We start from the raw sequence: 57,671 nt of genomic DNA, 5'->3' as shown, positions 1-57,671 counted from the left end.
TGCATCGGACGAACCAGTCGGCACGGGCGCTGCTCTGACTATTCCAGCATCTGAGCTCGCGCGGCTCGTCGCAGGCCACTGGAAGGCCACGATGCGCCTGAACATCAAAGCAGATCCGGCCGCACCACCAGTCGCCACAACCACCTTCAACTTCGACTTCACCGTCACCGACTACGACGCGATCTCGATCTACTTCCCGGGCTTCGACGGCATCGCACCGCTGGTCAACATGGACCTGCGCTACGACCCCATCCGCAAGATGGTCGGCGGCTACAAGGAAGTGGACACGTGCCTGTACGACGGCGTGGGCTCGCAGAGCGAGTTCCTCGGCGTCACCGTGCGCGACAGCGGGCCACGGCCCCCGCCTGGGCGGGACTACGCGGTCTGGCACGGAGATGGCGGCAGTGACGACACCCAACGCCTGGACTACCAGGTCGGCCTGAAATACGGCGGAAACCTGCTGGCCATGAAACACGGCGAGGAACAGCTGCTGCGCGGCATCGACAGCGCGCAGCTGCGCCTGGTGATGCTGCCGGGCATCAATCAACCCGTGTACTGCGTGCCCACGCCACTGGTGCTGGAAACGCCGCCTACGCCCATCGCCAGCAAGCGGCCCGGTCTCTACGACGGCGAGCTGACGGTAGAGCTGCGCGTGCCGACCGCCAAACCCTGATCCCCACGGAGCCTCATCATGAAGAAGCTGCTGTTCTGTCTGCTGCCGTTGAGCGCGCTGCTGGCCCCGCCGGCGCATGCCAACCTCTCCATCCATCCGATGCGCGCGGCCGTCGATGGCAAGCGCGGTACGCAGATCCGCGTCTACTCGCACTCCACCCAGCCGCAGTACGTGCAGGCACGCCTGTTGCGCATCGCGAATCCTGCGCAGGTTGGCGAGGAAGAGGTGGAAATGGAGGCGGCCGACGCCGCGGTCGCCATCACCCCTGGGAAGTTCGCACTGACTGGCGGAGGCAATCGCCTGATCCGGGTCATTCCACTGCGCAGCGTGGAGAAGGAAGTGGCCTACCGCGTCTACTTCGAGGGTGTCAGGGGACCGGACGGGACCCTGCTTGAGGGTGACGAGCAGGCGGCACAGGCCAACGTCGGCGTCAGCCTGGTCTGGGGTGCGCTGGTGAACGTGCTGCCCACCAACGGCAGCGTGGATCTGCAACTGCAGGGCGACACCCTGCGCAACGTGGGGACGTTGCGGGTCGGCATCACGGGGCTGGCCGAGTGCAGCGCCAGTGGTGCCTGCACGACCCACGACTTTGCCAAAAGCCTGTACCCGGACGCGGAGCTGAAGCTGCCGTTCCAGCCTCAGCCGGGCAATACCGTGCAGCTGCATTACCGCCTGTCCAAGGACGGCTACCGCGAGCACACAACCACCCTGGCGCCGAGCGCCTGAACGTTCTGGCCCCGCGCTATTTGCGGGGCCTCATTTTCGATGTCCTGTTAAGGGAGAGAGCATGAACCACATCTATCGTCGTATCTGGAGTGCCGCCAAGCAGTGCTGGGTGGTTGGCAGTGAGTTGAGCAGTCCGCGCGGCAAGTCCGCTGGAGGCAGGGCACTATTGCTGGTGGCGGCACTGGTGGGCCTCCCGGCCGCAGCGCACGGGCGCTCGGACGAAGCGGCTGAGCGCGAGCGGGAAGGGACGGACTCCAGTCAACTCCTGATGCCCTCTCCGTGGCGCTTTTCATCATTCTCGAACCAGGTAAATGCGGGTTACACCCAGCTGGCTCTGGTAAATGACAGCCAGTATCGGAATGCCACGATCAGCGGTGATATGCAGATGATCCTGGGTTCACGGTCGAGCATCAGTGGCTGGGGATCGGTGGTCTACGGCACCGAATCATCGTTGTCGGGGCTGGGAAGTGTGCTTGTGGGGAATTCATCCATTGCACGCGGCGACAGGAACGTCGTCGTTGGATATGGATCTGAGGCCAAGAGCGGATACGCGACAGTCGTAGGCGCCAGCTCGATCGCATCAGGAATTGGTGCAACCGCACTGGGGCATGACGCCAGGGCATACGCGAGCAACTCCATTGCAGTGGGCAGCGGTGCCAGGACCGTGGAGAGTTCCGCAGGTGTTTCCCGTATTGCTATTGGCGGGAACGCCTTCGCTGGAACGGCGGGGTATTCAGGTGCCATCGCGTTGGGGGGTAGCTCCAGGGCCGAGTTCGACAGTGTTTCTATTGGCTACAACGCCAAGGCGTCAAAGACGGGCGCAGTTGCTCTCGGTGTGCACTCGATAGCCGATGAGGCGAACACCGTGTCGGTGGGCAACCTCTCAACCAAGCGGCGAGTGACCAATGTGGGAGATGCGCGATTGAGCGCCAGCAGCACGGATGCCGTTACCGGAAAGCAGCTCCACGCCACCAATAGCAATGTCTCTGCCGCGCGTTCGGTCGCGGACTCTGCCAAGACCAATGCTGACAGTGCGCTGGCAAAGGCCAATGTGCTCTCAGGCCTTTTGAAAGAGAAGTCTCCTTCGGGAAATATCCTCATAGGTGCAAGCAATAGCGGCTCTGTACTGGACGTCCGCAATAGCGCCAGCGCCAATCGCAAGATCACGGGCGTGGCGGATGCCACGCTGAGCACGACCAGCACGGAGGCTGTGTCAGGCAAGCAGTTGAATGCCACCAACACCAAGCTGGCAGATGCACAGCGCGCCGCAGACGCGGCAACCGCGCGCCTGAATGCATCCGCCCCGGCCATCGGGCTGGCGGCAGAAGCGGAGGGAATCGGAAGCGCTGCGAGTGCAGCGATGGGGCGCTCGGCGAAGGCCTACAACACCAACAGCATCGCAGTTGGTGCAGATGCACGGGCCAGTGTCGACGCCAACGGTGACAAGAGCGCTGCCACCGGTGCAGTCGCTCTCGGTGCTGCAACGCGTAGTGGCAACGGCGCGGTGGCGGCAGGCCTGCGTGCTTCGGCAGTGGGCGACCGCGCCGTGGCCGTAGGCAATGATGCAACGGCCGCGGCGGCCCATGCCGCCGCCCTGGGCTACAAGGCAGATGCGAGCGGCAATCAGGCCGTCGCCATTGGCCGGGAGGCCGCCGCATCGGGTTTGTATTCGACGGCGCTTGGCAATCTTGCAAAGGCGGGTGCCGAAAGTGCCATTGCGTTGGGCGACCGCGCCCTGGCATCACATACGGGAAGTGTCGCTCTGGGTAACGGCTCGCAGACCAACGGCACCAACCAGGTCTCGGTCGGCAGCTCCAGTATCAAGCGCAAGATCGTCAACCTGGCGGATGGCGCTGTCAGCAGCAGCAGTACCGAGGCCATTACGGGCAAGCAGTTGAATGAAACCAACGGCCGGGTAACGACTGCACAGAATGCCGCGAATGGCGCGCAGGCCACTGCCAACGCCGCACAGGTTGATGCCACCAAGGCCTTGGCTGAGGCCACCGAATTGGGTGGTCTGGTCGGGCAGGTTTCGGCCACGGGGATTGTCCGCCTGGGTGAAAAGAACAGCGGCACCGTAGTGGATGTGCGCAATAGCGCAAATGCGAACCGTAAGCTGACCGGCGTGGCCGATGGCGTGGTCAGCGCCAGCAGCTACGAGGCCGTCAACGGCAGGCAGCTCAAAGCCACCAATGAGAAGGTGGGGGCTGTGGAAGGCATGGCCACCTCTGCGGCTGCGGACGCGACCCTGGCAAAGGCGGACGCGGCCAAGGCGCTGGCCGAAACAGCGGTTCTGGGCGGGCTGGTGGCGCAGGTTTCTGCCTCTGGCGATGTTCGTTTGGGAGAGAAAAACAGCGGTACGACCCTGAATGTGCGTAACAGCGCCAATGCCAACCGGAAGATCAGTGGTGTGGCGGATGGATTGCTGAGCGCAAGCAGTGCTGAGGCTGTGTCCGGGAAACAACTGTATTCAACGAACTCGCGCGTCTCAGATCTTGAGGATGTAGCACAATTTGTGAGTATCGGCTCAGCACCCTTCAGTGAACGTGCCGAAGCAGGTGTGGCGGGCGTTGCGGTGGGAAATTCAGCAAAGACGGGGCTGGAGGGAGGCACTGCGGTAGGGACATTTGCGGAGGCCATGGGAAAGAACTCGACCGCAATTGGCAGAGCGGCGACTGTCTCTGTGGATTCCGAAAATGGATTCGCAATGGGAGTCGGTGCACAGGTCGGTGGAGGCGCGGGCGGTGCGAATGAAGGTGTCGCGATTGGTGCTGGCGCAAGAGTTGGAAGCGGGGCTCACGGCTCGCTGGCGCTTGGAAATAGTTCCCTAGCAGATGAAGAAGGAGTTGCGTCATTTGGGGGTTTCGGCATGCAGCGCCGCCTTGTAAACATCGCCCGAGGCACCGCTGACCACAACGCCACCACTGTCTCCCAGCTCAAGGATTCCCTCGCGACCCTCGGCGGCGGCGCAGGCATGAATGCCAACGGCAACATCATTGCCCCAACTTACTCAGTGCAGGGGGGAACGCAGAACACCGTCGAGGACGCGCTGATTGCGCTCGATGGCGCTGTCATCACCGCAGACCGTCGCGCGGACAAGGTGGAAGGCCAGCTGAGTTCAATATTCCAGGGAACACCCTCGACTCGTGCCGACGGCATGAACCAGATCGCGCTTAATGGCGTGAATGGCATGGTGCTGACCAACCTGGCTGACGGACGTGTGGCGCCGGGAAGCCGCGATGCTGTAACCGGCAGTCAGTTGTACGCCGCAGAGCAGAAGATCTCGCAAAATCGGAATGATCTGGAGACGATGCGCAAGGAGCGGGAGGTGGGTGAGCAGGCGATGCGTGGGTTGGATGCGAGTGGTCCGATCGATTTCGGCGGTGCGCGTTTGACTGGTGTGGCCGAGGCAGGGCTGTCGGCTGATAGCTCGGACGTTGTGCGCGGCAGTCAGCTCTATGAGACCAATGAAGAGCTGCAGAAGCTGGCTTCCGCGTCGCGGTTTGTTGCTGTCGGTGACCTAGGACCTGGACAGGCGGCGAAGGCGGGACCAGTTGGGGTTGCGATTGGTGATTCCGCTGAGGCTTCTTTGCAAAGTGAAGGGGCAGTTGCCATTGGGAGCTTCGCGAAGGCTGCCGGTAAGAACTCGGTGGCGCTCGGCAGAGCCGCCTACGTTGATGCGACGGCTGAGCATGGCTTTGCTTTCGGCGTCTATTCTTCTGTCCATGAAGCAAACGGTATCGCAATCGGCGTTGGTAGCACGGTGAAGCAAGGGGCGGGTTCTAGCGTAGCTATTGGTGTCCACTCGGTTGCAGATGAAGCTCGCACTGTCGCGTTCGGCAATGGTGAGATGAAGCGTCGCCTCGTAAACATCGCCAACGGCACCGCCAACCACAACGCCGCCACCGTCGGCCAGCTGCGCGGTGCACTCTCCGCCCTCGGCGGCGAAGTCGATGCCAACGGCAACATCGTCGGCCCCAGCTTCAACGTGCAGGGTCAGTCCCAATCCACGCTCAATGGTGCATTGGAAGCGCTCGACGGCGCCGTGGTCAGCACCACCTCGCGCGTGAACCAGGTCGAATCCCAGCTCCGCTCCGTGTTCCAGGAAACTCCCTCGGTACGCGCAGACGGTACCGCCCAGCTCACCCTGGCCGGCGCCAACGGCATGGTCATCTCCAACGTGGCCAATGGCCTGATCGCGGCCGGCAGCCGCGATGCGGTCAACGGCGGCCAGCTGCATTCGATGCAGCAGCAGATCAACGGCCGCATGGATGGGCTGGAGCAGCGTATCGACGGTCAGCCGCAGGCCCGCGCCACGGCGGCAGCATCCACGCCTTCGCCATCCACCGAAGAGATCGCGCCGGCGCCGGAAACCAGCGGCTCGCCGCAGATCGCCTCAACCGGTGAAGGTGGCAAGCCGGCCCCGCAGCCGAAGCCGAAGCAGGACGACACGCCCAAGCCGCAGGTCGACACCGCCGACCTGGAAAAGATGCTGGCCCGGGCCAACGAGTACACCGATGGTGCGATCAGCACCTTCGAACGCCGCCTGGACAAGATGGACAAGCGCTTCAACCGCATGGCGGCGATGAGCAGTGCGCAGAGTGCGATGGCGATGAATACCGCCGGCCTGGCTACCTACAACCGCCTGGGTGCGGGCGTGGGTTACAGCGAGGGTGAGTCGGCGATGGCGGTGGGCTACCAGCGCGTGCTGAACGAGAAGGGTTCGGCCACCTTCAGCCTCAATGGTGCGTTCACCAACAGCGGTGAGCGCAGCATGGGCGTCGGCGTGGGCATCGGCTGGTAAGCCGTGCAGCCCCGGCGTGGTGCGCGTAATGAACCCCGCCGCGCCGGGGTCCTTGCCGAGGAGATGGCAATGTATCGATGGGTAAGCCGATTCATCAGCTACCGCACGTTCTATCTGTGGCGGGCGCGTTTCTACTACTACACCCGCAATCTGGATCGCTGGGTGCAGTTCACCTTGTTGTGCCTGGTGGGCATGGTGCTGGTGCTCTGGTACCACTGGCGGGTGGCGAGCGTGCCGCCACCGCGCGTGCATCCGGAGGCCGCCGCGGTGCGCGTGGAGAACATCACCCAGGAGGCGATCCATCGCATCGTGCTGGTGCGGCATGGTGGCCCGACACCGGGTGAGCCGTTCACCACGCCGGAAGACGTCCGCGCGGGAACGCTGCGCACCCTGCGGGTGCGACAACTGCTGGACAGTGAGAGGGTGTGGCAGCTGAAAGCCCACATGCTGGCCGACATGGCGGCATACATCGAAGCCACGGGCAGCTGCTTCCCCTTCCCATGCTGGCAGGTGAGCCACCGGCTGGAGCTCATGCGCGCGGCGGAGGCGGAGAACGCGGCCATCAACCGGGGGCTGGAGCCGGTGCTGGAGGTGCCGTTGGACAGGATGCCCAACCTCAACGGCGGTGAGCGCGCGCGGATACAGACGGCGTGGTCGGACCCGTTCGGCGATGTCTACAACCAGACCTGGTTGCTTGGCGATCTGCAGAACATGCACGCGCGGATGATGATGGCGTACCCGCAGCGGGTGGGAGCACCGTGGCTGATGCGCCTGCTTGGCGATGAGACGGAGGAGCAGCACCATGATGTCTGGTAGGTCAGCGCGCCTTCTGTAGGGCCGAGCCATGCTCGGCTGCTCTTGGGCCAGGTGTCCGGATGCCTGATGCATCGTGCGGACCAACGGTCCGCACCCACCAGAAGAAGGAAGCAGGCAGCGCGCCTTCTGTAGAGCCGAGCCATGCTCGGCTGCTCTTGGGCCAGGTGTCCGCACGCCTGATGCACGGTGCGGACCAACGGTCCGCACCCACCAAGGCCGGAACCACCCAAGGCCGGAACCATTCAAGGCCGGCGCAACCGTCACCCCCCGATATACGCGGTGATCTCCGCCTCGGCCAGCAGCTGCCGCAACTGTGCGACAGACGCGCGTCGCATCGGCTTCTCATCCACCGGCGACAAGGGCGCCTGGCGCAGGGCGTCATACGGCAGCACGGCCAGGTCGAAGGTCAGCTCTTCGGCGCTGAACACCCACACCGGCACGTCCAGGCTCCGTTCGCGGTCCATCCGCAGTCGGCGCGTCCGCGACTCGGCGGGAATGCCGTGCTCGTCGAGGAAGCGGTGCACGGCTTCCGGGTCGTCGCTGTGCAGGTGCAGCTGTACGGGGCTGTTGGCGTCGGCGGTGCCCTCCAGCACCGGGCCGGCCAGGCGCGGTGCGAAGCCGTGCAGGAACTCCAGCGCGCGCATCGCGGCTTCGCGGCGGCGCTGCAGTTCGTTGCCGTGCTGGGGGCCGGAGAACAGCCGCTGGTACTCGCGCAGGGCGTCTTCGATCTCGGTGTTGCGGGGCAGGGAGGCATCGTCGTGGATGCCGAGCCGGCTGGCGGCCTTCAACTTGGCCTGGTGGTAGTCGCGGATGCCGCCTTCGGCCATCAGGCGGGCGGCTTCGTGGGCGAGGCGATGGCGCCGCTCGCGGGTCTGGCTGGCAGCATGCTGACGGGCGCGATGCATGCGATGACTCCTGTTGCGACCTGGCTACAGACTAGCGCACGGATGTGACATCCGCGTGGGTATGGCGGAGGCAACCGCTCTGGTAGGTGCCGACCTTGGTCGGCACGGGGCGCCAACCAAGGTTGGTCTCTACCGGAGCCGCATCGGTGCCAACCAAGGTTGGCCTCTACCGGAGCCGCATCGGTGCCAACCAAGGTTGGCCTCTACCGGAGCCGCATCGGTGCCAACCAAGGTTGGCCTCTACCGGAGCCGCATCGGTGCCAACCAAGGTTGGCCTCTACCAGAGCCGCATCGGTATCAACCCATGGTTGGCACCCACCCGACCCTTCCTCAGAAGATATCGAACGCGGCGGCGTCGGCCTGCGGCGTATTGAGGTTCAGGTCGTAGTCGGTCAGGCGGTCCATGTCTTCCACCTTCACCCACTCGGTCGCGCCGTTGAGGGTGGCCTGGACCATGCCGCTGGGCGGGTCGTTCTGCGCGATCGGGGTGTCCTTCAGCGCGGTGCGCATGTAGTCGATCCAGATCGGCAGGGCCGCCTTGCCGCCGTACTCGCGGTAACCCAGCGAACGGAAGTCGTCGCGGCCCACCCACACGGTGGTCACGTACGGGCCACCGAAGCCGGAGAACCAGGCGTCGCGGTGGTCGTTGGTGGAGCCGGTCTTGCCGCCCACGTCCTCGCGGCCGAGCACCTTGGCCTGGACGCCGGTACCGCGCTGGACCACGTCGCGCATCATCGATACCAGCTGGTAGGCGGTGCGGGCGTCGATCGCGCGCGGGGCAGTGCGGGCATCCGGGTTGGCCGGTGCCGCCGGGGTTTCGACCTTGGCTTCGGCCTTGGCGGCGGCCGGGTCCACCTTCGGGGCCGGAGCGCCGAAGTTGAAGCCGTCCACCACCTGGTTGACCGGCTGGTCACTGCTGCCGGCGCAGTCGCGGCAGGCCAGCGCCGGGTTTTCCTTGAACACCAGGTTGCCGTCGCGGTCATTGACCTGGTCGATCAGCCAGGTGTCCACGCGCGAGCCGCCGTTGGCGAACACGGCGTAGCCGCGCGCCACCGACAGCGGGGTCAGCGAGGCGGTGCCCAGCGACATCGACAGGTTCGGCGGCAGCTCCGATTCGGCAAAGCCAAACTCGCTGATGTACTTGCGTGCGTAGTCCACGCCCATGCCATCGAGCAGGCGCACCGATACCAGGTTGCGTGACTGCACCAGCGCTTCGCGCAGACGCATCGGGCCGCGGAAGCCGCCGCCGTCGTTCTGCGGGGCCCAGGTCTTGCCGCGGCGGTCGCGGAACACGACCGGGGCGTCGAGCACGATCGAGGCCGGGTTGTAGCCCTTGTCGAAGGCGGCTGCGTAGACGAACGGCTTGAAGCTCGAACCCGGCTGGCGGCGGGCCTGGGTGGCGCGGTTGAACTTGTTGCCGGAGAAGCTGAAGCCACCCACCAGCGCCTTCAGCGCGCCGCTGTGGGCATCCAGCGAGACCAGCGCGGACTGGCCGCGCGGGATCTGGTCCAGCAGCCACTCGCCCTCCTTGGCCCCGGCGCGCACGCGCACGATGTCACCGCGCTGCACCAGCTTGCCCGGGGTCTTGTTGGTCCACTTGGCGGCGCCGGCCGGCAGCACGATCTCGCTGCGGTTGGCCAGCACCACGGTGGCGCTGCCGTCGGCGCCGGTGCTGGCGACGATCGCCGGCAGCAGGCCGGCCTGGCCGTACATGCCGCGCAGGTGCTCGGCCAGGGCGGCGGCGTCTTCGCCGGCACCCACCTGCACCTGTTTCTCCACGCCGTGCCAGCCGTGGCGGTGGTCGTACAGCAGCAGGCCGTCGCGCACCGACTGGTTCGCGGCGGTCTGCAGGGTGGAGTCGATGGTGGTGGTGACGTGATAGCCCTTGTTGACCACGTCGCCGCCGAAGCGGGCGATCATCTCCTGGCGTACCAGCTCGGCCACGTACGGAGCATCGACCTGCACCGGCGGCTCATGCGCGGTGGCGTGCATCGGCACGGCCTTGGCCGCGTCGGCCTCGGCCTGGCTGACGAATTTCAGGTCGGCCATGCGCTGCAGCACGTAGTTGTCGCGGCGCTGGCGGGCACGCTCCGGGTTGGAGATCGGGTTGCCCGACGAGGGGAACTTGGGGATGCCGGCCAGCGAGGCCATCTCATCCAGGTCCAGCTCGTTCAGTTTCTTGCCGTAATAGAACTCGGCGGCAGCGGCCACGCCGTAGGCGCGGTTGCCGAAGAAACTCTTGTTCAGGTACAGCTCGAAGATCTCGTCCTTGCTCAGCTCGGACTCGATCTTGCGCGCCAGCAGGATCTCGGCCAGCTTGCGGGTGTAGCTGTACTCGGAGCTGAGGAAGAACTGGCGGGCCACCTGCTGGGTGATGGTGGAGCCACCCGGCACGCGCTTGTCGCTGGTGGTGGCCAGCAGCCAGACCGCCCGCCCGATGCCCATGTAGTCCACGCCGCCGTGCTCGTAGAAGCGGGCGTCCTCAGTGGCCAGGAAGGCCTGCTTCAGCTTCTCCGGCACGTCCTTCATGGTGATCGGGGTACGCCGGGTCTCGCCGAACACCGCCATCAGCTTGCCATCGGCAGCATAGACGTACATCGGCTCCTGCATTTCCACGTCGCGCAGGGTCTGCACGTCGGGAAGCTTGGAGGAAACGGCGTAGTACAGACCGCCCACGGCGGCCGCGCCGATCAGCGCCAGGACCAGGACAATCAAGAAGATCCAGCGCAGCCAGCGGCGGAGTCGAGTCATCGGGTTCAGATTCCGATTGCGAATTTCGTGGTCGCAGAGTATAGATTACGCAAGGTGCCGGCTGGGGTCGGCACCGGGGAGCGCAAGGGGAACAGTCAGGGGCTGCATGGTGAATCCGTGAAGGAATTCACAGCAGGGCCGTTGCCATTTGCTAAGAATACGTTATTAATGCTTGGGCGCAGGTCTTGCGTCCAAGTGCCCGTCGGCAGGGGAGAAACCGTGGGGCTCATCCCAAAAAGTCAGTCGCCGCTCGTAGGCGTCGACATCAGTTCGACTGCGGTAAAGCTTTTGCAGCTGTCCCGCAGCGGCAATCGTTTCCGCGTGGAACATTACGCTGTGGAACCTCTGCCGCCCAATGCGGTGGTGGAGAAGAACATCGTTGAAGTGGAGGCCGTGGGTGAGGCCATCCGTCGGGCGATGAACCGTTCAGGCAGCAAGGCCAAAGTGGCCGCTGCCGCCGTCGCGGGGTCGGCAGTGATCACCAAGGTGATCCCGATGCCGGCCGATCTCGACGAAAACGACATGGAAGCCCAGATCGAGCTGGAAGCGGTCAACTACATTCCGTATCCGATCGAGGAAGTGAACCTGGACTTCGAGGTGATCGGGTCGATCCCGAACAACCCGGAGATGGTCCAGGTGCTGCTGGCCGCGTCGCGTTCGGAGAATGTCGAGCTGCGCCAGTCCGCGCTGGAACTCGGTGGCCTGCAGGCCAAGGTGATGGACGTGGAGGCCTTCGCGGTCGAGAACGCCTACGCCCTGGTCGCCAGCGAGCTGCCGGTATCCATCGATGGCGTGGTCGCGCTGGTCGACATCGGCGCCACCATGACCACCCTCAATGTCCTGCGCGGCGGCCGCAGCCTCTACAGCCGCGAGCAGGTGTTCGGTGGCAAGCAGCTGACCGATGAGATCATGCGCCGCTACGGGCTGAGCTACGAGGAAGCCGGGCTGGCCAAGCGCCAGGGCGGCCTGCCGGAAAGCTACGAGATGGAAGTGCTGGAGCCGTTCAAGGAAGCCACGGTCCAGCAGATCAGCCGCCTGCTGCAGTTCTTCTACGCAGGCAGCGAATTCAACCGCGTCGATCACATCGTGCTGGCCGGCGGCTGCGCCGTGCTCGGTGGCCTGCCGGAGATGGTCGAGGAACAGCTGGGCGTGCCGACCGTGGTCGCCAACCCGCTGGCGCAGATGACCCTGGGGCCGAAGGTGAACGCGCATGCGTTGGCCCAGGATGCCCCCGCGCTGATGATCGCGACCGGTCTGGCGCTGAGGAGCTTTGACTGATGGCACGCATCAATCTATTGCCCTGGCGCGCCGAGCGGCGCAAGCAACGCCAGCGCGAGTTCTACGCAATGCTGGGCATGGCCGCCGTCGGTGGCCTGCTGCTGTCGCTGATGATCTGGTTCTACTACGACCGTCAGGTGAGCGGCCAGATGGACCGCAATGCCTATCTGGAAGCCGAGATCGAGAAGGTCAAGGAACAGAACAAGGAGATCGACCGCCTCGATGCGCAGAAGGAACGCCTGCTGGCCCGCAAGAAGGTGATCGAGGAGCTGCAGGCCAAGCGCTCGCAGATGGTCCACCTGTTCGACGCGCTGGTGCGCACCATTCCCGACGGCGTGGTGCTGACCGCGCTGAAGCAGGAAGGGGATGTACTGACGCTGGAAGGCCGCACCCAGTCCAACGCCCGCGTTTCGGCCTACATGCGCAACCTGGAGACCTCCGGCTGGATGACCAACCCGGAGCTGTCGATCATCGAAGCGCGTGACCCGGAGAAGGACAAGGACGGCAAGGCCGGCCCGCTGGCCGACATCAAGGCGCTGCCCTACGTGTTCGTGGTCAAGGTGAAACTGCCGGCACAGAGCGAAGAGGTGTCGGCGACGCCGGGCCTGAACGCCGATGGCTCGGTGGCGACGGCTGCGCCGGCACCGGTGGCTCCGTTGGCCGCAGGTCCGGATGCCGCAACGCCTGCGGCGCCGGCGGCGGGCCAGCCGGCAGCAGCTCCCGCCGCACCGGCCACTGCACCGGCCACGCCGGCCAAGCCGAACCAACCGGCCGCTCCGGCCGCCGCGCCGGCCCCGGCACCTGCCCCGAAGCCTGAGGGCAGCCGCCTGGCGCAGCCGCCGCAGGCCTTCAATGCGCTGCTGCAGGGGGACCGCGCATGAGCCAGAAGATCGACATCAAGAACCTGGATTTCAACGACATCGGCAACTGGCCGCAGAAGGCCAAGATCGTCTTCTGCTCGTTGCTGGCGCTGGTCATCATGTTCGTGGCGTGGATGCTGCTGATCAGCGGCAAGCGCGAAGAACTGGCCGGCCTGGAATCGAAGGAAGTCGAGCTGCGCACCGAGTTCACCAAGCAGCAGGAACGCGCGGTGAACCTGGGGCCGCTGAAGCAGCAGCTGGCGCAGATGGAGCAGGTGCTGCAGCAGATGCTGCGGCAGCTGCCGAGCAAGACCGAAATGCCCGACCTGATCATCGACATCTCGCAGACCGCGCTGTCCAGCGGCCTGACCAACGAGCTGTTCGAGCCGGAGCAGGAGCAGATCAAGGAGTTCTACGCCGAGAAGCCGATCAAGCTGCGCATGGTGGGCAGTTACCACCAGTTCGGCGCGTTCGTCAGTGGCGTGGCCTCGCTGCCGCGGGTGGTGATCCTGACCATGCACGACATCAACCTCAAGCCCAAGGAAAAGACCGGCGGCAACGTCCGCAGCGGTGCACTGGAACTGTCCGGTACGGTCAAGACCTACCGCTACCTGGACGAGACCGAGGTGCAGGCGCAGCAGGCGGCCGACGCTGGCAAGGAGGGCAAGAAGTGATGCGCGCGCAGACCGTACGTGGTGCGATGGTGCTGGCTGTGCTGCTGCTGGCTGGTTGCGGCCGTGGCGTGACCAGCACGCCCGGTGACGCACCGAACCTTGAGAAGTGGGTGGAAGGCGAGCGCGCGCGACCGGCGCAACCGCTGGAGCCGCTGCCGGTGATGCAGCAGTTCGAGACCTTTGAATACTCCGCGCAGGGCATGCGCGATCCGTTCACCGATGCCTGGACCAATCCGCAGCAGGGGAATGGCGGATTGCGACCGGACCCGAACCGGCGCAAGGAGCCGTTGGAAGGCTTCCCGCTGGATGCGCTGGACATGGTCGGCACCATCGGTACCGGCGCAGGTACCGTGGCGCTGGTGATGGGGCCGGACAAGGTCACCTACCGGGTTCGCCCGGGCGGTTACCTGGGGCAGAGCGACGGGCGGGTCACGGCGGTCTTCGAAGACCGCGTGGAGCTGATCGAACTGGTGCCGGATGGCGCGGGTGGCTGGCTGGAACGGCCGGCAACGCTCTCGCTTGAAGATCAATGATCGTTTACTGGGGATAGCACGATGACCTTTCACCAAGCCAAGGGGCTGCGTCCCATCCGGCGCTCTACCTTGAACCGTGTCAGCGCGCTGGGAGTCGCGCTGATGCTGGCCTGCGCTCCGGCGCTGGCTGCCGCACCGGCGGAAAAGCCGGTGGGCGCCACCGTGGCACCGGCCGCCGCGCCGGCGGGCCTGTCGGTGGCCAAGATCGATTTCAAGCGTGGCGATGACGGCGCCGGGCGCCTGATCGTGCAGTTCGACGGGCAGGGCGCGATCCCTGACCTGCGCACGCAGGGCAACAGCGTCGTGGTCGACGTCGGCAATGCCCGGCTGCCGGCCAACCTGCAGAAGCCGATGAACGTCACCGACTTCGCCACGCCGGTACAGCGCATCGACGCCAAGCCGTCGGGCGCCGGCACCCAACTGGTGCTGAGCACCGGTGGCGCGGTGGAGTCGCTGGCCTACCAGAGCGGCAACGAATACGTGGTCGAGATCAGCCCGCGCCAGGCCCAGGCCGCCGTGGGTGCGGTCACCGCCGGCAGCGTCACCCAGGCGGCCAAGGCCGTCGGCCAGCGCGGCTTCACCGGCAAGCCGGTGACCTTCAACTTCCAGGACGTGCCGGTGCGCACCGTGCTGCAGTTGATCGCCGAGGAGTCCAACCTGAACGTGGTGGCGTCCGACTCGGTGCAGGGCAACGTGACCCTGCGCCTGGTCAATGTGCCGTGGGACCAGGCGCTGGACATCGTCCTGCGCGCCAAGGGCCTGGACAAGCGTCGCGACGGCAGCGTGATCTGGGTGGCGCCGCAGGCCGAACTGGCCAAGTTCGAGCAGGAAAAGGAAGACGCGCGCATCGCCATCGAGAACCGCGAAGACCTGCAGACCGACTACATCCAGATCAACTACCACAGCGCCACGCAGATCTTCAAAGCGCTGACCGAGGCCAAGGGCATCGGCGGCGGCGGTGGTGGTGGCAGTGGTGGTGGTTCGGGCAGCTCCTCGCAGGAAGACAGTGGCTTCCTGTCCTCGCGCGGCCGCATCGTGGCCGACGAACGCACCAACACGCTGATGATCAGCGACATCCCGAAGAAGATCGCGCGCATGCGCGAGCTGATCAACGTGATCGACCGCCCGGTCGACCAGGTGCTGATCGAAAGCCGCATCGTCATCGCTACCGACACCTTCGCCCGCGAGCTGGGCGCGAAGTTCGGTGTCAGCGGCAGCCGCGACAATGTGTACTTCAGCGGTAGCCTGGATGCCAATGCGAAGACCCGTGAGTCGCAGGTTGCGACCGACCTGGCCAATGCCAAGGCCGAGCGTGACTGGGTAGCCGGTGGCCGGGTCGGCCCGCCGCCGGTGAAGTCCGGCTCGGCGATCACCCGCGGCCTGAACTGGAACCTGCCGGTGGCCGCCGCCAGCAACCCGGGTTCGCTGGCGCTGTCGATCCTCAATGCCGGTTACCTGCTGGACGTGGAGCTGTCTGCCATGCAGCAGGAATCGCGAGGCGAGGTGATCTCCAACCCGCGCGTGGTCACCACCAACCAGCGCGAAGCGATGATCAAGCAGGGCAAGGAAATCGGCTACGTCACCATCAGCGGTGGTACCGCTGGCGGCGTGGCGACCCCGAACGTCCAGTTCAAGGAAGTGGTGCTGGAGCTGAAGGTCACCCCGACCATCACCAACGACAACCGCGTGTTCCTCAACATGCAGGTGAAGAAGGACGAAGTCGACCAGCTGATCCAGCTGGAGGGCTACGGCACCGTGCCGTCGATCAACCGACGCGAAGTCAACACCGCGGTGCTGGTCGAGGATGGGCAGACCGTGGTGATCGGTGGCGTCTACGAGTTCACCGATCGCAACAGCATCAGCAAGGTGCCGTTCCTGGGCGACGTGCCGTTCCTGGGCAACCTGTTCAAGAAGCGCGGTCGCAACAAGGACAAGGCCGAGCTGCTGGTGTTCGTCACCCCGAAGGTGCTGCGCGTGGCCAAGCAGAACTGAGCCGTCGCACCGGAGTCTTCGAAGAAGGGCCGCCCCGTGCGGCCCTTCTTCGTTTGGGCTGGCGGCATGCACGAAGCAGATCCATGCCCAGCGTGGACGGCTGTTCAGCGGTTCTTGATGCCAATCGCAGGGCACCCTGCGATGATGTCGGGAACCCGTGCCGTCCTGCGCCGGTCAAAGGCCCCCATGAACCTGCCACCGCCGATGCCCGAAACCGTCTCGCCGCCGCCCGCGCCGGCCACCTCCCGCCTGCATGCGGCGTTCACCCAGCTGCGCGACGCGCTGTCGGCCGAGATCGTCGGCCAGGCGGCACTGGTCGAACGCCTGCTGATTGCATTGTTGGCCGACGGCCATCTGCTGGTGGAGGGCGCGCCGGGCCTGGCCAAGACCACGGCGATCCGTGCACTGGCCTCGCGCCTGGAAGCAGACTTTGCCCGCGTGCAGTTCACCCCCGACCTGCTGCCGGCCGACCTCACCGGCACCGAGATCTGGCGCCCGCAGGAGGGCCGCTTCGAGTTCGTGCCCGGCCCGATCTTCCACCCGATCCTGCTGGCCGACGAGATCAACCGGGCACCGGCCAAGGTGCAGTCGGCGCTGCTGGAGGCCATGGGCGAGCGCCAGGTCACGGTTGGCCGCCATACCTATGCGCTGCCGCCGCTGTTCCTGGTGATGGCCACGCAGAACCCGATCGAGCAGGAGGGCACCTTCCCGCTGCCGGAAGCGCAGCTGGACCGTTTCCTGATGCATGTGCGCATCGGTTACCCGGACCAGGCCGCCGAATCGGAAATCCTGCGGCTGGCCCGTGAGCGTGCCCGTGGTGCATTGGGCGAGGCTGCGCCGGCGCCGGACAAGATGCCGATGCAGGACGTGTTCGACGCCCGCCGCGAAGTGCTGGACCTGCACATGGCACCGGCACTGGAGCGCTACCTGATCGAACTGGTGCTGGCCTCGCGCGATCCCGCGCGCTACGACGCCGGCCTCGGCCGCCGCATCGCCTGGGGGGCAAGCCCGCGCGGTTCCATCGCACTGGAGCGCTGTGCCCGTGCGCGGGCGTGGCTGGCCGGCCGTGACTTTGTCACGCCCGACGACGTGCGTGCAGTCGCCGCCGACGTGCTGCGCCATCGCGTGCTGCCCAGCTATGAAGCCACCGCCGAGGGCTGGGACGGCGAGCGCCTGGTGCAGGAGCTGCTGGCCCGGGTGCCGGCACCCTGAGCCTGCGCATGACCGATCCATCCCTGGAACAGGCACCGTCCGCGCTCGAAGGTGACGGGCTGCGCCCGCAGCTGGCCGAACTGGTCGCGCTACGGCGGCTGGCACAGCGTCCGCCGCCGCCGCGCCGTGGCCGCACCGGCAACGCGGGCCAGGCACCGTCCCAACTGCGCGGCCGCGGCATGGAATACGCCGAGTCGCGCGAATATGTAGCTGGCGACGACGCGCGCCACATCGATTGGCGCGTGACTGCGCGCACCGGCCGCGCCCATACCAAATTGTTCCAGGCCGAGCGCGAGCGGGTCAGCCTGATCGTGGCCGATACGTCGCCGGCGCTGTACTTCGGCACGCGCGTGCGCTTCAAATCGGTACAGGCCGCCCGTGCCGGTGCGGTTGCCGCGTGGTCGGCGCAGCGCCGCGGCGACCGCGTGGGTGCGCTGCGCGGCAGTGACCGCGAAGCGCCGATTGCCCCTGCGGGCGGGCCACGCGGCGTGCTGCGCGTGCTCGACGCGCTGACCCGCTGGTATGCACAGCCGCCGGTCGACGATCTGGGCCTGGCGCGTGCACTGGATCATGCCGGTCGCGTGCTGCGCCCGGGGGCACGCATGCTGGTGCTGGCCGATCCGCAGCAGGCCATCCGCATTCCGCCCGCGCGCTGGAGCGCGCTGGCCCAGCATCACGATCTCAGCCTGGTGCTGCTGGTTGATCCGCTGGAACTGCATCCCCCCTCGGCGGCGCTGCAGTTCCAGACCGCACAGCAGCGCATCGGCCTCGACCTGCGCCGCAGTGAAGTGCAGGCGCATTGGCAGGCACACTTCGTCGAACCGCTGCAGGAACTGCGGCGCCAGCTCGGCGCACGCCGTGTCGATGTGCAGGTGCTGTCCACGGATGCGCCCAGCGACGCGTGGCTGGCGCCATCACCGACCGAGGTGCCGGCGTGAGCGCCGCGCTGCCGCTGCGCGATGTGCAGTTGCCACCGGCACCTTCATGGTGGCCGCCTGCCCCCGGTTACCTGATGGTCGGCGCGGCGGTGGTGCTGGTGCTGTTGGTGATCGCCGTGCTGATGTGGCGGCGTCGCCGTCGCCGCCAGCGTTGGTTGCAGCTGTTCGATAGCGAACTGGCAGCCACCACCGACGCTGCGGCCGAACTGGCGGCCATTGCCGGATTGCTGCGCCGTGCCGCACGCCGTGCAAAGCCGGGCAGTGAATCGCTGCGCGATGATGCCTGGTGGCAGCGTGTAGACCCGCAGGGCACGTTGCCCGATGCGCGCCGCAGCCTGCTGGCCGAAGGCGCGTATCGCCCACGCGTCGACAGCAGCGACGTGGCGGCCGTGCGCAGTTGGGCCCGCGAGCGCTATCTGGCGATGCTGCTGGAGCGCCGCCGATGAACCTCTGGACGACCTATTGGCCATGGCCGGACCTGCAGCTGGCATGGCCACTGGCATTGCTCGCGCTGCCGTTGCCGTTGCTGATGCGCTGGTGGAAGCGCCGTGCAGAACCGGGCGCCGCGCTGCGTGTGCCCTACGCCGCCGCCGAGCTCGAAGCGCTGTCCGGTGGGGGCCGCGTCGACGTGTCGTGGCTGCGCACGCTGCTGCTATGGCTGGGCTGGTGCGCGCTGTGCATCGCGCTGGCACGGCCGCAGCAGCTGGGCGAAGCCATCACGCCGCCGCAGCAGGGCCGGCAGATGATGCTGGCGATGGACGTGTCCGGCAGCATGGGCGAGGGTGACATGGTGCTGGGAGCCCAGGCGGTTGATCGCCTCACCGCGGCCAAGGCCGTGCTGGCCGACTTCCTGGATCGTCGTGCCGGCGACCGCGTCGGCCTGCTGATTTTCGGTGATCGCGCCTACACGCTTACGCCGCTTACCGCAGACCTGGCCAGCGTGCGCGATCAGCTGCGCGACAGCGTGGTCGGCCTGGCCGGGCGCGAGACCGCCATCGGTGATGCCATCGGCCTGGCGGTGAAGCGCCTGCGCAGCCAGCCGGAGGGACAGCGCGTGCTGATCCTGTTGACCGATGGTGTCAGCAACGCCGGTGTGCTGGAGCCGCTGCGCGCCGCGGAAGTCGCGCGCGCCGAAGGCGTGCGCATCCACACGGTTGCATTCGGCGGCGATGGCAGCATGCGCCTGTTTGGTATCCCGATTTCCACCGACCAGGATCCGGTCGATGAGGCCACCCTGAAGAAGATCGCCAGCATGACCGGTGGCCAGTTCTTCCGCGCGCGTGACACCGCGCAGCTGGCCGGGATCTACGCCGAGCTCGATCGCCTGGAGCCGGTCGCCGCGAAGGGGCCGAGCCTGCGTCCGCGCGAAGAACGCTATGCCTGGCCGTTGGGGCTGGCGTTGCTGCTGGGCGTGCTGGCCTGGCTGTGGCCGGAGCGTCGCCGATGATCGCGTTTGCTTCGAATCTCCCCGATTGGAGCGCATTGCACTTCCTGCGACCGGAGTGGTTGTGGGCGCTGCTGGCGTTGCCCCTGATCCTCGCGCTCGCGATGTACCGGCAGCGGCGCAGTGATGCGTGGCGGCAGGCGGTGGACGCACACCTGTTGCCCCACCTGCTGGCCGCGGGCGCGAAGCGTCGAGTGCGCCTGCCATGGGCGCTGCTGCTGGGCTGGACACTGGCATCGCTGGCCATGGCCGGGCCGAGCTGGCGCCAGCAGGCACAACCGATGTTCCAGGCCAGCGCACCGCTGCTGGTGGTGCTGGACCTGTCCAGCCGGATCACGGCAACCGATCTTCCGCCGTCGCGCCTGCTGCAGGCGCGGGCGAAAGTGGGCGAACTGCTGCGCGCGCGCCAGGGCGGGCAGGTGGGGCTGGTGGTGTATGCCGATGATGCCTACACCGTGGCGCCGCTGACCGACGACGGCAGCAATGTTGCGTTGTATCTGGATGCGCTGTCGCCGGACGTGATGCCGCGTGATGGCCAGCGTGCCGACCGCGGCATCGACTGGGCGACACGCTTGATGCGGCAGATCGGCGCGTTGCAGGGGCAGATCCTGCTGGTCAGCGATCAGGCGGACAGCGAAGCTGCACTGGCGGCGGCGCAGGCACGCAGCCTGGGCCTGCAGGTGTCGGTGCTGGGCCTGGGCACGCCTGCCGGTGCGGCCTACCGCGATGGCAATGGGCAGATCCGCCAGGCCGCGCTGGATGAGGGCAGCCTGCGTGCAGTCGCCACTGCCGGTGGCGGCCGCTATGCGCGCATCTCTGCCGATGACGGCGATCTGCGTGCGCTCGGTGTACTCGACGCGCGCGACGGCACGGCGGCGCAGCGGCCGGGCGAAGGCAAGCAGTGGCGTGACGAAGGCTTCTGGTTGCTGCCGCCGGTGATGCTGCTGGCATTGCTGGCCTTCCGCCGTCGCGCGGTGCTGGCTGCGGTGCTCGCGGTGGGTCTGCTGCCATGGATGAATGACGCGCAGGCGCAGGCCCCTGCGACGCCTGTCTCGCAGCCGGCGCAGGGCACGCTGTGGAAGCGCAGCGACCAGCTGCAGCATCAACGCCTGGCCGAGGGGGTTCAGGCCTACCGCAGGGGCGACTTCGCCACTGCACGCAGACAGTTCGAAGGCATCGACAGCGATGCCGGTTGGTACAACCTGGCCAACACGCTGGCACGCGAAGGCAACTACGACGACGCAATTGCCGCCTACGACCGCGCGCTGGCGCTGCATCCGGGCATGGCCGATGCGGTGGCTAACCGTGCCGTGGTCGATGCCGCACGCAAGCGCAGGCCATCCGGGGGCGGCCAAGGCCAGGATCAACAGAAGCCACCGCACAACGGGCAGCAGAAACAACCGCAGGGCCCGCAGGGCCAACAGAACCCACAGGGACAGCCGAAGCAGGGCCAGCAGCAACCCGGCCAGGGCCAGCCGCCGTCGGGCCAGCAGGGCCAGCCCAAGGCGGGTGACAACAACGCGCAGTCGGAGCCTCAGCCTGGCGAACGTGGCCGCGATGGCCAGCAGGCACCACCGCAGGTGGAAGATGCCAAGGCGCAGGCGCAGGCCGATGAACAGCAGCGCCAGCGCATGCAGCAGGCGATGCAGCAGGCACGCGAGGGTGAGGCCGGCAAGGGGGGCAAGCCAGTGCCGGGTGGTGAGGGCCGCACGCCGCGCCAGCGCGAGGAGCAACAGGCGGTGGAGGCATGGATGCGGCGTGTGCCGGATGATCCGGGCGCATTGCTGCGGGCCAAGTTCCAGCTGGAAAACGAACGCAGGAAGAGGGAAGGGCGATGACGCGGTCGATCAACATGCACGGGCACTGGCCTCGACAGGTGCTGGCGGCGCTGCTGTTGTGGCTGCCGCTGCTGGCCTGGGCGCAGCCGCGCGCGTGGCTGGACCGCGACCGCATCGCGATGGGCGACACGGTCACGCTCAATGTCGAGAGCGACCAGGGCGCCCCTGACTTCACGCCATTGCGCACCGACTTCGACCTGAGCGGGCAGACCAGCAGCCGCCAGGTGGAATGGAGCAATGGCAGCATGCAGCAGCGCAACCTGTATGGCGTGGCGCTGACACCACGACGTAGTGGTGCGCTGGTGGTACCGGGCCTGCAGGTGGGCAGTGTGCGCACCGCACCGCTGACGCTGCAGGTCGATGCGGCCGCCGTGGCGGGGCCCGACAGCAATGCGATGGCCTTCATCGAAACCGTTGTCGATGACGATACGCCGTATGTGCAGCAGAGCGTGGGCGTGGTGGTGCGGCTGTACTTCGCCTCGCAGCTGGCCTCCGGCGAGCTGGTGCTGGATACCCCGGCGGGCGCGTCGTTGCAGCGTGTGGGCGACGACCGCACCGATGTACGCCAGGTCAACGGGCGCCGCTACAACGTGGTCGAACGGCGTTTCCTGCTGATCCCCGAGCGCAGTGGCGCGTTGCGCCTGGCCGGTGCCCGTTTCAGTGGGCGCAGTGCGGGTGGCTTCTTCGACGACTTCTTCGGCGGTGGCGATGGCCGCATGAATGCCACCGGCGCAGACCGCACGCTGCAGGTGCAGGCACAGCCGGCGCAGGCCCCGCAGCCGTGGCTGCCACTGCAGAGCCTGCAGCTGCGCTACACCAGTGCGCCGACCAGTGCCCGCACCGGTGAGGCCGCCAACGTGGTGGTCGAAGCGGTTGCCGAAGGCGCGACGCGCGCGCAGTTCACCGACCTGCCGGTGCCGGATGTCGGCACCAATGCGCAGGTGTTCGCCGAACCGGCACAGTACGAAGAGACCTTCAACGGCAGCACGCCGCGCCTGAAGATCACCCGCCGCTATTCGATCGTGCCGCGCCAGCCGGGTTCGCTGGTGGTGCCGGGGCCGCGCCTGCCCTGGTGGGATGTGCGTAACGGCAGGGCGCAGGAGGCGAAGCTGCCGGACCTGACGCTGGCCGTCGCGGCCGGCACCGGCACCGGCACTGCCTCACCGGCGCCATTGCCGCCGATCGACACCGATGCCGCGCTGCCGGGCGCCGATGGCCAGGACAGCCGCATCGCCGCGACCGATCCGCGTGCCAGCGGCCTGTCCGAGCGTCCGTGGCCGTGGATGGCGGCGGCCATCGGCCTGGCGTTGCTGTGGCTGCTGACTCTCCTGTGGGGCTGGCAGCGAGGTCGGCGCCCGCGCGCAGTGGCGCCAGTAGCGGGCAAGGCCTCTGTGCCGACTGCGGCGGGCGGGCGTGCCGGCCTGGCAGAACTGCGCCGCGCGCTGGATGGCGAGGGCTTCGAACAGGTGGAAGCACAGCTGTGTGCGATGGCTGGTGTGGAACGCATCGAGCAGGTCATCGCGCGGCTTGGGGATGCAGCCCAGCGTCAAGTGCTACAGGACCTGCAGCAGGCGCGGTGGGGCGGGCAGGGGGATCTGGCGCCGCTGCGCACGCGCCTGCGCGAGGTCTTCCGTGACGGACCGCACTGGTCGGCGGCTGCGGGCACCGCCGACACTGACCTGGCGCCGCTGTATCCGCCGCGGCGAACCTGAACCGGCGCCGCTTGCGCGCTTTGTTAGAGTGCATTCATTTTTCGAGGAAACCCGCGTATGACAGCAGCTGCTGCCGACAAGAAGAAGTTGCCCCTGCATTGGAAGATGGGCATCGGCTTTGCGATCGGCCTGGTCCTGGGACTGATCGTGCACGCCCTGGGCGGCAGCGTCGATGGTCTGCAGGCTGGTGCCAAGTGGGTAATGGACTACGTCACCACCCCGGCGTCGGGCCTGTTCCTCAACCTGATCTTCATGCTGATCGTGCCGCTGATCTTCTCGGCGCTGATCATGGGCGTGTCGGAGATGGGCGACATCCGCGCCCTCGGCCGCATCGGCTGGAAGACCCTGGCCTACACCGTGCTGCTGTCCGGCATCGCGGTGGGCATCGGCCTGGTGCTGGTCAACCTGCTCAAGCCGGGCGCGGGCGTCGATCCGCAGACTGCGGCACTGATGCTCTCGGAGAACGCCGAGCGCAGCAAGGAAATCGTCGCTGGCATCCACGGCACGCCGAAGGGCATGGACATGCTGCTGTCGATCGTGCCGAGCAACGTGCTGCAGGCCGCGTCGGACAACGGCGCGATCCTGTCGCTGATGTTCTTCGCGCTGATGTTCGGCATCGGCATGGTGCTGACCGACAATGAAAAGGTTGCCCCGCTGCGCCGCGCCATCGAAGGCGTGTTCGAAATCTCGATGACCCTGATCAACCTGGTCATCCGCCTGGCCCCTTATGCGGTGGCCTGCTTCATGTTCAACCTGGCCGCGCTGTTCGGCTTCGAGCTGATCATCCGCCTCGGCGCCTACGTGGGCGTGGTGGTGCTGGCGCTGGGCCTGCACATGATCGTGACCTACGGTACCGCGGTGTGGCTGTCCGGCCGCTCGCCGCTGTCGTTCTTCCGCGATACCCAGGAAGCAACGGTGATGGCGTTCTCCACCGCCTCCAGCAATGCCACCCTGCCGACCGCGCTGCGCGTGGCCGACCAGATGGGCTTGCCGCAGCGCGTGTCGCGCTTCGTGCTGACCGTGGGTGCCACCGCCAACCAGAACGGCACCGCGCTGTTCGAGGGCGTGACGGTGATCTTCCTGGCCCAGTTCTTCGGCGTTGACCTGAGCATCGGCCAGCAGATCATGGTGATGGCGGTCTGCATCCTCGGTGGCATCGGTACCGCCGGCGTGCCGTCGGGATCGCTGCCGGTGGTGGCGATGATCTGCGCGATGGTCGGTGTGAATCCGCTGGGCATCGGCCTGATCCTGGGCGTGAATCACTTCCTGGACATGTGCCGTACCGCGCTGAACGTGACCGGCGACCTGGCCCTGACCACGCTGGTGGCCAAGGGCGAGTCGCACGATGGCCCGGCCCTGGGTCCGCAGCAGGACTGAGTCCAACGCCACTGCTGGCGACCTGATCGGGGTCGGATTCCTTTCCGCAGGGAAAGGGCTCCGACCCCTTTCACATGCAGAATCCGGCGGAGATCATGACGTGCCGGCCAGCGGCCGGCACGACCGGGCAAGGTGAACTGACCCCCCGCCCGGCGACTATGGGACAATAGGCCGCCCGCACGTCCGCGGCCGCCTCCCGATTCCGACAGAACCATGACGCAGCCTACCCGTCGCCAGTTGGCCAACGCCATCCGCTTCCTTGCCGCCGATGCGGTTGAAACCGCAAAGTCCGGCCACCCCGGCATGCCCATGGGCATGGCCGACATCGCCGAAGTCCTCTGGAACGACTACCTCCGCCATAACCCGAGCAACCCGCACTGGTTCAACCGCGACCGTTTCGTGCTGTCCAACGGCCACGGTTCGATGCTGCAGTACGCGCTGCTGCACCTGAGCGGCTACGACCTGCCGATCGAGCAGCTGAAGCTGTTCCGCCAGCTGGGCAGCCACACCGCCGGTCACCCGGAACGCCACGAGACCCCGGGCGTGGAGACCACCACCGGCCCGCTGGGCCAGGGTTTCGCCAATGCCGTGGGCTTCGCCCTGGCCGAGAAGCTGCTGGCACAGCGCTTCAACCGCCCGGAGCTGGAAGTGGTCGACCACCGCACCTGGGTGTTCATGGGCGATGGCTGCCTGATGGAAGGCGTGTCGCATGAAGCCGCCTCACTGGCCGGTACCTGGGGCCTGCACAAGCTGGTCTGCTTCTGGGACAACAACCACATCTCCATCGACGGCAATGTCGAGGGCTGGTTCACCGACAACACCCCGGAGCGTTTCGAGGCCTATGGCTGGAACGTGGTCCGCGACGTCGATGGCCATGACCCGGACAGCATCAAGGCCGGCATCGAGGCCGCGCTGTCGCAGAGCGACAAGCCGACCCTGATCTGCTGCCGCACTACCATTGGTTTTGGTTCGCCGAACAAGGCGGGCAAGGAATCCAGCCACGGTGCACCGCTGGGCAAGGACGAGCTGGAAGCCACCCGCAAGCAGCTGGGCTGGGAATACGGCCCGTTCGAGATCCCGCAGGCGATCTACGACGGTTGGCGCGCCAATGGCGCCGGCACCCTGCGCCAGGCCGAGTGGGAACAGCTGTTCGACAAGTACGCCAGCCAGTACCCGGCTGAAGCAGCCGAACTGACCCGCCGCTCGCATGGCGAACTGCCGGCCGACTTCGTTGCCAAGGCCGATGCGTACATCGCCCAGGTGGCCGCGGAAGGCCCGACGATCGCCTCGCGCAAGGCCTCGCAGCTGGCCATCGAAGCCTATGCCCCGCTGCTGCCGGAAATCGTCGGCGGCTCGGCCGACCTGGCGCACTCCAACCTGACCCTCTGGAAGGGCAGCAAATCGGTTGCCAGCGACGACGCCAACGCCAACTACGTGTACTACGGCGTGCGCGAGTTCGGCATGACCGCCATTGCCAACGGCCTGGCCCTGCACGGTGGCTTCATTCCGTTCGACGCCACCTTCCTGGTGTTCAGCGATTACGCCCGCAATGGCGTGCGCATGAGCGCGCTGATCCCGGCGCACGCCATCCACGTCTACACCCACGACTCGATCGGCCTGGGCGAAGACGGCCCGACCCACCAGCCGGTGGAGCACCTGGCCTCGCTTCGCTACATCCCGAACAACGACGTGTGGCGTCCGTGCGATGCGGTCGAGTCGGCGGTGAGCTGGAAGGCCGCGATCACCCGCCAGGACGGCCCGAGCTGCCTGGTGTTCAGCCGCCAGAACCTGCCGCACCAGCCGCGCAGCGCCGAGCAGATCGCGCAGATCGAGCGCGGCGGTTACGTGCTGGCCGATGCCGCCGGTACCCCGGATGTGATCCTGATCGCCACCGGTTCGGAAGTCTCGCTGGCCACCGAAGCCAAGGCCCAGCTGGATGCGGCTGGTCTCAAGACCCGCGTGGTCTCGATGCCGTCCACCGACGTGTTCCTGCGCCAGGACGCGGCCTACCGTGAATCGGTGCTGCCGAACGCGGTGCGCAAGCGCGTGGCTGTGGAAGCCGGTGTCACCGGCTTCTGGCGCCAGTTCGTCGGCCTGGACGGTGCCGTGATCGGTATCGACACCTTCGGTGCCTCCGCCCCGGCCGACCAGCTGTACAAGCACTTCGGCATCACCACCGCGCACGTGGTGGAAGCCGCCAAGGCGCTGTAAGCAGCATCGCGACGTAATGAGGAAAGGCCGGCGCACGCCGGCCTTTTCTTTGCCGCAGGAAAAAGGGGACGGAGGGGATTAAGTCGTTTGTGCACAAACGACTTAATCCCCTCCGTCCCCTTTTCTCAGGCGGTGCGCGCCAGTGCCAGCCGCAGCAGGCGCGCGTCCAGGCGTTCGACGAAATCCTTCGGTGCCTGCAGGCCCATGCGCTGCAGGTACACCGCATCGCCGTCGCCGGCCGGTTGCCGTAGTGCTGCCCAGACGGTACGCAGCTTGTCGCCGCGGGTCTGCGTATTGGCCTTCAGCCACGCCAGCGCTTTCACCAGCACCTGCTCGATCTCGTTGAAGTCACTGCCCAGCGGATAGTCCGGCAGGCTGCCATCGGCGCGGAACGGGGCCAGCGCCGCTGTCAGCGCCTGCGGCGTATTGCGCTGCTGCCGCTGCGGATCCGGTTGCGCGACCGCCAGCAGTTTGCGCGAGGCGTGCGCCTGCTGCAGCAGGCCGCCCTGGAACGGGGCCTCGGTGATTGCGGTCATCGCATGCACGCAGTCCTCGTCGGTCAGTCCGCGCAGGTCGGCAATGCCGTATTCGTTGAGGTAGATGTCGCGCAGGTGGCGCGGAATGGTGGTGTGCCCGTAGTTCCAGCGCACGTTGGATTCGCGTCGGCCCTTGTCATCGCGCGCGGCGCGGAACATCAGCACGCTGCGGGCTTCCGGCAGGGCATGTGCCATCGCCACGAAGTTGTACTGGCCGCCCACACCGGATACCACGCGTCCATCGTCCAGCGCGTCGGACACCGCCGCGCCCAGCGCGGTGGCCATCATGCAGGAGTTGAAGAAGCGCGCATGGCGGCGCTGCAGGCGTTCCAGCGTTTCGTTGCCGCCGTACAGCTGGTTGATCTCGCTGATGCGGCGCATGCCGATCGCACGGCACTCGTCCTCTGGCAGCGTGCGCAGCCACTCGTAGAATTCCGGCGAGCCCAGGTAGAACGCGCCGTGCAGGTACTCACCTTCGGCCGCCAGTGTGGCGTGGTCGATCGACAGCGTGCTGCCGTTTTCGATGCGCTGCATCAGCGCCAGGTCATCGTGTACCTTGCGCTTGATCACCCCGGTCTGCACCAGCCTGCGGAAGCCCTCGTTGAGCATCTCGCTGCAGCCGTACAGGCCCACTTCGAACGGGTCCACGCCGCCGATCTCCTGCACCAGCGGGTGGCTGGCCAGCTGCGGATCCAGCGCGTGCAGCACGCGGCGGTAGCGCGCGTTGTCGGTGTGGCGCAGCACCAGCGCATGGCTGAGCGCGTCGGCCAGCGTACCGATGCCGATCTGCAGCGTGCCGCCATCGCGCACCAGCGTGCTGGCGTACAGGCCGATGGCGTAGTCGGCATCGCCGACCGGCTGCCGCGGCAGCCCGAACAGCGCCGGGTACGGCGGCGGTGGGGTGATCACCAGATCGAAGAATGAGACATCGACCGTGGCCGAGCCGCCCAGGTAGGGCAACTGGGGATCGATCTCGGCAATCAGCAGCGGACGCGGCAGGCCACGTGCGGTCATCGCGTCCAGCGTGTCCTGGGTGATGTCGTTGTTGCACGACAGGGAAAGCCGGCGGTCGTTCGGGCGCATCGCCACTTTCTGCACGATCACCTGTGGCGCGCGCTGCGCCACCGCATCGGCGGCGTGGGTGTAGTTCAGGCTGGTATAGCTGGACTGCGCCTGGCGCGACCCGAGCAGGGCGCCGGACTGCATGTAGAACTCTTCCACCTGCACATGTGCAGGCAACGCGTCGCGCGCGATCGCATCGGCATAGGCCAGGCGCGGGAAGTCGTCGCCGAAATGGCGCTGCGCGAACGGTGCCAGGAAGCGGGCTTCCAGGCCGTTGCCCCGCGCCTTCGGCGGATTCAGCGACAGCGCGGTATACAGCTGCAGCGGCCGCGACGGATCGTGCTCGACGCGCGCGTAGAGGGCATTGAGCAGCCGATGCGGCTTGCCCAGTGCCAGCGGTGCCCCGATCCGCAGCGGCCCGTCCACGCGCGCAAACAACCAGTCGACGGCGGCGTCCAGGTCGGTGAGGTGTTCGGTCATGCGCGGCGGTCCTGCGTCGGGGGAGTGCGGGCATTACAGCATGTCGGGCTTGAACCGCCGTCGACGCGAGACTTCCGCGCCGGCCACCATGAACTGCCCATCGCCGCGGTAATGCACCGTGCGCGGCAGTTTCGGCCGGGGCGCAACATGGGCGTGCACGATTTCCCAGATGAACAGATTGCTCGCTGCCACCTGGCTGTCGTCGTACAGGCGGCATTCGAAGCACGAATGGCATTGGCCGACGAGTGGCGCGCCGACCTCACGCGCGGGCAGTGCGTCGAGCCCGAAACGGGCGAACTTGTCGACCTCGCGGCCGCTGCAGTTGCCGATGTCCACCACGGTATCGAGCAGCTCCACCCCGGGCACGTTGATCACGCACTCGCCGCTGCCGCGCGCCAACGCGTGGCTGTGGTTTGCGTCCCACAGGTAGGTGGCGACCAGTGAAGGCGAGAAGCCCATGACCATGTGCCACCCCATCGTCATCAGGTTGCGCTGGCCGCCCCATGCCGTGCTGACCAGCACGATCGGGCCGGGTTCGAGGAAGCGGCGGGCCTGCTCGACCGGGAAATCCTTCTTCGGCAGTGCTTTCATCCGGGGCCAGGGGCGGGAGGAACCGATGCTGGCGCAGCCGGGATGAACCCGGAGTCGAGGGGCTTGACAGGCAGTTCGATTACGCGCGTAATCAATCTGTCGATTACGGATGTAAACCATGACCCCGATCAGCGAAGCCGAAGCCGTCGTGATGGAGGTGCTGTGGCAGCAGGCACCGCGTAGTGCCGATGACGTGGTGGCCGCGCTGGCCCATCGCGACTGGGCCGAGCCGACCATCAAGACCCTGCTCAACCGCCTGCTGACCAAGGGCGCGATCACTGCCGAGCGCGATGGACGGCGTTACCTGTACCGGCCGCTGCTGCAGCGACAGGCGTGGGTGGAGGCGCAGAGCCAGGACTTCATCGGCCGTGTCTTCGAAGGGCGCGTGGCGCCGCTGGTCGCGCACTTCAGCGAACGCGGCCAGCTGAGCGCGCAGGACATCGCCGAACTGAAGAAGCTGATCCAGGAGCTGGACCATGACTGAGCTGCTCGACGGACTGTGGCGGGCCAGCTTGTGGCTGGCCGTGGGTGTGGCCCTGCTGGCGGTGCTGCGACCGCTGCTGGTGCGGTTGGGGGGCGCTGGGCTGGCCTACCGCAGCTGGTGGCTGCTGCCGCTGCTGCTGGTGGCCCTGACGCTGCCATTGCCACAGGTTGCGGTGTTGCAGCAGGTACCCACGCTGCCGCTGAAAGTGATGCCCGGTGCCCTCGATGCCCTGAGCGGGCCCTCGCTGCCATGGGCCGGGCTGTTGTTCGCGCTGTGGGCATTGGGCGCGGGCATCCGCCTGTTGCGCGACCTGCGCGCACAACATCGTTTCGAACGGAGCATGGGCCCACTGACGCCGCGCACCGATGGCAGCTGGCAGGCCAGCGGCGATCCCGGCTTGCCCGCGCTGGTTGGCCTGTGGCGCCCACGCATCGTGGTTGGTCCCGACTTCGACCTGCAGTTCACCGCACAGGAACAGAGCTTGATCCTGCAGCACGAGCGCAGCCATCACCGTCATGGCGATCACTGGGCCAACGGTGCGCTGCTGCTGGTGCGCGCGGTGTTCTGGTTCCACCCGCTTCTGCCGTGGGCTGCGGGCCGCTTCCTGCGCGACCAGGAACTGGCCTGCGATGCCCGCACCATGGCCCCGCAGCCGGCGCTGCGCGGCCTCTACGCCAGCACGCTGCTGAAGGCGCAGCTGGTCCACCCGGTTGCGCCCGCGGTCTGCCATTGGCGCAGCCAACCCGTGTTGAAGGAGCGTATCGCCATGTTGAAGCAGTCCAAGCGGAAGGCATTGCCGTGGGTGTCCGGGCAGGTGCTGGTGGTCGGGTTGTGTGTGGGCATGGGCGCGGTGGCATGGGCCAGCCAGGGCGGCGCGGCCGGGAGCCCGAGGATCGGTGTCGAGCCGTACGCAACGGCGGAAGAAGGTGCGGCCAAGGCTGGGCTGGACCGTCCGATCCAGATCGACAGGATGCCACCGCCGTCCTATCCAAAATCCGCGTTCGAGCAGCGCCAGGTAGGCGTGGTGAACCTGCGCGTGGAGGTGGATGCGCAGGGGCGTCCCAGCGATGTCCGCGTGCTCAGTGCCACCAATCCGGGCGTGTTCGATGCGGTGTCGATCGCTGCGGCACGCAGCTGGACCTATCGGCCGGCGATGAAGAACGGTAAGCCGGTTGCAGCGGCGGTGAAGATTCCGATCACGTTCGCCATGGACAACACCGAGGACACCCAATGAAGTCCGCTGCGCTGATCATGGCGGCAGCGCTGCTGGTGGGGTGTGCGAGCCAGGACCGCCTGACCACGGTGGATACCCGCAGCGAAAATGTCGGCCACCAGCGCCTGCAGCCGCAGGCGGGCAGCGGCGGTGGACAGCTGCAGGTGTATTCGCTGGGTGCGACCGAAGGCTACCGGATGCCCCAGCTGTACGCGGCACCAGACCCGGAGGTTGGCGATCGTGACCCGCGCGCGGAACTGGCGCCGACCACGATCTGCCTGCAGGTGGTGGTTGATGCCAATGGCGCCGTGGAGCGAAGCCTGCCATTGACCGATCGTCCGGAGTGCGCGGCAGGTGCTGCGGGCGAGAATGCGCCCCTGCTGCAGGCTGCCCAGGAAGCCGTGGCGATGTGGAAGTACTCGTCCGCAGCGGTCTGCCACTTCGCGGCGGGCAAGGTGCCTGCCGACCGCGGTGACTGCCGGGGCGCCGAGCGCGTCGAGCCGGTAGCGGTCACCCTGCAGTACGCCTTCACGTTCGAGATCGTGAAGGGCCAGCACGTGGTGCGGATGCAGGGAAAATGAACGCTCGCGGTCCGTGATGGAAACCGATGGCGCCGGGCTCTGCCCGGCGTACGTCAGGCCCCGCCCTGGATATTGGCCTTTACCGCAGGCTGCATCAGCTTCGGTTCTTCCAACGTCGCATCGCGGGCCTGGCGCACGCTGACGAACTCCGCCTCGGCCACGCCGTCGTGCACGTGGATGTTGTGCGCGCGCTGTTCACCGATGGTGGTTTCGTTGGCGAAGTCGCGGCCGCCCGGGCCGTAGTCGTGGCAGACGAACACGCGGGTGGCATCCGGCAGGGCCAGCAGGCGCTGGATCGAGCGGTACAGCTGTGCGGCATCACCGCCGGGAAAGTCGCAGCGGGCAGTGCCGCCGTCGGGCATGAACAGCGAGTCGCCAGTGAACAGCGCATCGTCGATCAGGTAGGCGATGCTGTCGCTGGTGTGGCCGGGCACGGCGATCACCTGGCAGCGCAGTTCGCCCAAAGTGAAGGTCTCGCCGTCGCTGAACAGGTGGTCGAAGATCTCATCGGCGCCCGGAAGCTGCAGGCCATAGCGTGGCGCAAACGTCGCCTGCACCGCCCGGATGCCTTCACCGATGGCCAGCGTGGCCTGCGGAAAGCGCTGCTTGAGCCGGCGCCCGGCCGACACATGGTCGGCGTGGGCATGCGTCTCCAGCAGCCAGCGCAGCTGCAGGCCCTGTTGTTCGATGGCCTGCAATGCCGCGCGCAGCGGTGATTCGCTGCTGGCGTCGGTGTCCGGGTCGTAGTCCAGGACCGGATCGATCAGCGCCGCCTCGCCGCTGGCCGGGTCGCTGACCAGGTAGCTGAAGGTGTTGCTGTCACGGTGGAAGAACGACTGCACCTGGACCGGCATTGGAGCTCTCCTCAGCGCGTGCCGAGCACGCGGTTCAGCAACTGCGCCAGGTTTTCACCGGCCAGCCGCAGCTGCGCTTCGGCCAGCGGCCGGTAGCGCTCGGTGTACTCGTCACCGATTTTACGCGAGGCCGGATAAACGCCAGGTTGCATGGAGATGCGGCAGCTGGCCTCGGCCCAGGCCTGCGGGTCGCGCTGCGGGTTGGACTGGCGCGCCAGCTTCGGTGCGCGCTGGCTCTGCAGCACCGGCAGGTAGCCGGCATCGTCCAGCTTGCGGGTGTTGAGCATGCCGCTGTCCCACAGCGAGTGCAGGTTGGTACCGCGGTTGCCGAACTGCAGCTGGAAATCATTGCCGCCCTTGTCGTGGGCGTAGCCGGCGTGCATCGGCTGGTGGATGTCGCCGACCAGGTGCACGACGAACTTCAGCGCCTGCAGGCGCTCGCCGTCAGTCAGGCTGCGGTCGCCCAGAATGGCGCTCTGCGCCTTGAGGGCTTCGACGATGCAGTTGCCGTTCCTGCAGTGCTTCGGTGCTTCGTAGTGGCAGTCGTCTTCGGCAATGTTGACGTAGTGCCAGCCGGCCGAGCGACGGCCCAGACCCGGGTCCTTGGCGCGCAGCTGGTCGGCCCAGGGCGCGATGCTGGCCAGGGTGGCGTCCGGTTCGGTGGCCAGCAGGCGGTCCACTTCGGCGCGGGCGGCGGGGGTGAGGCGGGCGTCGGCGACTTCGGCGACAAGGCGGTGGCCTTGCGCGCCCCAGGCATGGGCAGGGGCGGAGACGGACAGCAGGGCCGGCGCCAGGGCGGCGGCGAGGAACAGGGAGTGCAGGGCTTTCATGCGCCCATTCTAGCGGGGTAGGTGGATTGAAGAGCGGCGCGTTCCTGTTCCGAAGTGGAAGCGTAGAGGGAGGGGCGGCGGGACACGCCGTAAATCCGTCCTTGGAGGCTCGATGGCGCCATCCATGGCGCCAACGGTCCCACCGCCCCTCCCTCTGCGCTCCCCTCCAAACATGGCCGCGAAGGCGGATGCAAACGTCAAATGCAACATCAAAAACAAATGCAGGATCAAAATCGGCCTCCTGCAATTACAGGCAATCACTGCGCCTCGGATGCACGGGTTCTGCTCTTGCCTTTGCTTGAGCTGGTACGCACGCGGTGATGGGAAGGGGCAAGGCGGGGAGCGGAGCCGGGACCGTTGGCGCCATGGATGGCGCCATCGAGCCCCCACGGATGGGTTTACGGCGTGTCCCGGCTCCGCTCCCTGCCTTGCCCCAGCTCCGGAACCGCTTCAGTCCCAGGCACAAAAAAGCCCCGGCAATTACCGGGGCAACATGCTGCGAGGGTTCTGCGTGTAGCGGGGGAGCGGGGGCGAAGCCCCCGCGCCCAATACACCGCTTTAGAACTTGAAGACGTACGAAGCGCCGTAGACCAGCGGATCGATGTTGACCGTGCCGATCTTCTCGCCGTTCAACTTCACCTTGCTGTCGATGTCGATCCAGCGCATGTCCACGCGCAGGGCGCCCTTCTCGCCGATCGCGAAGTCCACGCCGGCGTGTGCGGCCAGGCCCCACGAATCCTGCAGCTTCAGCTTGCTGCCGGCCAGCGCACCCGTAGTGTCTTCGCTGAAGAAGGTGGTGTAGTTCAGGCCGGCGCCGACGAACGGCGACACCTTGCCCTTGCTGTTGAAGTGGTACTGCAGGGTGACCACCGGCGGCAGCTGCTTGGTGCTGCCGACGCGGCCCAGGCCGTTGATGTTGATGTCGTGCTTGAACGGCAGCGCGGCCAGCACTTCGATGCCCAGGTTGTCGGCGATGAAGTACTCGCCGGTGATGGTCGGCTTGACGTCATTGTCGACGTCGACCTTCAGGGTGCCGCCGGCCAGCCAGCCGTTGTTCGACTTCGGCGCCACCTGGTGCACGCCGGCCGAGACGGTCCAGTCGCCCTTGGACTGGGCCATGGCCGGGGTGGCGGCGAGCGACAGGGCGGCGGCCAGGCTGGCCACGATCAGGGGGGAGGTCTTGCGCATGGGGGTGTTCTCGTTGCTGGGTGGATGGCGACAGTCTCGGCCTCACGCCGCGCTAACGCTTTGATCCGGATCAAATCCTGTCCGTGGGCCGGCCGGCGGTCCCGGCTGGCCCACGGTGGCCAGCGGCGGTTTGCTAGACTTGTGGGCCCTATCCATCCCGCCGCACCTGTCGCGGCCGCAGGAGCTTGAGAAATGGCAATCAAGGTTGGTATCAACGGTTTCGGTCGCATCGGGCGTAACGTCCTGCGCTCGGCGGTGCTGAACTTCGGCGACGACATCGAAATCGTGGCCATCAACGATCTGCTGGAGCCGGACTACCTGGCGTACATGCTCAAGTACGACTCCGTGCACGGCCGCTTCAAGGCCGACGTGGCGGTGCAGGGCAATGACCTGCTGGTCAACGGCAAGAAGATCCGCCTGACCCAGGAACGCGACCCGGCCAACCTGAAGTGGGATGAAGTCGGCGCTGATGTGGTGCTGGAAGCCACCGGCCTGTTCCTGACCAAGGAAACCGCGCAGAAGCACATCGATGCCGGCGCCAAGAAGGTCATCATGTCGGCCCCGTCGAAGGACGACACGCCGATGTTCGTGTACGGCGTGAACGACAAGACCTACGCCGGCCAGGCGATCATCTCCAACGCTTCGTGCACCACCAACTGCCTGGCCCCGCTGGCCAAGGTTATCAATGACAAGTGGGGCATCAAGCGCGGCCTGATGACCACCGTGCATGCGGCCACCGCCACCCAGAAGACCGTCGATGGCCCGTCCAACAAGGACTGGCGCGGGGGCCGTGGCATCCTGGAAAACATCATTCCCTCGTCCACCGGTGCGGCCAAGGCCGTCGGCGTGGTCATTCCGGAACTGAACAAGAAGCTGACCGGCATGAGCTTCCGCGTGCCGACCTCGGACGTGTCGGTGGTCGACCTGACCGTCGAGCTGGAAAAGGAAGCCACCTACGCCGAGATCTGCGCCGAAGTGAAGGCACAGAGCGAAGGCCCGCTGAAGGGCATCCTGGGCTACACCGAAGACAAGGTGGTGGCCACCGATTTCCGCGGCGAAACCTGCACCTCGGTGTTCGACGCCGATGCCGGCATCGCCCTGGACGGCACCTTCGTCAAGCTGGTGACCTGGTACGACAACGAGTGGGGCTACTCGAACAAGTGCCTGGAAATGGCCAAGGTCATCGCCGCCAAGTAAGGCCGGCGTAGATCGCAGACGAACCCCGGCCTGGCCGGGGTTCGTCGTTTAAGGGGCCCACCCTGTCGTAGCATGGGGCGGTCGACCGCTGCCGCTGTGGCGCGGGAACGCAATGGAAGCACGCAATGGAAGCACTGATCGCACTGGTCGTATTGGTCCTGTTGGCCATCCCCCTGCTGCTGGTGGTGGCGCTGGTGATGATCTCCGGCCTGCGCCGCCGCGTCGCGGCGCTGGAAAGCGCGATGGCCGCCGCGCCTGCCACCGCCAGGCCGGCCGCCAGCGCGCCCACGCCCGAACGGGCTGCGGCCACGCCCACGGCCAGTGCCGATCCACCGTTCCTGCGGCCGGTCGCCGCTGCTGCGCCGCACCCCCCGCAGCCACCGGTGCGCGAAGCAGCGCCGACCGAGGCGCCTGTTCCCCGACCTGCTGCGCCACCGCCGGTGCCACCGGTGCCGGTGCAGCCGCCGCTGCCTTCCGAGCCGGCACTGCCCAACGTCATCGAGCGCGGCATCAGTGCGGTCAAGCGCTGGTTCACCGAAGGCAACGTGCCAGTCAAGATCGGCATGCTGGTGCTGCTGGCCGGTGTCGCGGCGCTGCTGAAGTACGTCAGCGACCAGGGCTGGCTGGTGTTGCCGATCGAGCTGCGCCTGGCCGGCATCACCGTGGGCGCGCTGGGCCTGCTGGCCTTCGGCTGGCACCAGCGCGAGCGCCGGCGCCTGTTTGCGCTGGCCTTGCAGGGCGGTGCCATCGGCGTGCTGCTGCTGACCATCTTCGCGGCCTTCAAGCGCTTCGACCTGATTCCGCCGGGCTTCGCCTTCGCCAGCTCCATTGCCCTGGTGGCCGGGCTGTGCGTGCTGGCGGTGGTGCAGAACTCGCGCACGCTGGCCGTGCTGGGCATCCTGGCCGGCTTCATGGCACCGCTGTGGCTGTCCACCGGCAGCGGCAATCACGTGGGGCTGTTCAGCTATTACGCGGTGCTCAACGCAGGCATTTTCGCCATCGCCTGGTTCCGCCCTTGGCGCGCGCTGAACCTGCTGGGCTTCGCCTTCACTTTCGGCATCGGCACCTTCTGGGGCGTGCTGCAGTACGTACCGGACAAGTTCAGCAGCACTGAGCCGTTCCTGCTGTTGTTCTTCGTGTTCTACCTGCTGATCCCGCTGCTGTACGCGCGCCGCCAGCCGGCCGGCCGGCGCGATCTGATCGATGGCAGCCTGGTGTTCGGCGCGCCGCTGGTCGCATTCTCGTTGCAGGCAGGCATGCTGCACGAACAACCGATGACGCTGGCACTATGCGCGCTGGGCCTGGCCGCGATCTACGCGGTACTGGCACGGGCGCTGATCGCACGTGCGTCGTATACCATGCTGGCGCAGTCGCATGCCGTGCTTGCGGTGGGCTTCGCCACGCTGGCGGTGCCGCTGGCCTTGTCGGCGCGTGCCACCGGTGCCGTGTTTGCGCTGGAAGGTGCAGGCCTGGCCTGGTTGGGGCTGCGCCAGAAGCGCTGGCTGCCGCAGGTATCCGGCGCGTTGCTGCAGATCGGCGCCGCATTCGCCTTCGTTGCCGGTGGCGACCACTGGCACGAAGACCTGCGCTTCCTGATCAACCCGACCGCCATCGGCGCGCTGTTGCTGGCCCTGGCCGGCTTCGCGTCGGCGTGGAGCTACCAGCGCAGGCCACGTCATGAGGTCGCACTGGTGTACTACCTGTGGGGCCTGCTGTGGTGGCTGGGCGGCCTGGTCCATGAGATCACGCGCTTCTTCCCGTACCGCACCGAAGTGGACGCGTTGCTGGTGCTGGCCGCGGTCACTGCCTGGCTGGTGGCCGAAGTGCAGCGTCGCCAGCCGGCACGTGCACTGGGCGTGACCGCACTGGCCATGCTCGCGCTGGGCTTCCCGCTGGCCCTGGTGCAGAGCGATGCACACCACCAGCCGTTCGCCGGTTATGGCGCGCTGGCCTGGGCGGTGTTCGCGGTGCTGGGCGTGCGGACCCTGCTGTGCCTGCGCCAGGGCGGCGATACCGTGGCCCGCATCGCGCAGTTCCTGTGGTGGCTGCTGTGGCCGTCGCTGCTTTCGCTGCTGGCCCTGTGGGGCGGTGGCGAAGCCGATCTGGCGCAGGGCTGGACGACCCTGCTGGTGACCTTGCCATGGCTGCTGATGGCGGCACTGTCGCTGTGGCGCTGGAATGCGCTGCGCTGGCCATTGGGACAGGCCTTCGACAGCGTGCGCGTCCCGCTGCAGTGCGTGCTGTTCGGCCTGCTGTCGATCGGCTGGCTGTTGGGCCAGCTGCTGCCGGGCGACGCTGCACCGCTGTTGTGGCTGCCGGTGCTGAATCCGGCCGAGATCGGCCAATGGTTGAGCCTGCTGCTGCTGGCGCGCTGGCTGTACGGCGATCAGCAACCGCAGGCACCGCAGGCATTGCTGAACATCCGCATGCCGCTGCTGGCACTGGCGGCCTTCGTCGCACTGACCAGCCTGGTGCTGCATGGCGTGCACCAGTGGGGTGGGCTGGCATGGAACGCGTCGATGATGCGCTTCAGCCTGGCCCAGACCAGCCTGACCGTGTTGTGGAGCGTGCTGGGCGTGATTGCCTGGGTGTGGGGTTCGCGTCGTGGCCAGCGTGTGCTGTGGATGGTCGGTGCCGTGCTGATGGGCGTGGTACTGGCCAAGCTGGTTATTGTCGATCGCCAGCACCTGGGCAACCTGCTGGGCATCGCATCGTTCATCGCCTACGGCCTGCTGTGCACGGTCGTGGGTTATCTGGCACCGGCTCCGCCGAGCGTGGCGCCGACCGTGGAGGAAAAGCAATGAGGAAGTGGAGCAGGGCGCTGCTGCCGGCGATGTTCGGCATGCTGGCCGCCGTCGTGGTGCAGGCGGCTGATTACCGCACGCAGTATGCCGAGCAATGGCCGCTCACATTGTCCAGCGCGCAGTCCGGTGCCTACCGCATCGTGCTGGAGCCGGCGATCTACCGCCGTGCCGTGAGTCCCGACCTCAGCGACCTGCAGGTGTTCAATGCAGCCAGCCAGCTGCTGCCGTCGGCACTGCTGGCGCCGGACCAGCCGCTGGCGCAACCGCCGGTGCAGCGTGAACTGCCGTGGTTCGTGCTGCCACCGCTGGCCGATGCCCAGCGCAACGATCTGCAGCTGCTGACCGAGCGTGATACCGATGGGCGCGTGCGTCGGGTCGAAGCACGGGTGAGTGGCGGGGCGACGGCGAACGGGCAGGGCGGCTGGCTGATCGACGCCAGCATGCTCGACCAGCAGCCGCTGGCGGCGCTGGTGCTGGACTGGGCCGACAGCGGCCAGCCGCTGCAGGCGCAGGTTCAGCTGGATGCCAGTGATGACCTGCAGCACTGGCGATCGATGGGTCGCGACGTGCCGCTGGTGGATCTGCAGCGCGCCGGCAAGCGCCTGCTGCAGCGCCGCCTGCAGGTGGACGGCACTGCACGCTACCTGCGCATCCTGGCGCAGGGCGACTCGCGGTTGCCGACCCTGCGCGGCGTGTTGGCGGAACTGCCGCCAGCGCCGGCCACGCTGCCGTGGGAATGGCTGTCGCTGGAGCCGACGTCGAAGGGCAAGGGCGAATACACCTTCGAGATGGATGGCCGGTTCCCGGTGGCGCGCGCCGATGTGGCCAGCACCGACAACAGCCTGGTGCAATGGACGCTGTTCAGTCGTGATGACGAGAGTGCCGAGTGGCAGCGCCGCAGCGCGCCGTGGATCGCCTACCAGGTGCAACAGGGCACGCAGGGCCAGCGCCAGCAGTCGGCGGCGCAGCCGCTGGGCGGCGTGCACCGCGACCGCTACTGGAAGCTGGTGGCGAATCCGGCGGAATCTGCCACTGCGCCGACGCTGCGCCTGGGCTACCAACCCGAAGTGCTGGTGTTCCTGAGCCAGGGTGCGGCGCCCTACGCACTGGCGGTGGGCAGCGCGACCGCGCGCCGCACGGACGCGCCGATCGGGGTGTTGATCGAGGAACTTCGGCAGCGCAACGATCCGTCGTGGCAGCCGACGCTGGCGCGACTGGAAGGCAGCCCGGAACCGCTGGCGGGCGACGCGGCGCTGAAACCGCAGCATGACTGGAAGTCGTGGCTGTTGTGGGCGCTGCTGGGTCTGGGCGTGCTGGTGGTGGGTGGCCTGGCGCTCAGCCTGCTTCGGCAGAAGCCGACGCCTTCGGCGTAGGTTCCGGCGAACGGCGCAGCCCCTCGTGGGTGGCTGCAAAGCGCGATCCCGGGGATGGGCCGAGCGGGTGGGCTGGGCAGGGGACGCCGTGAATCCGTCCCTGGAGGCTTAGCCGCGCCATCCATGGCGCGGATACCCCTGCCCAGCCCACCCGCCCGGCCTCTGACAGTTTCCGTGTGCGTCCACCCACGGAAAGAAAAAAAGGAGAGCAAAAGCTGCTTGGCTGGGCGCTCTTTGTAGAGCCGAGCCCACGCTCGGCTGCTGCTCGCGGTAGACCCAGCCGAGCATGGGCTCGGCTCTACATTAGTTTCTCCGACATCAGAAACCGCTCTTGCTCCTGCCTTTGCCATCCGCTCCGCCTCATGAACCTGTCAAGGCCGGGATGGTGTGGGGTGGCAGGGGTGTGAGCCGCATGGATGCGGCGACCAAGCCCCCATGGACGGGTTTACGGCGTCCCCTGCCACCCCACAGCACCCCGGCTCACCCTCAGCACCAAGAAGCGCCAGCGCTTTGGCTGTTGCAGTTCGCTGTTGCCGTACGCCTCTGCCTGCCGCAGGCATCGCCACCCGATACAATGGCCGCCTGCCGTAGCCCGGCATCCCGTCCCTGAGCCAAAGAGTTGCCCATGTCCATCGTCCGCATGACCGACCTCGACCTCTCCGGCAAGCGCGTGCTGATCCGCCAGGATCTGAACGTGCCGATCGAGAATGGCCGCATCACTTCCGAACAGCGCATCACCGCTTCGCTGCCGACGCTCAAGCGCGCGCTGGAGCAGGGCGCGGCAGTGATGGTCACCTCGCACCTGGGGCGCCCGAAGGAAGGCGTGTGGAGCGAGGCCGACTCGCTGGCGCCGGTCGCCCAGCGCCTGTCCGAGCTGCTCGGCCGCGAGGTTCCGCTGGTGCGTGACTGGGTCGACGGCGTCGACGTGCAGCCGGGCCAGCTGGTGCTGCTGGAAAACTGCCGCATGAACGTCGGCGAGGGCAAGGACGACGAGGCCCTGTCGAAGAAGTACGCCGCCCTGTGCGACGTGTTCGTGATGGATGCCTTTGGTACCGCACACCGCGCGCAGGCCTCGACCCATGGCGTCATCCGCTTCGCCCCGGTCGCGGCCGGTGGCCCGCTGCTGATGGCCGAGCTGGACGCGCTGGCGCAGGCGCTGGACGCACCGGCCAAGCCGCTGCTGGCCATCGTTGCCGGCAGCAAGGTCAGCACCAAGCTGGAACTGCTGGCCAACCTGGTCGGCAAGGTCGACCAGCTGATCGTTGGTGGTGGCATCGCCAACACCTTCATCGCTGCCGCCGGCTACAAGGTCGGCAAGTCGCTGTATGAGCCGGACCTGCTGGACACCGCGAAGAAGATCGTGGCCGATGCCAAGGCGCGTGGCGCCGACATCCCGCTGCCGGTCGACGTGGTCACCGCCAAGCAGTTCATGCCGGACGCTGTTGCCGAAGTGAAGGCGGTCGACGCCGTCGCCGAGGACGACCTGATCCTGGATATTGGCCCGCAGACCGCTGCGCAGTACGCGCAGCTGATCGGAAAGGCCGGCACCGTGGTCTGGAACGGCCCGGTCGGCGTGTTCGAGTTCGAAGCCTTCAGCAAGGGCACCGAAGCGCTGGCCCGCGCCATCGCCAGCTCGCCGGCATTCTCCATCGCGGGCGGTGGCGACACCCTGGCGGCGGTCGACAAGTTCGATATCGCCGGGCAGGTCAGCTATATCTCCACTGGCGGTGGTGCGTTCCTGGAGTTCCTGGAAGGCAAGACCCTGCCGGCCGTCGCCGCGCTCGACGCGCGCGGCGCATGAGTGCCGACCGTAGCAAGGATGTCCTGTTCTTCGACCTCGACGGCACGCTGATCGATTCGCAGGTGGGCATCACCGCCTGCATCGCCTATGCGCTGCAGAAGATGGACCATCCGGTGCCGCCGCAGGAGACGCTGCTGGGCTGGATCGGTCCGTCGCTGCGCACCACCTTCGCGCCGCTGTTCGTCGAACCGGCACGGGTGGAACAGGCGGTGGGCTACTACCGTGAGCGCTTCGACGTCGAAGGCTGGCGTGAACACACGGTGTACCCGCAGGTGGAAGACACGCTGCGCACGCTGCATGGCCGTGGCCACCGCCTGGCGGTGGTCACCGCCAAGAACGAGCCGCATGCGCGCCGCATCCTTGCGCACCTGCCGTTTGGCGGGCTGTTCGAGGAGATCATCGGTTCGACCCTGGATGGCTCGCGCAGCCACAAGCCGGAGCTGGTCGGGGAAGCTCTGCGCCGGCTGCAGGTGCAGCCCGCACAGTGCTGGATGATCGGCGACCGCCGCATGGACATCGAAGGCGCGCGTCACCACGGCCTGCGCAGCGTGGGTGTGCTGTGGGGCTTTGGCGGTGAGGCGGAACTCACCGCGGCCGGCGCTGGCCAGCTGGCACGCGAACCGGCGCAGCTGGAAACGCTGCTGGCCTAGCTTCCTGTAGCGCCGAGCCGATGCCCGGCTGCTCCGGCGAGTGGCCAGCCGGGCATGGGCTCGGCTCTATGGAATGCCCTGCGCCAGCGTATGTCCGGACAATGTCCGTTGCATGACCTGCGGAGTCAGGCAGCACAAGGCTGTAACCGTATACATGCGGCGTGAAGGATGTGCTAATTTCCGTTCTTTAACGGGAGAGGCCCATCCACCATGTTCGAGCGTCAGCGTCGCACCAAGATCCTTGCCACCCTCGGTCCGGCCACTGATCCGCCGGGCGTGCTGGAGGATCTTTTCCGCGCCGGCGTCAATGTGGTGCGCCTGAACTTCAGCCATGGCGATCCGTCCGGCCAGGCCAAGCGTGCTGCCGAAGTGCGCGCCGCGTCGGCCCGCGTGGGCGTGGAAGTGGGCATCCTGGCCGACCTGCCGGGCCCGAAGATCCGCATCGAGCGCTTCGCCGAAGGCAAGGTGCAGCTGAAGGCGGGTGACCGCTTCGACCTGATCGCCAGCGAGAACGCCGGCCCGGGCAACGCCAGCCAGGTGGGCGTGAGCTACCTCGGCCTGCCGCAGGACGTGGGCCCGGGTGATGTGCTGCTGCTCGACGACGGCCTGATGCAGCTGCAGGTGGTGGAAGTGCAGGGCGAGCGCATCGTCAACACCGTGCTCAACGATGGTGTGTTGTCCGACCGCAAGGGCCTGAACAAGCAGGGCGGCGGCCTGTCGCTGGGTGCCCTGACCGAGCGCGACAAGGAACTGATCGGCATCGTTGCCAAGATCGGCGTGGACTTCATCGCCGTGTCGTTCTGCCGCAACGCGCAGGACATGAACGACGCGCGCGACATCGCCCGCTCGCACGGCTGTGATGCCGCCCTGGTATCGAAGATCGAGCGCACCGAGGCGATCGAGAACCTGGAAGAAATCGTCGAGGCCAGCGACGTGGTGATGGTTGCCCGTGGCGACCTTGGCGTGGAAATCGGCGATGCCGAGCTGCCGGGCCTGCAGAAGAAGATCATCAAGGCCTCGCTGGCGCAGAACAAGGTGGTGATCACCGCCACGCAGATGCTGCAGTCGATGGTGGAAAGCCCGATCCCGACCCGCGCCGAAGTGCTGGACGTGGCCAACTCGGTCATCGACGGTACCGACGCGGTGATGCTGTCGGCGGAAACCGCCGCCGGTGCCTACCCGGTCAAGGCGGTGGAAGCGATGGCACGCATCTGCCTGGGTGCCGAGCGCCAGTTCCAGACCGAGACCGATTTCAACGCCTCGCCGCGCAACCTGGAACGTGCCGACCAGGCAATTGCCATGGCCACCATGTTCCTGTCGCAGCATGTGGGCGTGCGCGCGATCGTGGCCATGACCGAATCCGGCGGCACCGCGCGTTACCTGTCGCGTTTCCGCGCCAAGGCGCCGGTGTTCGCGGTCACCCGCCACGACGGCGCGCGTCGCCAGATGGCGCTGATGCGCGATGTGTTCCCGATCAACTTCGACAGCCGCGGCCTGACCCCGCGTGAAGCGGCGCGCGGCAGCATCCGCCTGCTGGTCGAATCGGAACTGCTGCAGGCCGGTGACCGCGTTGTGTTCACCAGCGGCGAGCACATGGAAACCCATGGTGCCACCAACACCCTGCGCCTGCTGGAAGTGGGCGAGGATGGCCGCGCCATCGGCCTGGGCGATCTGTAAGCCCTGACGGTCGGGTCGGCGCTGCCGATCTGGGGTCAGAGCCCTGAAGGGATCTGACCCCGTACTGACCAGGGGTCAGATCCCTGAAGGGGCTCTGACCCCATGCCGCAGGACATCCTTTGTCCTGCGTAGACGTGGAAGCGTTTCCATCCTGTCCTCCACGGCGAGGCAACGGGCAGCAGGGCTATACTTACGTTTTTCCCGCACCCGCCACAGGAAATACATGAGCATCGAACAGCTGGCTGAAACCGCCCAGGCCATGGTCGCCCCGGGCAAGGGCATCATCGCGATCGACGAATCCACCGCTACCATCGCCAAGCGTTTCGCCGGCGTCGGTATCGAGAACACCGAGGAGAACCGTCGCGCCTACCGCGAGCTGCTGCTGACCACGCCGAAGCTCAACGAGCACATTTCCGGCGCCATCCTGTACGACGAGACCATCCGCCAGTCGACCAAGGACGGCGTGCCGTTCGCCAAGTACATGGCCGACCACGGCATGATTCCGGGCATCAAGGTGGACAAGGGTGCGCACCCGCTGGCCGGCTGCCCGGGCGAGCTGGTGACCGAAGGCCTCGACGGCCTGCGCGAGCGCCTGCAGGAGTATTACAAGCTGGGCGCGCGCTTCGCCAAGTGGCGTGCGGTCATCAACATCGGCGAGAGCATCCCGTCGGGCACCTGCATCGAGTCCAATGCCCATGCGCTGGCCCGCTATGCAGCGCTGTGCCAGGAATGCGGCCTGGTGCCGATGGTCGAGCCGGAAGTGATCATGGACGGCGACCACGACATCGAAACCTGCTACGAAGTCACCGAAGCCACCCTGCGCTCGCTGTTCGACGCGCTGTACCAGCAGAACGTGCTGCTGGAAGGCACCATCCTGAAGGCCTCGATGGTCATCTCCGGCAAGGACTGTGAAGAGCAGGCCGATGTCGAGGAAGTGGCCGAGTCGACCGTGATGTGCCTGAAGAGCACCGTGCCGGCGATCCTGCCGGGCGTGGTGTTCCTGTCCGGTGGCCAGAGCGACGAGCAGTCCACCGAGCACCTGAACGCGATGAACCAGCTGGGCAACCTGCCGTGGCCGCTGAGCTTCTCCTACGGCCGCGCCATGCAGCAGGCCGCGCTGAAGCTGTGGGCCAAGGACATGAAGGGCAACTACGCTGCTGCCCAGAAGACGGTGTACGAGCGCGCCAAGGACAACGGCCTGGCCGCGCTGGGCAAGTGGAACGGTTGATCCGTCCCATCGCCGGATGAACAAGGCAGCGCCGGCATCACGCCGGCGTTTGCTTTTGCGGGTATCTTTTCCGCCCCCGCGTGCCCGGCCGGTATGCGGGAACCACATGGAAGGCCAAGGAGAAACAACATGCGTTTGGCAGCAATCACACTGGCCGTTGCCACGGTCCTGGTCGCCAGCGGTTGCAACCGCATCGGCGGCGGCGCGGACGCGGGCAAGGCCGCGTCACTCGATTTCGACAAGCCGGTATCCGGCGAGATCACCTCGCGCAGCGGCATCAACTACAACGACGGCAGCCACCACCAGCTCTACCAGATCAAGCTGGAAGACAAGCAGCTGGTCGGGCTGAAGCTGACCGGTTCGCTGAGCGGCTCGATCGCCGTGTTCAACAACGGCAGCCTGGTGGCCAGCAGCAACACCGGCTACGAGCGCGAAGGCGACGTCTCGGTGGCCTTCCGTGCCAACGGTGGCGGCACCTACCAGGTGGCGGTCAACGCCAACGGCTCGACCGACTACGGTCCTTACCGCCTGCGCGCCGAGAAGCTGGTGCCGTACGACGGCAAGCCGCTGGCGGACAGCGGCGAGATCGTCGACATGCTGGCCGGTGGTTCCCAGGACTACACCCTGCAGGTGGACAAGGCCGGCCTGTACGAGATCCGCCTGGTGTCGGATGTCTTCGATCCGGTGCTGAAGCTGTCGGGCCAGGGCGTGGATGCAGAGAATGACGATGGCGGCGACAGCACCAACTCGCGCCTGACCCTGTCACTGAAGCCGGGCAAGTACACCCTGACCGCGCGCGGCCTCGGCGACGGCGTCAGCGGCATGTTCACCCTGTCGGCCAACCGCATCGAGCTGCCCGGCAATCTGGTCGAGCGCGATGGCACGGCACTGCCGAAGTCGGGCAGCGTGTACACGATGCTCGACAACGATGGCCGTCGCCGCTTCCTGCTGTCGCTGGACCGCCCGGCCGATGTGCGCCTGGATGCGATTTCCAGCCAGGTTGATACCGTGCTGCGCGTGGTCGGTGGCGACGTCGAGCTGACCGACGACGATGGTGGCAACGGCACCAATTCGCGCCTGGAAGAGACCCTGCCGGCCGGTCATTACACGGTCGACGTGTCCAGCCTGAACAATGGCGCGGGCATGGTGGAAGTGCGCGTGCAGGTGGATGGCGCCAGCGCCGATGGGGCTGCGGCCTCGGCGGCACGCGCCGCAGCCGACGCAGCCGCCGTGGCCGATGACGCCGCCGCGGTGGAAGCTGCCAGCCGTTGAGCGTGACCCACGCCATGCGTGGCTGAGCACAACGGTGCAACGGAAAAGGCCGGGCACTGCCCGGCCTTTTTCTTTACGTCGCGCACCGGGATTCAGTGCGCGGCGGCAAAACCCGCATCGCCCAGGGGCGGCAGCATCGACCCGCGCGGTTCGCTGTCCGCGCTTTGCCCGGCGGCGCTCAACGCCTGCTGGTAGGCCTTGGCCGTAGCGGTATTGAACGCCACCAGCACGATGCGCATCGGTTGCGCATGGCTGCGCTGCCACGCCAGCGTTTCGGTCACTGCGATCTGCGCCGCCTGGTACAGCGGATAGCCATAGACGCCGCAGCTGATCGCCGGGAACGCGATCGACTGCACGCCCAGCGACTCGGCCAGCTGCAGCGACTTCCAGTAGCAGTTGGCAAGCAGCGCCGGTTCGTCGCGCTGGCCGTCATGCCAGACCGGGCCCACCGTGTGCAGTACATGGCGCGCCGGCAGCGCATGGGCGCTGGTGGCGCGCACTTCGCCCGTCGGGCAACGCACGCCCGGGCGCAGCTCCGGCAACTGCGCGCACTCGGCCAGCAATGCGGGGCCGGCCGCGCGATGGATCGCGCCGTCGACACCGCCGCCACCGAGCAGTGTTTCGTTGGCCGCGTTGACGATCGCATCCACCGCCAGGGTCGTGATGTCACCCTGCCAAACCTCGATCTTCATGCGTCCGTCTCCTGCCTGTGAGGTGATCCGCGCAGCATCTGCGCCGGCTGTTCCCACGGTAGGGGACAGGGCATCGATACTGCGTCATGACCGTCTCACGCGCTGCGATCCGACGGCCTTCACGCACGATGGCGGGCGACGCCTTCACGCAGGCTGAAGCAGAACGGGGTCAGATCCTTTCCCGCATGGGAAAGGCTCTGACCCCTGTCGCTGATCCACGCGGGTGGGGTCAGAGCCCTTTCCCTGCGGCAAAGGGATCCGACCCCGGGCGGTTTACGGCAGGCCGGCCAGCCAGTCGTCGTCGGAGCCTTCGTTGACATCGGCGAACAGCGGTGTGGAGAAATAGCGTTCACCAGTGTCCGGCAGCATCGCCAGGATCACCGCGCCGGGTTCGGCGCGGGCAGCCACGTCCAGCGCGCTGGCCACGGTGGCACCGGCAGAGATGCCGACGAAGATGCCTTCCTCGGCGGCCAGGCGGCGCGCGGTGGCGATCGCGCGGTCATCTTCGACCGAGACCAGTTCGTCCACCACATCGCGGTTGAGCACGTCCGGCACGAAGTCCGGGGTCCAACCCTGGATCTTGTGCGGCTTCCAGTCATCGCCCTTGAGCAGGGCGGCGCCGGCCGGCTCGGTGGCGATGATGCGGGTCTGCGGGCGCGCGACCTTCAGCACTTCGCCCACACCAGTGAGTGTGCCGCCGGTGCCCCAGCCGCTGACGAAATAGTCCAGCCGCTTGCCGGCGAAGTCGCGCAGGATTTCCGCGGCGGTGGTGTTGCGGTGATAGGCCGGGTTGGCCGGGTTGGCGAACTGGCTGGCCAGGAACCAACCGTGCTGTTCGGCCAGTTCGGCTGCCTTGCGCACCATGCCGCTGCCGCGTTCGGCGGCCGGGGTCAGGATCACCTTGGCACCATAGGCACGCATCAGCTTGCGGCGCTCGACCGAGAAGGTCTCGACCATGGTCGCCACGAACTTGTAGCCGCGCGCTGCGGCGACCATCGCCAGTGCCACGCCGGTATTGCCCGAGGTGGCCTCCACGATGGTGTCGCCCGGCTTGAGCAGGCCACGCGCTTCAGCGTCGAGGATGATCGCCAAAGCCAGGCGGTCCTTGACCGAGCCGCCCGGATTGAACGACTCGACCTTGGCGTAAACGCTGACCTGCGGCGGTGCCAGACGCTGCAGCTTGACGATGGGGGTGTTGCCGACGGTGTCGAGGATGGAGTCGTACAGGGCCATGGAAGCGCTCCGGAAACGGGGCCGCGCCGGGCTTCGGCGGGCGAAGGGGGAGGGCTGGCTGTTCAGGCCAGCGGCTGCCGGCTGACCGTAGCGCCGGCATATGACGCCCGGAAATGACCAGATACCTTTCTTAAACAACCTTTGGTTATAAGCTGGTGACGGCAATTGACCCTAGAGTGGACCTCCGCCCCACGCCGCCTGCCTGCCCATGACGCTGACCCAGCTGCGCTACCTGGTTGCCATCGCCGACGCCGAGCTGAACATCACGCTGGCCGCCTCGCGCGTGCATGCCACCCAGCCCGGCTTGTCCAAGCAGCTCAAGCAGCTGGAGGACGAGCTGGGTTTCCTGTTGTTCGTGCGCAAGGGCCGCAGCCTGGAGTCGGTCACCCCGGCCGGGACCGAGGTGATCGCCCGCGCCCGCGCCGTGCTGGCCGAGGCCAACAACATCCGCACCTACGCGGCCAACCAGCGGCGCGAGAGCCAGGGCCAGCTGATCCTGACCACCACCCACACCCAGGCGCGCTTCGTGCTGCCGCCGGCGGTGGCGGCGATCAAGCAGGCTTACCCGCAGGTCAGCGTGCACCTGCAGCAGGCCGGTGAAGCCGACGCGCTGGATCGCTTGAACCAGGGTGACGCGGATATCGCCATCATCAGCACCGCTGGGGGGGAGCCCACCGATGGCATCGCGGTGCCACTGTTCCGCTGGCGACGCCTGGTGGTGGTGCCCAAGGGCCACCCGCTGGACCGCGCCGGGCGTGCACCGGACCTGGCCGCGCTGGCCCGGCAACCATTGATCAGCTACGAATCCTCGACCCGCCCGAATTCGTCGCTGCAGCGTGCGTTTGCCGCCAACGGGCTGGTGCCGGATCTGGCGCTGACCGCGCTGGATGCCGATCTGATCAAGACCTATGTGCGTACCGGCCTGGGCGTGGGCCTGCTGGCCGAAATGGCGGTCAGTTCCAACGACGAAGACCTGAGGTCGTGGCCGGCGCCGGACCCGATCAGCGAGTGCATCGCCTGGGCGGTGCTGCCGCGCGACCGCGTGCTGCGTGATTACGCGCTGGAGCTGGTGCATGTGCTGGCACCGCAGATCGATCCCCGCGACCTGCGGCGGGTGCTGGATGGCAACCAGGCGGCCGCGTGGCCGGTGCCACCGACCTGGGAATCACTGACCCAGACCATCACGGTGTGAGGGGTTGGTCGAGCAGGGCTTGCAGCCCTGCACCTGACGAATCAATGGCACAGCCGAAGCAACAGCAACAGCCGAAGCAACAGCTGGCTTCCGTGGGAGGCGGGGCGGTGTGGGCAGGCAGGACACGCCGTAAACCCATCCCTGGGGGCTCGATGGCGCCATCCATGGCGCCAACGGTCCTGTCTGCCCACACCGCCCCACCTCTGACAGATTTCGATGGCTGTAGGTAGGTGTCGACCTTGGTCGACACGGTAGATCCACGCCATGCGTGGATGAAAGCTGTCAGATGTCGAAATGCATCTGGGGTCAGATCCGTTTTCCTTCGGAAAACGGATCTGACCCCAAAGCCGTTCCAACAGACCGCAGGAAACTGTCGAAGGCGGGGTGGGTCCGGTTGCGGGAGTGTCCGCGGCATGGATGCCGCGGCCAAGCCCCCATGGATGGGTTTACGGCGTCTCCCGCAACCGGACCCGCCCCGCCATTCAACAGGAAGCCAGCTTTTGCTTTTGCTGTTGCTTCGGCTCTTGCCGTGGACGTGGCCTCTGCAGGTGCAGGGCGCAGCCCTGCCGATAAACCCCTCCTGCGACGGTTCGTCGCACGGGCAACCCTGGACCCGGCTCTACACTAGCGGGATGACCCGGCTGTCCCGCCCGCAGCGCCTTCTGCTCCAGCTTGCCGTCCTGGCGACGCTGCTGATGGTGCTTGCGCCGCTGGTCAGCCGCGCGCTGAAGGCGCCATCGGTGGGCCACGCTGCGATGGCCGGCATGGACCACGCGCACATGCAGCATGATGGCGCCGGATTGGGTCAGAGCCCTCTGCATGGGCAGAGGGATCCGGCCCCACCGGCCGATCCCCACGCCATGCACGGCGAAGCCTGCGAATACTGCGTGCTGGCGATGCGCCTGCTGCCGTGGCTGGCCGTGCTTGTGCTGCTGTTGCCGCTGTTGTGGCGGCCGCGGCTGGTGTTCCCCTGGTCGCGGCAGGTGCTGCCCGCGCTGTGCTGGCCGGCGCATGCCGCGCGTGGGCCGCCGCCTTTCTCCATCGTTCGCTGATGTCCCTGTCGAATCTGCCGCACGACGCCTGACCGGGCGCCGTGCGCGCGTGCGTACCTTGGAGCTGTTCCGATGAAAATGACTTCCCGCCCCGCGGGCGCCTGTGCGCGCCTGCCGGTTGCCCTTGGCCTGGCCGCAGCTGCAACGCTCGCCCATGCCGCGCCCGCCGAAGAGGCGCGTACCCTCGACACCCTGGTGGTCACCGCTGCCGCACCGTCCTCGCCACTGCACTGGGTGACCGACCCACGCCTGCCGCGGCAGCCGGTACCCGCCAGTGATGGCGCCGATTACCTGAAGACCGTTCCCGGTTTCTCCGCCATCCGCAACGGCGGCACCAACGGTGACCCGGTGCTGCGCGGCATGTTCGGTTCGCGCCTGAACATCCTCAGCAATGACGGCAACCTGATCGGTGCCTGCCCGTCGCGCATGGACAATCCGCTGTCCTACATCGCGCCGGAAAGCTTCGACCGGCTGACCATCATCAAGGGCCCGCAGAGCGTGCGCTGGGGCGCAGGTGCCTCGGCTGGCACCGTACGCTTCGAGCGCGATACACCGCGCTTCGAAGAGCCGGGCCTGCGTGCCGATGCCAGTGCGCTGGTCGGTTCGCGCAACCGCAACGACCAGGTGCTCGACCTGACCCTGGGCAACCCGACCGGCTATGTGCGCGCCAGTGGCAACCGTTCCGAAGCCGATGACTACAAGGACGGCCACGGCGATGTGGTGCCATCGAAGTGGCGCAAGTGGAACGGTGACGTAGCGATCGGCTGGACGCCGGATGCCGACACGCTGCTGGAAATTTCTGCCGGTGCCGGAGATGCGATCGCACGCTATGCGGGACGCGGCATGGACGGGGCCGCGTTCGAACGCACCAGCTATGCCGCGCGCTTCGAGAAGCGCAACCTGCCGGGTGCGTGGGACACGGTGCAGGCCAACGTGTACTACAACGAGGCCGATCACGTGATGGACAACTATACGCTGCGTGCGCCGAACCCGAATAGCATGATGCCGATGCCGATGGCCTCGAACGTGGATCGCCGTACCCTGGGCGGCCGGGTCAGTTCCGAGTGGCGCTGGCAGGACGTGCAGCTGGTGGCGGGCGTGGACGGCGAAGACAGCCGCCATCGTGGGCGCATGGGCATGGGCCGCGGCACCTATCGCCAGGTGGCGTGGGAGACCGATGCCCACTTCCGCCGCTATGGCGTGTTCACCGAGTTGACCCTCGGCGCCGGCACCGATCAGCGTTGGATCAGCGGCCTGCGCATCGATCGCGCCAGCGTGCGCGACGAGCGGCAGTCGCTCCGCGGAATGATGGGCAACATGCCCAATCCGACTGCGGGCCAGCGTCGCAAGGAATGGCTCGGCAGTGGCTTCCTGCGCTACGAGCAGGACCTGGCCGACGGCCTGACCTGGTACGCCGGCCTCGGCCACAGTGAACGCATGCCCGACTACTGGGAGCTGTTCTCGCCCGACCACGGCCCGGCCGATGCGGTGAACGCGTTTGCCGGCATCCAGCCCGAGCGCACCACCCAGCTCGACGCTGGCCTGCAGTACAAGGGACCGCGCGTGCAGGCCTGGGTCTCGGCGTACACCGGGCAGATCCAGGACTACATCCTGTTCACCTACCACCGCAGCGGCGCGATGGGGATGAGCCAGGCCAGCAACGTCGATGCGCGCATCGCCGGTGCCGAGGCGGGGCTGGAAGTGAGCGTGGCCGAACAGTGGAAGCTGGGTGGCACGCTGGCCTATGCCTGGGGCGAGAACCGCGACCAGCAGCGTCCGCTGCCGCAGATGCCGCCGCTGGAAGCGCGCCTGAGTGCGAACTGGGAAGGCCAGCGCTGGAGCGCCGGTGCGCTGCTGCGCGCGGTGACCCACCAGCATCGTGTCGCAGATGGCCAGGGCAACGTGGTCGCGCAGGATCTCGGGCCGAGCGCGGGCTTTGCCACCTTCGCGCTCAACGCGGCGTACCGTTTCGGTTCGCAGCTGCAGCTCAGCGCAGGCGTCGACAACCTGTTCGACCGCGCCTACAGCGAGCACCTGAACCTGGCCGGCAGCGCCGACTTCGGCTTCCCGGCCGACCCGGTGCGCATCAACGAGCCGGGGCGCAGCGTGTGGATGAAGCTGAACTACCGGTATTGATCCGCCGGGTGTAAAAAAAAACGGGGCCGGATCCCCGCCAGGATCCGTCCCCGCCCGACGCCCTCCGTCGGGCAGCTTCGACTCTACGATGACTGACCCGGTGGTGCACGACGGGATACACCCCGATACACGCCGACACTGCCCATGGCAGCCTTGCACGGAATGGGTTCAAGGCGCTATCGCAGCCCTGGTTCCACGCTGGTAAACGCTTGGCACATACCGCTTTCAGGGGCACTTGCCTACACTCGGCGGCCGTGGATCAATTTGGACCGTTCATGTTGGCTCGTATCGCTTCGACCCTGGCCCTTGGCCTCAGCCTGGCCATGCTGGCCGGGTGCGCAGGCAAACAGGAGGCCGCCGCGCGTCGGCAGGGAGAAGCGGTGCCGGTCACTGCGCAGGTCGTGCAGTCCCGTCAGTGGAGCGACACCCTGCAGGCGCTTGGCACGGCCAAGGCGCGCGAATCGATCAGCGTGACCGCCAAGGTCAGTGAGATCGTCGAGAAAGTGCATTTCGAAAGCGGCCAGCACATTGCTGCCGGTGCGCCGATCGTGACCCTTCGTGGGCAGGCCCAGGAGGCCGCGCTGGTGCAGGCGCAGGCGACCTTCCATGAAGCCGATCAGCTGTACAAGCGCCAGCGCGAGCTGGCCGCCCAGCGGCTGGTGTCCAGCGCCACGCTGGATACGCAGAAGTCGATCCGCGATGCCGCCGAAGCGCGCGTGATGCAGATGCAGGCAGACATCGGTGATCGCCGCGTGCGCGCGCCGTTCGCCGGCGTGCTCGGCATCCGTCAGGTCAGCCCTGGCTCGCTGGTGACCCCGACCACGGTCATCGCCACGCTCGATGACATCGAGCACATGCACATCGATTTCCAGGTGCCTGAAGTGGAACTGGCTGCGCTGGGCGTCGGTGACAAGGTCAGCGCCACCAGCGTGGCCTGGCCGGGCCGCACCTTCGAGGGCGTGGTCAGCACCATTGATGCGCGCATCGACCCGGCCACCCGTGCCGTGACCGTGCGCGCCGACTTTGCCAACGGCGACCATGCGCTGCGTCCTGGCATGCTGCTGGACGTGCGCCTGTTCCGCCCCGAGCGCCCGGCGCTGGTGATTCCGGAAATCGCCGTGGTGCAGGTCGGTCGCGATACCTTCGTGTACCGCATCAAGGCTGACGACAGCGTCGAGCGTGTGGACGTGGTGACCGGCGCGCGCCGTGCCGGCGTGGTCGAGATCAGGCAGGGTCTGGAAGCGGGCCAGCGCATCGTGGTCGATGGCACCGGCAAGCTGCGTCCGGGCCTGAAGGTTGCCGCCAAGGACGCAGCGCCCGCCAGTGGTGCAAAGCCCGCTGAAGACGCTGCGCCGGCCGCGGCCGAGGGCCACGGCGGATGAAGCTGTCCGACATCTCCATCCAGCGGCCGGTGTTCGCCGTGGTGATGAGCCTGTTGCTGCTGGTGCTGGGCGTGATGTCCTTCACCCGCCTGACCCTGCGCGAACTGCCGGCCATCGACCCGCCGATCGTCTCGGTCTCGGTGGACTACACCGGCGCCTCGGCGGCGGTCATTGAAAGCCGCATCACCCAGGTGCTGGAAGATGCGCTGGCCGGCATCGAAGGCATCGATACGATCAACGCGCGCAGCACCAACGGCCGCTCGCAGGTCAGCATCGAGTTCACCTCCAACCGCGATATCGAAGCGGCGGCCAACGACGTGCGCGATGCGGTCAGCCGCGTGGCCGACCGCATGCCGGAAGAGGCGCGGCCACCGGAGATCGCCAAGGTCGAAAGCGATGCCGACCCCATCATCTGGTTCAACATGGTCTCCTCGACCATGGACACGCTGGAGCTGAGCGACTACGCCGACCGTTACGTGGTCGATCGCTTTTCCAGCCTCGATGGCGTGGCCCAGGTCCGCATCGGCGGCCGCCAGCGCTATGCGATGCGGATCTGGCTGGACCGGGACCAGCTGGCCGCACGCGGGCTGACCACCGGCGACGTGGAAACCGCGCTGCGCAACGAGAACGTGGAGCTGCCGGCCGGCCGCATCGAGTCGACCGACCGTGATTTCACCCTGCGCGTGGAGCGCAACTACATCAAGCCCGAAGATTTCGCGACCATCCCGCTGGGCAAGGGCCGCGACGGTTACGTGGTGCGCATGGGCGACGTGGCGAAGATCGAGCTGGCCTCGGCCGAACGCCGCGCGTACTACCGCAGCAATGGCGAGCCCGGCATCGGTCTGGGCATCGTCAAGACCTCCACCGCCAACTCGCTGGACGTGGCGCGTACCGCGCGCGCTGAAGCCGAGCGGGTGGCGCTGACCCTGCCCAAGGGCACGCAGATCTTCGTCGCCTTCGACAACACCACCTTCATCGAAGCGGCGGTGGACCGCGTCTACGCCACGCTGGTGGAGGCGATGATCCTGGTGCTGGCGGTGATCTGGCTGTTCCTCGGCAGTTTCCGCGCCGCGTTGATCCCGGCGGTGACGGTACCGGTCTGCCTGGTCGCGGCGTTCATCGCACTGTATGCGTTCGATTTCTCGATCAACCTGCTGACCCTGCTGGCGCTGGTGCTGTGCATCGGCCTGGTGGTGGACGATGCGATCGTGGTGGTGGAGAACGTGCAGCGCCGCATCGACCTGGGCGAACCCCCGCTGGTGGCCTCCAAGCGCGGCACCGCGCAGGTCGCCTTCGCGGTGATCGCCACCACCGCCGTGCTGGTGGCAGTGTTCCTGCCGGTCGGCTTCCTGGAAGGCAACACCGGGCGCCTGTTCCGCGAGCTGGCAGTGGCGCTGGCCGCCGCCGTGGCGTTGTCCGCGTTCGTGGCGCTCACACTGACGCCGATGATGGCCTCCAAGCTGCTCAAGCCGCACACCGGGCAGGCGCCACGTGGCCTGCACGGCTTCATCAACCGCAACCTGGAACGCCTCGCGGGTGCCTATGGGCGGGTGCTCGATCACCATGTCGACCGCACCTGGATCTACCTGCTGGTGATGGTGGCCGCGCTGGTCGCCAGCTGGGGCCTGCTCAAGCTGCTGCCCTCGGAACTGGCGCCGGCCGAAGACCGCGGTTCGTTCCAGATCATGATCGACGGCCCGGAAGGTGCCGGCTACGACTACACCGTGCAGCAGGTGCAGCAGGTGGAGGCGCTGCTGGCCCCGCATGTCGGTCCGGACAAGCCGATCGTGCGTGCCAACCCGCGCGTGCCCGGTGGCTTCGGTGCCAGCGAGGAAATGCACACCGGCCGCGTCAGCATCTTCCTGCAGCCGTGGCGCCAGCGCAGCGAGGCCACGCCGGACGTGGCCAACGAACTGCAGAAGGAACTGGACACCATCCGTGGCGTGCGTGTGCGTACCCAGGTCGGTGGCGGCCTGGTGCGCAGCGGCGGGCAGCCGTTCCAGATCGTGCTGGGTGGGCCGGAATACGCGGAGATCGCGCAGTGGCGCGACCGCATCCTGCTGCGCATGACCGACAACCCCGGCCTGGTCGGCCCCGACTCGGACTACAAGGAAACCCGGCCGCAGATGCGGGTCAACATCGACCGCCAGCGTGCGGCCGATCTCGGCGTGCCGGTCACCGCGATCGGTTCGGCGCTGGAAACCATGATGGGCTCGCGCCGCGTCACCACCTTCGTCGACAACGGCGAGGAGTACGACGTGCTGGTGCAGGCCGGACGTGACGGTCGCGCCAGCCCGGCCGACCTGGCCGCGATCCGCGTGCGCGCCACCTCTGGCGAACTGGTGCCGCTGTCCAACCTGGTCACGTTGAGCGAAGTGGCCGAGGCCGGCACCCTGAACCGCTTCAACCGCCTGCGCTCGATCACCATCAGTGCCGGCCTGGCGCCGGGCTATCCGCTGGGCGAGGCCATTGCCTGGGCGCAGAACGTGGCCCAGGAAGAGCTGCCGCAGTACGCGCAGGTGAACTGGAAGGGTGAATCGCGCGAGTACCAGAGCGCCGGTGGCGCCGTGCTGCTCACTTTCGCCATGGCCCTGCTGGTGGTCTACCTGGTGCTGGCCGCGCAGTTCGAGAGCTTCATCCACCCGCTCACCATCATGCTGACCGTGCCGCTGGGCGTGCTCGGCGCGCTGGTCGGGTTGTGGGTGAGTGGCGGTACGGTGAACCTGTTCAGCCAGATCGGCATCGTGATGCTGGTTGGCCTGGCCGCGAAGAACGGCATCCTCATCGTCGAATTCGCCAACCAGCTGCGCGACGATGGGCGCAGCGTGCGCGAGGCGATCATTGAATCGGCGATGGTGCGCCTGCGCCCGATCCTGATGACCTCGATCGCCACCGTGGTCGGCGCCATTCCGCTGGTGGTGGCCGGTGGTCCCGGTTCGGCCAGCCGTGGCACGATCGGCATCGTGATCATCTTCGGCGTGACCCTCTCGACCTTCCTGTCGCTGTTCGTGGTGCCGGCGTTCTACGCGCGGCTTGCCCCGTACACCCGTTCGCCGGAAGCGGTGAAGCGCGAGCTGGAGAAGCAGGAAGCGGAATCGCCGTCGGTGGGCGGCCATGCCTGACCGGCACACCGACGGGATCGGGTCCCTCGCTGACGGGGTCGGACCCCTTTCCCAAAGGGAAAGGGCTCTGCCCCCACTTCGAGGCGACGGCTTCCAGCTGCGCCCCTGGCGCCCGGATGATCTGGAATCGCTGCTGCGCCACGCCAACGATCCCGAGGTGTCGCGCGGCCTGCGCGACCGTTTCCCGTACCCGTACACGCGCACCGATGGCGAGGCCTTCCTCGCCGGCCGCGTGCTGGCCCCCGGAACCCTGAATCTGGCCATCGAGATCGACGGCCAGGCCTGCGGCAGCGTCGC

General features: G+C 67.1%; 43 protein-coding genes (2 of these 43 only partly in view). 34 read left to right on the top strand and 9 right to left on the bottom strand.

Features of this window, described 5'->3' with window-relative positions; translation table 11 throughout:
* The 4 genes from VG561_RS08080 to VG561_RS08065 all read left to right on the top strand — a co-directional run.
* Positions 1 to 673, top strand: partial view of a CfaE/CblD family pilus tip adhesin gene (locus VG561_RS08080; RefSeq protein ID WP_423179522.1) — the 3' portion only. The gene continues 461 nt to the left of window position 1, outside the view; 673 of the gene's 1,134 nt are visible here — the last part of the coding sequence; its start codon lies beyond the left edge, outside the window; the stop codon is at positions 671 to 673.
* A gap of 18 nt (positions 674 to 691) precedes the next feature.
* Positions 692 to 1,399 (top strand): pilus assembly protein, encoded by a 708-nt coding sequence (locus tag VG561_RS08075; RefSeq protein ID WP_142235227.1) that lies wholly within the window; start codon positions 692 to 694, stop codon positions 1,397 to 1,399.
* 61 nt (positions 1,400 to 1,460) lie between these two features.
* Complete coding sequence (locus VG561_RS08070) at positions 1,461 to 6,203, top strand: ESPR-type extended signal peptide-containing protein (protein ID WP_423179521.1); 4,743 nt, start codon at positions 1,461 to 1,463, stop codon at positions 6,201 to 6,203.
* Between the two features lie 69 nt (positions 6,204 to 6,272).
* Positions 6,273 to 7,019: a membrane protein gene (locus VG561_RS08065; protein WP_049404510.1), complete on the top strand. Its 747-nt coding sequence runs from the start codon at positions 6,273 to 6,275 to the stop codon at positions 7,017 to 7,019.
* A 260-nt stretch (positions 7,020 to 7,279) separates the two neighbouring features.
* Here the strand turns inward: VG561_RS08065 and VG561_RS08060 are convergent, their stop codons facing one another.
* Together VG561_RS08060 and VG561_RS08055 are read right to left on the bottom strand one after the other, a co-directional pair.
* A complete protein-coding gene (locus VG561_RS08060; protein ID WP_043034094.1) occupies positions 7,280 to 7,924 on the bottom strand; it encodes a hypothetical protein in 645 nt (214 codons plus the stop codon).
* Between the two features lie 330 nt (positions 7,925 to 8,254).
* Positions 8,255 to 10,675, bottom strand: a complete 2,421-nt coding sequence (locus tag VG561_RS08055) for a penicillin-binding protein 1A (protein ID WP_046432301.1) — start codon at positions 10,673 to 10,675, stop codon at positions 8,255 to 8,257.
* Between the two features lie 219 nt (positions 10,676 to 10,894).
* On the opposite strand from VG561_RS08055, the gene VG561_RS08050 reads away from it, so the two are divergent.
* From VG561_RS08050 to tkt, 13 genes are all read left to right on the top strand, one after another.
* Positions 10,895 to 11,953, top strand: a complete 1,059-nt coding sequence (locus VG561_RS08050; RefSeq protein ID WP_046432299.1) for a pilus assembly protein PilM — start codon at positions 10,895 to 10,897, stop codon at positions 11,951 to 11,953.
* Complete coding sequence (locus VG561_RS08045; RefSeq protein ID WP_014648259.1) at positions 11,953 to 12,834, top strand: PilN domain-containing protein; 882 nt, start codon at positions 11,953 to 11,955, stop codon at positions 12,832 to 12,834. The genes VG561_RS08050 and VG561_RS08045 overlap by 1 nt, the downstream gene beginning before the upstream one ends.
* Positions 12,831 to 13,487: a type 4a pilus biogenesis protein PilO gene (locus VG561_RS08040; RefSeq protein WP_005418916.1), complete on the top strand. Its 657-nt coding sequence runs from the start codon at positions 12,831 to 12,833 to the stop codon at positions 13,485 to 13,487. The genes VG561_RS08045 and VG561_RS08040 overlap by 4 nt, the downstream gene beginning before the upstream one ends.
* On the top strand, positions 13,487 to 14,020 hold the full coding sequence (locus VG561_RS08035) for a pilus assembly protein PilP (protein WP_005418914.1): 534 nt from the start codon (positions 13,487 to 13,489) through the stop codon (positions 14,018 to 14,020). The genes VG561_RS08040 and VG561_RS08035 overlap by 1 nt, the downstream gene beginning before the upstream one ends.
* A 21-nt stretch (positions 14,021 to 14,041) precedes the next feature.
* On the top strand, positions 14,042 to 16,012 hold the full coding sequence (locus VG561_RS08030) for a type IV pilus secretin PilQ (RefSeq protein WP_134809233.1): 1,971 nt from the start codon (positions 14,042 to 14,044) through the stop codon (positions 16,010 to 16,012).
* A gap of 186 nt (positions 16,013 to 16,198) precedes the next feature.
* Complete coding sequence (locus VG561_RS08025) at positions 16,199 to 17,224, top strand: AAA family ATPase (RefSeq protein WP_014648255.1); 1,026 nt, start codon at positions 16,199 to 16,201, stop codon at positions 17,222 to 17,224.
* 8 nt (positions 17,225 to 17,232) lie between these two features.
* Positions 17,233 to 18,162 (top strand): DUF58 domain-containing protein, encoded by a 930-nt coding sequence (locus VG561_RS08020; protein ID WP_046432294.1) that lies wholly within the window; start codon positions 17,233 to 17,235, stop codon positions 18,160 to 18,162.
* Complete coding sequence (locus VG561_RS08015; RefSeq protein WP_014648253.1) at positions 18,159 to 18,608, top strand: DUF4381 family protein; 450 nt, start codon at positions 18,159 to 18,161, stop codon at positions 18,606 to 18,608. Before VG561_RS08020 ends, VG561_RS08015 begins: the two co-directional genes overlap by 4 nt.
* Positions 18,605 to 19,609 (top strand): vWA domain-containing protein, encoded by a 1,005-nt coding sequence (locus VG561_RS08010; RefSeq protein WP_014648252.1) that lies wholly within the window; start codon positions 18,605 to 18,607, stop codon positions 19,607 to 19,609. Before VG561_RS08015 ends, VG561_RS08010 begins: the two co-directional genes overlap by 4 nt.
* A complete protein-coding gene (locus VG561_RS08005) occupies positions 19,606 to 21,444 on the top strand; it encodes a VWA domain-containing protein (RefSeq protein WP_053495746.1) in 1,839 nt (612 codons plus the stop codon). The genes VG561_RS08010 and VG561_RS08005 overlap by 4 nt, the downstream gene beginning before the upstream one ends.
* Complete coding sequence (locus VG561_RS08000; RefSeq protein ID WP_164077922.1) at positions 21,441 to 23,156, top strand: BatD family protein; 1,716 nt, start codon at positions 21,441 to 21,443, stop codon at positions 23,154 to 23,156. Before VG561_RS08005 ends, VG561_RS08000 begins: the two co-directional genes overlap by 4 nt.
* A gap of 57 nt (positions 23,157 to 23,213) precedes the next feature.
* A complete protein-coding gene (locus VG561_RS07995; protein ID WP_014648249.1) occupies positions 23,214 to 24,533 on the top strand; it encodes a dicarboxylate/amino acid:cation symporter in 1,320 nt (439 codons plus the stop codon).
* Positions 24,534 to 24,746: 213 nt separating this feature from the next.
* The gene (tkt, locus tag VG561_RS07990; protein WP_014648248.1) at positions 24,747 to 26,744 is read left to right on the top strand and encodes a transketolase; all 1,998 of its coding nucleotides are present in this window, start codon (positions 24,747 to 24,749) and stop codon (positions 26,742 to 26,744) included.
* A gap of 125 nt (positions 26,745 to 26,869) precedes the next feature.
* Here the strand turns inward: tkt and VG561_RS07985 are convergent, their stop codons facing one another.
* Complete coding sequence (locus VG561_RS07985; protein ID WP_262093316.1) at positions 26,870 to 28,822, bottom strand: acetyl-CoA hydrolase/transferase C-terminal domain-containing protein; 1,953 nt, start codon at positions 28,820 to 28,822, stop codon at positions 26,870 to 26,872.
* Between the two features lie 33 nt (positions 28,823 to 28,855).
* Positions 28,856 to 29,413 carry a flavin reductase family protein gene (locus VG561_RS07980; protein WP_241887121.1) on the bottom strand — a complete coding sequence of 186 codons (558 nt, stop codon included), beginning with the start codon at positions 29,411 to 29,413 and terminating at the stop codon, positions 28,856 to 28,858.
* A gap of 118 nt (positions 29,414 to 29,531) precedes the next feature.
* On the opposite strand from VG561_RS07980, the gene VG561_RS07975 reads away from it, so the two are divergent.
* Genes VG561_RS07975 through VG561_RS07965 form a run of 3 tightly spaced genes read left to right on the top strand, consistent with a single transcriptional unit; the run spans position 29,532 to position 31,691 of the window.
* Complete coding sequence (locus VG561_RS07975; protein WP_014648244.1) at positions 29,532 to 29,897, top strand: BlaI/MecI/CopY family transcriptional regulator; 366 nt, start codon at positions 29,532 to 29,534, stop codon at positions 29,895 to 29,897.
* Positions 29,890 to 31,131, top strand: coding sequence for a TonB family protein (locus VG561_RS07970; protein WP_241887069.1), 1,242 nt, complete (start codon positions 29,890 to 29,892; stop codon positions 31,129 to 31,131). Before VG561_RS07975 ends, VG561_RS07970 begins: the two co-directional genes overlap by 8 nt.
* A complete protein-coding gene (locus tag VG561_RS07965) occupies positions 31,128 to 31,691 on the top strand; it encodes a hypothetical protein (RefSeq protein ID WP_032962142.1) in 564 nt (187 codons plus the stop codon). Before VG561_RS07970 ends, VG561_RS07965 begins: the two co-directional genes overlap by 4 nt.
* Before the next feature lie 53 nt (positions 31,692 to 31,744).
* Here the strand turns inward: VG561_RS07965 and VG561_RS07960 are convergent, their stop codons facing one another.
* From VG561_RS07960 to VG561_RS07950, 3 genes are all read right to left on the bottom strand, one after another.
* Positions 31,745 to 32,545 (bottom strand): MBL fold metallo-hydrolase, encoded by an 801-nt coding sequence (locus VG561_RS07960; protein WP_014648241.1) that lies wholly within the window; start codon positions 32,543 to 32,545, stop codon positions 31,745 to 31,747.
* Positions 32,546 to 32,556: 11 nt separating this feature from the next.
* A complete protein-coding gene (locus tag VG561_RS07955; RefSeq protein ID WP_049406223.1) occupies positions 32,557 to 33,375 on the bottom strand; it encodes a S1/P1 nuclease in 819 nt (272 codons plus the stop codon).
* Between the two features lie 558 nt (positions 33,376 to 33,933).
* Positions 33,934 to 34,563 carry an OmpW family outer membrane protein gene (locus tag VG561_RS07950; protein WP_262093315.1) on the bottom strand — a complete coding sequence of 210 codons (630 nt, stop codon included), beginning with the start codon at positions 34,561 to 34,563 and terminating at the stop codon, positions 33,934 to 33,936.
* A 192-nt stretch (positions 34,564 to 34,755) separates the two neighbouring features.
* Between VG561_RS07950 and gap the strand changes: the two genes are divergently transcribed.
* The 8 genes from gap to VG561_RS07910 all read left to right on the top strand — a co-directional run bounded on the left by gap (position 34,756) and on the right by VG561_RS07910 (position 46,565).
* Entirely contained in the window at positions 34,756 to 35,760 is a 1,005-nt protein-coding gene (gene gap, locus VG561_RS07945; RefSeq protein ID WP_005414333.1) for a type I glyceraldehyde-3-phosphate dehydrogenase, read from the top strand.
* A 125-nt stretch (positions 35,761 to 35,885) separates the two neighbouring features.
* Entirely contained in the window at positions 35,886 to 38,564 is a 2,679-nt protein-coding gene (locus VG561_RS07940; RefSeq protein ID WP_414611922.1) for a DUF2339 domain-containing protein, read from the top strand.
* Positions 38,561 to 39,937 (top strand): DUF3999 domain-containing protein, encoded by a 1,377-nt coding sequence (locus tag VG561_RS07935; RefSeq protein ID WP_032962132.1) that lies wholly within the window; start codon positions 38,561 to 38,563, stop codon positions 39,935 to 39,937. Before VG561_RS07940 ends, VG561_RS07935 begins: the two co-directional genes overlap by 4 nt.
* A 625-nt stretch (positions 39,938 to 40,562) precedes the next feature.
* Positions 40,563 to 41,738 (top strand): phosphoglycerate kinase, encoded by a 1,176-nt coding sequence (locus VG561_RS07930; RefSeq protein WP_014648236.1) that lies wholly within the window; start codon positions 40,563 to 40,565, stop codon positions 41,736 to 41,738.
* A complete protein-coding gene (locus tag VG561_RS07925) occupies positions 41,735 to 42,388 on the top strand; it encodes an HAD hydrolase-like protein (RefSeq protein WP_014648235.1) in 654 nt (217 codons plus the stop codon). The genes VG561_RS07930 and VG561_RS07925 overlap by 4 nt, the downstream gene beginning before the upstream one ends.
* A gap of 210 nt (positions 42,389 to 42,598) precedes the next feature.
* Positions 42,599 to 44,065 carry a pyruvate kinase gene (pyk, locus tag VG561_RS07920; protein ID WP_032959168.1) on the top strand — a complete coding sequence of 489 codons (1,467 nt, stop codon included), beginning with the start codon at positions 42,599 to 42,601 and terminating at the stop codon, positions 44,063 to 44,065.
* Positions 44,066 to 44,288: 223 nt separating this feature from the next.
* Positions 44,289 to 45,293, top strand: a complete 1,005-nt coding sequence (locus tag VG561_RS07915; RefSeq protein WP_014648233.1) for a class I fructose-bisphosphate aldolase — start codon at positions 44,289 to 44,291, stop codon at positions 45,291 to 45,293.
* Between the two features lie 129 nt (positions 45,294 to 45,422).
* Positions 45,423 to 46,565, top strand: a complete 1,143-nt coding sequence (locus tag VG561_RS07910) for an ABC transporter substrate-binding protein (protein WP_262093313.1) — start codon at positions 45,423 to 45,425, stop codon at positions 46,563 to 46,565.
* A 92-nt stretch (positions 46,566 to 46,657) separates the two neighbouring features.
* On the opposite strand, the gene VG561_RS07905 is transcribed toward VG561_RS07910, so the two are convergent.
* Positions 46,658 to 47,257: an O-acetyl-ADP-ribose deacetylase gene (locus VG561_RS07905; RefSeq protein ID WP_014648231.1), complete on the bottom strand. Its 600-nt coding sequence runs from the start codon at positions 47,255 to 47,257 to the stop codon at positions 46,658 to 46,660.
* A 273-nt stretch (positions 47,258 to 47,530) separates the two neighbouring features.
* Positions 47,531 to 48,490: a cysteine synthase A gene (cysK, locus tag VG561_RS07900; RefSeq protein WP_014648230.1), complete on the bottom strand. Its 960-nt coding sequence runs from the start codon at positions 48,488 to 48,490 to the stop codon at positions 47,531 to 47,533.
* Between the two features lie 208 nt (positions 48,491 to 48,698).
* Here cysK and VG561_RS07895 point away from each other — a divergent pair, with 208 nt between their 5' ends.
* The 6 genes from VG561_RS07895 to VG561_RS07870 form a co-directional block, all read left to right on the top strand.
* Positions 48,699 to 49,682 (top strand): LysR family transcriptional regulator, encoded by a 984-nt coding sequence (locus VG561_RS07895; protein ID WP_010481448.1) that lies wholly within the window; start codon positions 48,699 to 48,701, stop codon positions 49,680 to 49,682.
* 632 nt (positions 49,683 to 50,314) lie between these two features.
* Positions 50,315 to 50,734 (top strand): DUF2946 family protein, encoded by a 420-nt coding sequence (locus VG561_RS07890; RefSeq protein WP_262093318.1) that lies wholly within the window; start codon positions 50,315 to 50,317, stop codon positions 50,732 to 50,734.
* Between the two features lie 72 nt (positions 50,735 to 50,806).
* A complete protein-coding gene (locus VG561_RS07885) occupies positions 50,807 to 52,870 on the top strand; it encodes a TonB-dependent copper receptor (protein ID WP_049440424.1) in 2,064 nt (687 codons plus the stop codon).
* Positions 52,871 to 53,145: 275 nt separating this feature from the next.
* Positions 53,146 to 54,252 carry an efflux RND transporter periplasmic adaptor subunit gene (locus tag VG561_RS07880; protein ID WP_134809224.1) on the top strand — a complete coding sequence of 369 codons (1,107 nt, stop codon included), beginning with the start codon at positions 53,146 to 53,148 and terminating at the stop codon, positions 54,250 to 54,252.
* Positions 54,249 to 57,374 carry an efflux RND transporter permease subunit gene (locus VG561_RS07875; protein WP_262093311.1) on the top strand — a complete coding sequence of 1,042 codons (3,126 nt, stop codon included), beginning with the start codon at positions 54,249 to 54,251 and terminating at the stop codon, positions 57,372 to 57,374. The genes VG561_RS07880 and VG561_RS07875 overlap by 4 nt, the downstream gene beginning before the upstream one ends.
* Positions 57,367 to 57,671 carry the 5' portion of a GNAT family N-acetyltransferase gene (locus VG561_RS07870; RefSeq protein WP_049440418.1) on the top strand. The gene runs 298 nt beyond the window's last position, so 305 of the gene's 603 nt are visible here — the first part of the coding sequence; it begins with the start codon at positions 57,367 to 57,369; its stop codon lies beyond the right edge, outside the window. The genes VG561_RS07875 and VG561_RS07870 overlap by 8 nt, the downstream gene beginning before the upstream one ends.

Source organism: Stenotrophomonas sp. CASM110 (assembly GCF_049384345.1).
Lineage (GTDB): Bacteria > Pseudomonadota > Gammaproteobacteria > Xanthomonadales > Xanthomonadaceae > Stenotrophomonas > Stenotrophomonas muris.
Note: the sequence above shows the minus strand (reverse complement) of the source record. Positions and strands in the feature narration are given on the sequence as shown.

What these genes read in the sequence shown, in the direction of transcription:
- VG561_RS08075 (WP_142235227.1), top strand. Translation starts at nt 692, where the DNA reads ATGAAGAAGCTGCTGTTCTGTCTGCTGCCGTTGAGCGCGCTGCTGGCC.
- VG561_RS08070 (WP_423179521.1), top strand. Translation starts at nt 1,461, where the DNA reads ATGAACCACATCTATCGTCGTATCTGGAGTGCCGCCAAGCAGTGCTGG.
- VG561_RS08065 (WP_049404510.1), top strand. Translation starts at nt 6,273, where the DNA reads ATGTATCGATGGGTAAGCCGATTCATCAGCTACCGCACGTTCTATCTG.
- VG561_RS08060 (WP_043034094.1), bottom strand. Translation starts at nt 7,924, where the DNA reads ATGCATCGCGCCCGTCAGCATGCTGCCAGCCAGACCCGCGAGCGGCGC.
- VG561_RS08055 (WP_046432301.1), bottom strand. Translation starts at nt 10,675, where the DNA reads ATGACTCGACTCCGCCGCTGGCTGCGCTGGATCTTCTTGATTGTCCTG.
- VG561_RS08045 (WP_014648259.1), top strand. Translation starts at nt 11,953, where the DNA reads ATGGCACGCATCAATCTATTGCCCTGGCGCGCCGAGCGGCGCAAGCAA.
- VG561_RS08040 (WP_005418916.1), top strand. Translation starts at nt 12,831, where the DNA reads ATGAGCCAGAAGATCGACATCAAGAACCTGGATTTCAACGACATCGGC.
- VG561_RS08035 (WP_005418914.1), top strand. Translation starts at nt 13,487, where the DNA reads ATGCGCGCGCAGACCGTACGTGGTGCGATGGTGCTGGCTGTGCTGCTG.
- VG561_RS08030 (WP_134809233.1), top strand. Translation starts at nt 14,042, where the DNA reads ATGACCTTTCACCAAGCCAAGGGGCTGCGTCCCATCCGGCGCTCTACC.
- VG561_RS08025 (WP_014648255.1), top strand. Translation starts at nt 16,199, where the DNA reads ATGAACCTGCCACCGCCGATGCCCGAAACCGTCTCGCCGCCGCCCGCG.
- VG561_RS08020 (WP_046432294.1), top strand. Translation starts at nt 17,233, where the DNA reads ATGACCGATCCATCCCTGGAACAGGCACCGTCCGCGCTCGAAGGTGAC.
- VG561_RS08010 (WP_014648252.1), top strand. Translation starts at nt 18,605, where the DNA reads ATGAACCTCTGGACGACCTATTGGCCATGGCCGGACCTGCAGCTGGCA.
- VG561_RS08005 (WP_053495746.1), top strand. Translation starts at nt 19,606, where the DNA reads ATGATCGCGTTTGCTTCGAATCTCCCCGATTGGAGCGCATTGCACTTC.
- VG561_RS08000 (WP_164077922.1), top strand. Translation starts at nt 21,441, where the DNA reads ATGACGCGGTCGATCAACATGCACGGGCACTGGCCTCGACAGGTGCTG.
- VG561_RS07995 (WP_014648249.1), top strand. Translation starts at nt 23,214, where the DNA reads ATGACAGCAGCTGCTGCCGACAAGAAGAAGTTGCCCCTGCATTGGAAG.
- tkt (WP_014648248.1), top strand. Translation starts at nt 24,747, where the DNA reads ATGACGCAGCCTACCCGTCGCCAGTTGGCCAACGCCATCCGCTTCCTT.
- VG561_RS07985 (WP_262093316.1), bottom strand. Translation starts at nt 28,822, where the DNA reads ATGACCGAACACCTCACCGACCTGGACGCCGCCGTCGACTGGTTGTTT.
- VG561_RS07980 (WP_241887121.1), bottom strand. Translation starts at nt 29,413, where the DNA reads ATGAAAGCACTGCCGAAGAAGGATTTCCCGGTCGAGCAGGCCCGCCGC.
- VG561_RS07975 (WP_014648244.1), top strand. Translation starts at nt 29,532, where the DNA reads ATGACCCCGATCAGCGAAGCCGAAGCCGTCGTGATGGAGGTGCTGTGG.
- VG561_RS07970 (WP_241887069.1), top strand. Translation starts at nt 29,890, where the DNA reads ATGACTGAGCTGCTCGACGGACTGTGGCGGGCCAGCTTGTGGCTGGCC.
- VG561_RS07965 (WP_032962142.1), top strand. Translation starts at nt 31,128, where the DNA reads ATGAAGTCCGCTGCGCTGATCATGGCGGCAGCGCTGCTGGTGGGGTGT.
- VG561_RS07960 (WP_014648241.1), bottom strand. Translation starts at nt 32,545, where the DNA reads ATGCCGGTCCAGGTGCAGTCGTTCTTCCACCGTGACAGCAACACCTTC.
- VG561_RS07955 (WP_049406223.1), bottom strand. Translation starts at nt 33,375, where the DNA reads ATGAAAGCCCTGCACTCCCTGTTCCTCGCCGCCGCCCTGGCGCCGGCC.
- VG561_RS07950 (WP_262093315.1), bottom strand. Translation starts at nt 34,563, where the DNA reads ATGCGCAAGACCTCCCCCCTGATCGTGGCCAGCCTGGCCGCCGCCCTG.
- gap (WP_005414333.1), top strand. Translation starts at nt 34,756, where the DNA reads ATGGCAATCAAGGTTGGTATCAACGGTTTCGGTCGCATCGGGCGTAAC.
- VG561_RS07940 (WP_414611922.1), top strand. Translation starts at nt 35,886, where the DNA reads ATGGAAGCACTGATCGCACTGGTCGTATTGGTCCTGTTGGCCATCCCC.
- VG561_RS07935 (WP_032962132.1), top strand. Translation starts at nt 38,561, where the DNA reads ATGAGGAAGTGGAGCAGGGCGCTGCTGCCGGCGATGTTCGGCATGCTG.
- VG561_RS07930 (WP_014648236.1), top strand. Translation starts at nt 40,563, where the DNA reads ATGTCCATCGTCCGCATGACCGACCTCGACCTCTCCGGCAAGCGCGTG.
- VG561_RS07925 (WP_014648235.1), top strand. Translation starts at nt 41,735, where the DNA reads ATGAGTGCCGACCGTAGCAAGGATGTCCTGTTCTTCGACCTCGACGGC.
- pyk (WP_032959168.1), top strand. Translation starts at nt 42,599, where the DNA reads ATGTTCGAGCGTCAGCGTCGCACCAAGATCCTTGCCACCCTCGGTCCG.
- VG561_RS07915 (WP_014648233.1), top strand. Translation starts at nt 44,289, where the DNA reads ATGAGCATCGAACAGCTGGCTGAAACCGCCCAGGCCATGGTCGCCCCG.
- VG561_RS07910 (WP_262093313.1), top strand. Translation starts at nt 45,423, where the DNA reads ATGCGTTTGGCAGCAATCACACTGGCCGTTGCCACGGTCCTGGTCGCC.
- VG561_RS07905 (WP_014648231.1), bottom strand. Translation starts at nt 47,257, where the DNA reads ATGAAGATCGAGGTTTGGCAGGGTGACATCACGACCCTGGCGGTGGAT.
- cysK (WP_014648230.1), bottom strand. Translation starts at nt 48,490, where the DNA reads ATGGCCCTGTACGACTCCATCCTCGACACCGTCGGCAACACCCCCATC.
- VG561_RS07895 (WP_010481448.1), top strand. Translation starts at nt 48,699, where the DNA reads ATGACGCTGACCCAGCTGCGCTACCTGGTTGCCATCGCCGACGCCGAG.
- VG561_RS07890 (WP_262093318.1), top strand. Translation starts at nt 50,315, where the DNA reads ATGACCCGGCTGTCCCGCCCGCAGCGCCTTCTGCTCCAGCTTGCCGTC.
- VG561_RS07885 (WP_049440424.1), top strand. Translation starts at nt 50,807, where the DNA reads ATGAAAATGACTTCCCGCCCCGCGGGCGCCTGTGCGCGCCTGCCGGTT.
- VG561_RS07880 (WP_134809224.1), top strand. Translation starts at nt 53,146, where the DNA reads ATGTTGGCTCGTATCGCTTCGACCCTGGCCCTTGGCCTCAGCCTGGCC.
- VG561_RS07875 (WP_262093311.1), top strand. Translation starts at nt 54,249, where the DNA reads ATGAAGCTGTCCGACATCTCCATCCAGCGGCCGGTGTTCGCCGTGGTG.